The organism is Streptomyces sp. NPDC031225, from assembly GCF_055570355.1.
In genome coordinates, this window is the sequence record NZ_JBVIHJ010000001.1 from 175,479 (window position 1) to 230,531 (window position 55,053).

Below are 55,053 nucleotides of genomic sequence, written 5' to 3' on the forward strand. Positions count from 1 at the left end.
GGCCTGGCCGTCACCCTCCTGCCGAGCCTCGTCGCGGCCTGGAGCGATCCCCACTGGGCGCGCCCCCTGCTGCTGGGCACAGCGGCCCTGTCGATCACCCTGGCAGGCGCCGCCCACCGCTTGCAGGCCCCTCTTGTCCTGGGCGGCGGTGTCCTGATCCTGGACGCCCTGCACGAACTCGCCCCGTACCTCGTCCAGGTGGCGGACGCCCTGCCCCGCTGGGTACCGCCCGCCCTGGCCGGCCTCATGCTGCTGGCCCTGGGAGCGACCTACGAACAGCGCCTCAGGGACGTCCGACGGATACGGGAGAACCTGGGCCGGATGAACTGACTCAGGGGCGTGGGGAACTGCGGGACCGGCCACGCCGGCCCCGCAGTTCGCCGCGGACCGTTACGGCATCCTGTCCCCGAGAAGCGCCAGGTTCTCGATCGCGGCCAGCCCGTACAGCGCGGTGTCGTTGGTCGCCACCCAGGCCGCCTCGCTGCCCGCCACCAACGCGACCGGTCCGCTCAACGCCTCCGTCTTCCAGGGCGACGACTCCTTGTACCCGTCGGAGTTGTAGAACTTGTCCCACGCGCGCGTGGCCAGCTTCGCGTCCCCGGTCTTGACGGCCGCGTACGCGTCCAGGCGTGAGTGCCCCTGGAACAGCAGCAGCGACCCGAAGTTGGACCCGTAACGGGCCGCCTGCTCGGCCTTGGTCGCGTTGAAGTAGCGGCAGTAGTCGAAGTACGCCTCGTTGAACTTCGGCATGTCGACCAGGTCGATGAGCTCGGCGCACAACTCGTTGAGCCCGAACACGGCGGACAGGTGCGAGACCCCCACCACCGGCGCCGGAGCGACCGCGAACCTTCCCGTGTCGAGGTCGTACAGTCCGCTTCCCTGTACGAAGCCGTTGGGCTGGGCGGCGATGCCCTCCATCGTCGACAGCACCCGGGCCCTGGCCTTCTCCCACTTGGGCCCCTTGCGCTCCCACTCGGTCAGCCAGGCCGACACCAGTCCGCTCCAGTCCGTGCCGAAGCCGACGGACAGCGCGTGCCGGTCGGGCGTGTACGTGTCGGTGCGGACCTTGCGCAGCGGGTCCAGTACGAGGAACGTCTCGTCGGAGTCGACGTTGGCGTGCATGAGGTCACCGACGCGCTCGTCGGCGGTGAGGAAGTAGTAGTAGCGGCGGTACGTCGTGTTGGCGATGCGCTGCTGCTTGGCGCTGTCGGCGTAGTGCTGCACACCGTGTCGGGTACCGAGTCCGGCCCACTGCCCCAGGTGGTATACGTCCACTTCACCGGTGTGCCGGGTCATGGACTCGGCGAACCGGAAGATGTCCGCGCGTCCGCTGCGGATGTAGGCGAACCAGAGCCAGAGGTCCGGCGAGAGCTCGGAGTTGTCCCAGGCGTAGCCACCGATGTCGTACCGCCACTGGTGCCTGACGGTGTCGTAGGTGTGCATGATGTCGCCGTGGTCCCAGAAGCCGTACCAACGGCGCTGCTCCACCTGGTCCTTGTAGTAGGTGAAGAGGAAGTCGAGGTGGTCCTCGATCTTCGCCTTGGCCGGGGTCGAGCGGTCCGGCTCGGAGTACAGGCCAGGTCCGAAGACCTTCGCCTTGATGAGCTGCTTGGGCGGCGCGGCGAGCTGCGGCAACACCCGTACGGCCTCGATCTGTTGGGCCAGGACTTCCGGTGTGGGCGTCGACTCGTTGGCCCAGAACAGCAGTTCCGAGGTGCGGGCGATGCCGTACGGCGTGCCGAACTCGGGCTCGTAGTCCTCGTAGGTGATGTTGAGGCCTTCGAGCTGTTCGGCGAAGGTGTCCTGGCCCATGCCGTCGTGGTAGAAGCGCAGGTCCATGGGCTGGGCCTCGGGCGACCAGAGCCAGAGGGTGACCTCGGCCTCGTCGGTCTGCGCGTCACGGATGTCGAGCTGGGAGGGGTGGCGCTCCCAGAAGTCCCGGAGCCCGAAGGAGAGTCCGCCGCTCGCGCCACCGACGGACCCGAACCCGGAGGCCCGCCCGCCCCCGCCGGCGCCGATCCAGCCGTGCCCCTTCTTGGTGCGCTTGCGCAGGGTGAAGCCGTCGGAGGAGAGCTGGGAGAGGGTGTAGTCGCCCCACTCGGGGATGTACTGGAGCCGGGTGGTGACCCGCTGGTCCCAGGTGGCCGGGTCGGGCAGCTTCTTGCCCGCGTACTGGGCCTCCTGCACGGCGATGCCGGGGTCGCGGCGCAGACCGGTGATGCCCTTGACGGCCTCCCGCAGCAGGCCGGTCCCTTCGCCGCCGATCCGGACGTGGCGGTCGTAGGACTGGTCCCGCATCGGCACGGTGAAGCGGACACCGAGGCCGCGGATGAAGTCTCCGCTCGCCTTGCCGGGCTCCTGGGTGCCGTCGTAGGTGATGGTGTGCACCATGCGGAAGGAATCGGCGCCCGCGTAGAAGTAGAGGCGGATCGAGAACGGCAGCCAACTGCGGTTGCCCTTGCGGTGCTTGCCGTCGATCTTGACGACCGCACGGACCGGACCCGACTGCTCGACGGTGACCTCGGAGATGGCCCCCTCGAAGCGCTCCGTCTTGACCGTGCCCTGGTCCTCGTCCTCGATCTCGGGCTGGCGGATCAGCACGAGCCGCCCGTTCTTGGCGATCTCGGTGGTGCCGCGGGTCACCGACTTGATGAGCGTGGCACCCGACTTGCCGATCTTCGCCGTGATGACCCCGGTGGAGACGGTGATCGCGCCACCGCTCTTGTCGACGGTGACCTTCTTGGCGGGTACGGCGGCGTCACCGGCGCTCAACGACAGCTTGCCGTTGCCCGAACTGACCGCGTGGGCGGTCCACTTGAGCGAGCCGTCGGGCCAGTAGGCGAGCGGCCAGGACTGGACCGGCACGCCCTTGCCGTCCGCGTCCGTCACCGCGAACTTCTGGCCCTCCTGGTGGACGCCCTTCGGCCAGGGGACACCGACGGTGGAGCCGGGCGCGGCACCGAGGCCGCCGTCCTCCAGCCAGTCCAGGGTCACGGGACTGTCGTCGGCCTCGGCGGCTCTCGGCGCGGCCTGCGCGTCCTTGGTGCCCAACGCCCAGCTGAACTGCGCGGCGGCACCGGCGACGGCGGCCGCCTTGAGGATGGACCTGCGGGGGATGGGGGACATGGCCGTTCCTTTCCATGGACAGTCTGGTCAGGGGCATGACAGAGAGAGGTGCGACGCCCAGGGCGCCGACCCAGGTCGGGGGCACCGCCGTCAGCGGCGGCGGTGGCGTTCCTCCACGGCGACGGCCGCCGCCGCGACGGCCCCGAGGACGGGGACCGCCAGCGGTGCGACGAAGCCCGCCGACAGGGCCACGACGGCCAGACCGGCGACGATCAGGAACGATCCGGCGGGATCGCGCAGGGTACGGCGTACGGCGTCCGCGAGCAGCGCGCGCCAGGCGGCGCCCGGCGTCCACACGGCCGCCGCGCGCAGCCCGGCCACCGCCAGCGCGATCAGCGCCAGCAGTCCGACGGCCCCGACGAACGGGCCACCGGGGATACCGGCGCGCGCGGCCTGGACGTCCACCCAGACCGCGGCCGCCGCGGCCCACCCGGCCACCCCGACGAGCCACCCGCGGCGCACGGCCGTACGGAAGTCCGCGACGAACTCCCGCCAGCCGCCCGCCTCATGGCCGGCACGCCGCCGCAGATGCCGCGCGCCGGCCGCGAAGGCCGCGGGGTAGGTGACGAGACCGAGACAGGCCACGGCGATCCACACTCCGGTGAGGAGCGCCTCGGCGAAGAGAGCGAAGCGCTCGCCGCCGAACACGGACGCCCTGCGACGGGCCTTCACACGCGCTTGCGCCATGCTGACCGCCTCACTTCAGTCCGGAGGTCGCCATGCCGTCGATGAGATAGCGCTGGAAGGCCATGAAGAAGGCGATGACCGGCACCAGCGCCACCAGCGACATCGCGATCATGCTGCCGTAGTTGGAGATGCCCTCCTGGTCGCGGAACATCATCAGACCGAGCGAGACGGTGTACTTGTCAGGGCTGTTGAGATAGATCAACGGCCCCATGAAGTCGTTCCACGCGTTGATGAAGGTGAAGATGGCGCTGGTGATGAGGGCCGGACGGCACAGCGGCAGCACGATCGACCAGTAGGTCCTCAGGTGCCCGCAGCCGTCGAGCTTGGCGGCCTCGTCCAGTTCGCGCGGCAGCCCGCGCATGAACTGCACCATCAGGAAGACGAAGAACGCCTCCGTGGCCAGGAACTTGCCCGCCACCAGCGGCACCAGTGTGTCGACGAGTTCCAGCTTGCGGAACAGCACGTACTGCGGAATCAGCAGGACGTGGTACGGCAGCAGCAGCGTGCCGATCATCAGCGTGAACAGCAGGTTCCGCCCGGCGAACCGGATCTTGGCGAAGGCGTACGCGGTCAGCGAGCTGGAGATCACGACACCGGCCACGGCGAGGCCCGCGTACATCAGCGAGTTGGTGAAGAAGGTGCCGATGGAGATGCCGGAGATGCCGTCGGCGAGCCCGGAGAAGTTCGCCCAGACCGGCTTGGACGGCAGCAGGTCGATGCTGGCGATGATGTCCTTGCTCGGCTTGAACGAGGCCCCGAGGACCCAGATCACGGGGTACAGGACGACGGCCAGGACGGCGAGCGAGCCCACGTGCCACGCGATCGATCCGGTGCGCCGCCGCTCGTTCGCGGTGCGCACGACAGGGGTGCTGACAGTGGTCACTTGGCCGCCTCCTCGTAGTGCACCCACTTCTTCTGCGACCAGAACAGGACCGCCGTGACCAGCGCAACCGCCACCACCAGCGACCAGGCCATCGCGGAGGCGAAGCCCATCTGGGCCTCCTTGAAGCCCTTCTGGTAGAGGTAACAGGTGTAGACGAGCGTCGCGTCGGCGGGCCCGCACCGGGTGTCGGAGACGACGTACGCCGAGCCGAACACCTGGAACGCGTGGATGGACTCCAGCAGCACGTTGAAGAAGAGCACCGGGGAGATCATCGGCAGCGTGATGTTCCAGAACCTGCGGAAGGGACCTGCGCCGTCCACCTCGGCGGCCTCGTACAGCTCCCGCGGGACCTGCTTGAGACCGGCCAGGAAGATGACCATCGGCGCGCCGAACTGCCAGATACTCAGGGCCACCAGGGAGTAGAGGACGTAGTCCGGGTCGCCGATCCAGCCGCCCACGTCGACACCGAAGATCTTCTGCGTACGGTCCACGATCGCGTCGTCGGAGAACAGCGCCCGCCAGACGAACCCGACGGAGACGCTGGCACCGATGAGCGAGGGCATGTAGAACGCGGCCCGGTACAGGCCCTGCCCGCGCCTCTGCTGCGCGAGCAGCAGCGCGACGCCGAGCGCGAGCAGCAGCTTCAGCGGAGTGGCCACGACGACGTACTTGAGCGTGACCTCCACCGACTTCTGCCAGCGCGGGTCGTGGAACATCGTCGTGAAGTTGTCGAACCCCACCCACTCGGGCGGCGTGAACAGGTTGTACCGGGTGAACGCGTAGTACAGGGACGCGATCATCGGTCCCGCCGTGAGGAGCAGGAATCCCGCGATCCACGGCGACATGAAGAGGTAGCCGGCGAGGTTCTCGCGGCGCCGCCCGCGCCGCCCGGCGACAGGAGCGGCGGACCGCTTCTTCGCCGGGCGCACGGGCGCTTCCTTGACGAGCGTCATGGTGGTACGTCCCCTCAGCCCGCGAACGCGGCCTTGGCCTCGCTGAACAGCGCCTTCGCGGCGTCGGCCGGCTTGGTCTTGCCCTGGGCGACCTCGCCGCCGAGGCGCAGGAACGCCGCCTCGATCACGTCGGCGCCGGACGGGTGCGGAGTGATCTTCCCGAGCACGCCTGCCTTGGCGACCTCGTCCTCGTAGGCCGCGACGCCCTTGTTCTGGGCGTCGGCCGGCTTGAACGCGTCGTACTGCTCGGTCGTGGCGAGGATGCCGCGGTCGTAGCCCATGATCTTGCCGACCTCGGGGTCGTGGACCATGAAGCTGATGAACTGGGCAACTTCCTTCGGGTGCTTGGTCCCGGAGAAGCCGCTGAGCATCAGCGAACCGAGGTACTGGCCGGTCTGCTTGCCGTCCATGGTGGGGATCGGCGCGAGCCCGTAGTCCGAGGTGCCCTCGCCCTCGTAACGGATGGAGAAGTTGTCCCAGGTGAACTCGGACGCGGCGAGTCCCGCCGAGAGCCCGGACTTCGGCTTGACCTGCTCGATCTTCTTCGGGTCGGCCACGAGGCCGGACTTCACGCGCTTGTAGCCGTCCGTCCACCACTGCGTCACATCGTCCTCGGTGAAACCGAGATCGGAGTCGGTGAAGAAGGCCTTGCCGTTCTGACGCAGGTACAGGTCGTAGAGGTACATGATGGCGAAGTAGCCGGTGTCACCGGCGATCTTCAGCTTGTCCTGGATCGTCTGGAGCGCGGCGAAGTACTCGTCCCACGTCCAGCCGAACTTCGCCTCCACGCCCGCCTTCTTGAAGGCCTTGAGGTCGATGACGAGCGCCATGGTGTTGGCGCCGACCGGTATGCCGATCTGCTTGCCGTCGACCTGACCGTTCGCCAGAATGCCGTTGCGGAAGTTGTCCAGGCTCAGATTCCCGGCGTCCGCCTGCGTCTTGAGATCCAGCAGAACACCGCGCTTGTCGTACTTGCGCAGGAAACCGACGGCATTCTGGAAAACGTCCGGCGGATTACCGCCGGAGGCCTGGGTCTGGAACTTCTCCCAGAACGCTTCGTAGTCGGTGAATTCAGGCTTGATCTTGATCTTCGGATACTTCTTCTCGAAGAGCGCGATCGTCTTCTTGATGGCGATGGTGCGCGGCTCGCCACCCCACCACGCGTAACGCAGCGTCACGGTTCCGTCCCCGGAACTGCCGCTGTCCCCACCGCAGCCGGTCGTCGCCGCCAGCCCCAGCGTCGCCGCTGTAGCCCCGGCCGTCTTCAGGATCGTTCGCCTCTCAACATTCCTGCTGGTTCCCACAGTCGGTCCCCTCCCCGCAGCGTCGCCGCCTGCATGAATCGTTTCAAGTAAGCGCTTGCTGGCACAAGCTACGGAGGGCTCGGGAGTGCGTCAATGATTCGGACAGGAATTTCTCATGAATGTGGTGAGAGGCAGGGCTGCGCCCAACGGCCTGACGACCCGCGGGAACTGACGATGCCCCAGGTGAGAGACATTGAGTCGGCCGGCCGAACGGAACACGTGCCGCCGCACGAGATCGGCGGGCGGCCGATAAGGGACGGGCCACAGGGGGTCGCGGCTGCGCAGGGTGACGCGCGGCGGAAGCGGTGGTCACGCGTGGCGGGTCGCCGCTTCACGCGTAGCGGATTGCCGCTTTACGCGAGAGCGGCGGCGGACATCGGCCGCGCACGGCGATCCGTGGATGTACACACGCCGACGGCCCGTCCGCGTTCTCGCAGACGGGCCGTCGGTCCGGGTGGGCGATACTGGGTTCGAACCAGTGACCTCTTCGGTGTGAACGAAGCGCTCTCCCACTGAGCTAATCGCCCGGACGCAGGAAGAAGATTACCCCATGTCAGGGGGTGCCTGTGACCAGCGGTGACAGGCACGGCACCCGCGCACGGCTCACTGGTCCTTGATGTTCCAGGGCATCTCGAAGCCGAACTTCCAGAGGTAGACCCCGAGGATCGCGGCGATGACCACCAGGCCGACCGCGGTCAGGGTGATGTTGCGCCGGCGCACCCTGGGATCGAGGGCACGGTGGGCCGCCTCGGTCACCTTGCGTTTGGTCCAGCGCAGCACGAGCTGGGCCCAGACGAACTCGGTCGCCCAGATCGCCATTCCGCCGAAGATCACGACCCAGCCGGGTCCCGGCAGCGGCAGCATGATGATTCCGGCGACCACGACCGCGAGGCCGACGACAAAGATGCAGACCTGCCAGCTCAGGTGCAGCAGCCGACGTGACTTGATGAATTCCGGCGCCTTGGACCCGAGGCCCTGCTCGTCCCGCTCCCCGTCCGTCCCGTCCTCGGCCTTCTCATCGGATGCCACGGCGACCTCGCCCCGATCGTCACTCCCCGTATTCATACAGCCAAACCCTACCGGAGAGAAACCGGTCACCGGAATGGTCGTACCTCGCGAACGGGGTCTCGGCCGGAAGAGTTACGTAAAGGCACGCAAAACACTCAGAGGGGTTTACAACGCCACCGTAGGTGGCATGTCGATTTCGCCGACGTGCGAATCCCCGAGCGCACACTGAGCGAAAGGCCCTGGCGCTTATGAACACCACGGTCAGCTGCGAGCTGCACCTGCGCCTCGTTGTGTCGAGCGAGTCCTCCCTGCCTGTCCCCGCAGGCCTGCGGTACGACACGGCCGACCCCTACGCCGTGCACGCCACCTTCCACACCGGAGCCGAGGAGACCGTCGAGTGGGTGTTCGCCCGCGACCTCCTCGCGGAGGGCCTCCACCGGCCCACCGGAACCGGCGACGTCCGAGTCTGGCCGTCGCGCAGTCACGGTCAGGGCGTCGTATGCATCGCCCTGAGCTCCCCTGAGGGCGAGGCGCTGCTCGAGGCCCCGGCACGGGCCCTGGAGTCCTTCCTGAAGCGGACGGACGCCGCCGTGCCCCCGGGCACCGAGCACCGCCACTTCGATCTGGATCAGGAGCTCTCGCACATCCTGGCGGAAAGCTAGGCGCGAGACCGTACAGAGCCGCCCGGCGCCGTCCACTCGGGGAGACGGCTCGGGTACCCACAACCGAATAGAGAACGGCAGGTGCCGTGGTTGCGGAGCGCTCCGTAACCACGGCACCTGCCGCGTGTCCGGCCGCGACCGCCGGTCTCGTGCGGCTATGACCGCCGGTACGGTGCGGTGCGGCGCGACCGCCGGTTTCGCCCGGCTGGGGCCGGCGCGCTCGTCCCGGGCCGGGAGCCCTGCCTCGATCCGAGTGCGCGCCGATGGACTCGGTCCGCTGAGGCCGCCGGCCTCATCGCCCCTCATCGCCGGCCGGCCGGCCTCGGTCGGCCGGGAGCACCGGTCTCGTCCGCCCGGGCCGCTCACAGTGGGTGGGACGGGACCGCTGGCCCCACCCCGCCGCGGCGGGCGCTCCCTCCTGGTCAGGACCGACGGGCGCCGCCGGCCTCGTCCCACCACAGGCCGGTGGCCGTATCCCGCCGCCTGCCTCTTCGGCCGGGACTGCTGGGTCCCACCCGGCCGTGGACCGACGCGCTCGATCCCCGGGGAACCCTGGCCTGATCCAGTCGGCAGCGCCCCTCCCGTCCCGGCCGGGACGGCCGACCACAGCCGGTCGGAAGCGCCGGTCCCGTCCCGCCAGGGCACCGCCGCCCCCGTCCCGCCAAGGGCCGCCCTCCCAGGCCGATGAGTGACCTCCGGTCTCGTCCCAGCGGGACCTCCGGCCCCGTCGCCCGGGGTGACGGACGGCGGGCTCGGCATCTCGGTGCCGTGAGCCACTACCATCGGCCTGCATCGGCGGGCGTCCGCCCGACCTCCAGGCCAGGGAGCGAATCGTGCTGATCACCCACGACACCCGGTGTGCCCTCGACACCGTGGTCGATCTGGTGAACACCGCACCAGAGGACGACGCGGCCACGGACGCGCTGCCGGATGTCACGGCGCTCGAGGATTTCGTACGGAACCACGAGATCAGTGATGTCGGGACGCTCTCGGAGTTCGATCTGTCGGCCGTGCGCAGGATTCGCGGCCGGTTCGACTCGGTCTTCGCCTCCCCGGACGCCCGGGCCGCCGCCGCCCTGATCAACGACCTGGTCGCCGCCGCGGGCACCACCCCCCAGCTCACGGACCATGACGGCTACGACTGGCACGTGCACTACTTCGCGCCGGGCGCCTCCGTGGCCGATCACCTGGCCGCCGACTGCGGCATGGCGCTGGCGTTCTTCGTGGTGGCCGGTGAGCAGGAGCGGCTGCGGCGCTGCGAGGCCCCCGACTGCCGGCGGGCCTTCGTCGATCTCTCCCGCAATCGCTCGCGGCGCTACTGCGACAGCCGTACCTGCGGAAACCGTCTGCATGTGGCCGCGTACCGGGCGCGACGCAAGGAAGCCGCGGGCTGACGCGTCGGCGGAGGGGTCGACGTGATCCCCGACGGGTGACGCCGGGGACCACGGGTATGGCTCAGAGCAGCAGCAGGTCGTGCAGCGCAGCCATGAGCAGCAGACACCCGATCACCGCAAGGAAGATCATCAGCGGTGGCTGGGAAAGGGCGAAAAGGCATCCACGCGGCTCGTCCTGCGGCGGCGCGGTGTCGCTCTGTTGCGTGTCCAGCATCTCGTGGTGATGATGGCGCAGTCGGCACCCCCGGCGCGATCAACACGCCCGGAATGAGCGGGAGTTCGCCGGATTCCGTAATGTCCGTTTCAGATCCTGATCGCTTACGGACCGGGACGGGTCCCACTGCGAACGTTTCAGTCCGTCATGCGACCGTCATATGCCGTGCTTCTTCAGGATGGCCTCGATGTCGCTGAAGTCCTCCGAGGCGGTTCCGGTGGCGCCGGGCTTGCCTGCGGGGCGGGCCGCCGGGGTGCGGACGGCCGGGCCGAGGGAGGGTGCGGAGGCCGTCGGGGCCACCGCCTCCTGCTGGGCGCCGCGCGCCGCCTTGCGCTCCTTGCGGGTGCCGCCGCGACGGCGCTCCACCGCGCGCGTGGTCGAGAACAGCACCCATGACAGGCCGAGCACGCCGAAGCCCGCCCAGGCCGTCGGACTGAGCGCGGTGTCGGCGAGCCAGTCGACGACGCCGGTCATCACGAGGCCGAGGGGGACCAGGGAGTAGGCGGCGATGCGGGTGGCCGCGAGGAATCGCTTTCGGTACGCCGTGACCGCCGCGATACCCAGGCCGGCCGCGGCGACGGCGGAACAGACGGTCTCGGCAATCATCCGGTCCTCCATGCGGGGCTCGATCGGCCAGGTATCGCTTCGTCCCCATCCATCCTGCACCTCCCGACCCCCGCCGGGCCATGCTCCGGCAGGACATCAGGGACATCTCCGGGTCGCCTCCTCCGGAGGTGCCGGTCGAGGGGGATACCGGAGACCGAGCGCGGATGCCGAAAGGATGCCGTCGGACGTCATCGGTTGCCACCGGACGCCACCCGAGGCAATGCGGTGAGGTGGGCCGCGGCCCGGCCGGTGCCGGTGCCGTCGACCGGCCGGAGCTGGAAGAATGGGAGGCATGAGCGACCCCTCCCCCGTCCGTCCCCCCGTGCCCGTTCTCGACGTCTGGTGCGAGTTGCAGTGCCCGGACTGCCGCAGCGCTCTGGACGACGTCCGAGCCCTGCGCGCCCGCTACGGCGACCGTCTCGAACTGCGGCTGCGGCACTTCCCGTTGGAGAAGCACAAGCACTCCTTCGCCGCCGCGCAGGCCGCCGAGGAAGCGCTGGAGCAGGGGAAGGGCTGGGAGTACGTCGAGGCCGTGCTGGGGCGGGTCGAGGAACTGGACCGCGCCGGAGAAGCCCTTCTGATCGAGGTCGCCCGCGAACTGGGGCTCGACGCCGAGGAGTTCGACACCGCTCTGATCGACGGCCGGCACATCCTGATCGTGGACGCCGACCAGGCGGAGGGCAAGGCGATCGGCGTCACCGGGACGCCGACGTATGTCATCGACGGTGAGCGGCTCGACGGCGGCAAAAGCCAGGACGGTCTGCGGGAGCGGATCGAGGAGATCGCGGACCGGCTGCTCGACGGACAGGAGTGAGCCCGCCTCAGAGCAGGCTCTTGTACATCGAGTACCCCACGTCCGCATAGCCCAGCGACTCGTACAGCCGCTCGGCCGGGGTGTTGCCCGCGAAGACGTTGAGGGCCAGGACCCGTCTCCCGGAGGCGATCGCCTGGGCCTCGGCCAGCAGCATCAGGGACCGTCCGTGTCCGCGGCCCCGGAAGGCCTCCTCGGTCTCGACGTCGTAGACGAACGCCTTGTCACCGACGAACTCCACCCACAGGATCCCGACCCGGACACCGTCGTGCTCCAGCACGCTCAGCAGGGCGTGCTCCGTGGTGAGGCCGCGCTCCACCAGGAGTTCGTGGTCCTTCCTCGCCCTCGCCCCGGCCTCGGCCTCCGGCACTCCGCGCTCGCTCCAGTCGCGGGCGTACTCCGTGATGCCGCGCTCCGTCCACGGCCCGAACTCGGCCTCCGTCATGGGCCTGGCGCGGCTGCCCTCGGGCAGGGGCGGCGCTGTGTCGCCGAGCCGCTTCTCCATGCCGCGGTTGCGATGGACGTATCCGAGCCCGGTGGCGAGCCGCAGCGCGGGCCCGGCGTCGGCGGGGACCCTGATCTCCACCTGCGTGCAGCCCCAGCCGCGCGCGACCTCCTCGGCGGCGAGCGCGGCGACCGTGCCCCGGCCGCGTCTGCGGTCCGGTTCCTCGATCCGCAGGTCCCGGATCTGGGCGACGACGGGCCCGAAGGACGGGTGGGTCGCGAGATGTATCGCTCCGACGGGACGGCTGTTCACGCACACCGTGTAGTGGCGGGACAGCGCCCCGTCGGCAGCGCGCTGGAGCGGCTCGTTCGGCCGCAGAGTGGTGGTCATCACCGGAGTTGTACCCGTCACCGGGCACCGAGGCATCCCAATATCCCCAGCATGTCCACGACTTTTACGGATCGAGGTCGTCCCCGGACCGCTCCTCGAAGACGCGCATGGCCTTGGCGGTCACCGGGCCGGGTGTGCCCGGCAGTTCGCGGGCGTCGACCCGGTGCGCCGCCTGGACGTCCCGCAGGGTCGAGGTGAGGAAGATCTCGTCGGCCCGCTCCAGGACGTCGAGCGGCAGGTCGGTCTCCCTGGCGCCGGTCCATTCGACGGTCAACGCGCGCGTGATGCCCGCCAGGCAGCCGGAGGCGAGCGGCGGGGTGTGGATCTCGCCGTCGAGGACGACGAAGACGTTCGACCCGGTCCCCTCGCACAACTGGCCGACGGTGTTGGCGAACAGGGCCTCGGAGGCACCTTGCGCACGCGCGCGTGCGAGAGCGACGACGTTCTCGGCGTACGAGGTGGTCTTGAGGCCGGTGAGGGCCCCGCGCTCGTTCCGCGTCCACGGGACCGTGATCACGGCCGTGGAGTCGGGGCGGGGCGCGGACTCGCCGAGGGCGACCACCAGGGTCGGCCCGTGCTCGCCCCGGTCCGAGCCGAGCGGTCCGTGGCCGCCGGTGTAGGTGATGCGCAGGCGCCCCAGCGGCATCGGATTCGCTTCGAGTACGGCGGCGCAGGCGCGGCGGACCTCGTCGTGATCGGGGTCGGGCAGCCCGAGTCCCCGCGCCGACAGGGTCAGCCGGTCGAGGTGCCGGGTGAGCGCGAAGGGGCGGCCCGCCACCGCCTTCACGGTCTCGAAGATGCCGTCGCCCACGGTCAGACCGTGGTCGAAGACGGAGACGCGGGCGGTCTCGGTGTCCTGGAGCCCACCGTCGAGCCAGATCTTCACGGTTGCAGTCCCTCTCAGCCGACCTCGTACGTGCCCGACGCTACCGCGAGCAGCCGGGCCGCCTTCAGCTCGGTCTCCCGCCACTCCCCGTCGGGGTCGGAACCCCAGGTGATCCCGGCACCGGTGCCGAAACGCAGCAATTTCTCGGCACGGTCGGTCCAGAAGGTACGGATGCCGACGGCCAGCTCCCCGGTGCCCCGGTCGGCGTCGACCCAGCCGATGCCACCGCAGTACGGCCCGCGGGGCACGGTCTCCAGGGCGTCGATGATCCGCAGGGCGCTGGACTTGGGCGCACCGGTGACCGAGCCGGGCGGGAAGGCGGCCTCCAGCAGACCGGCCCATCCGGTGCCCTCCCGCAGCTCGCCCCGGACCGTCGACACGAGGTGGACGAGACCGGGGTGCTTCTCGACGGCGCACAGGTCGGGGACGGTGACGCTGCCGGTGGCGCACACCCGCCCCAGGTCGTTGCGGACCAGGTCCACGATCATCACGTTCTCGGCGTAGTCCTTGGCCAGCAGGTCGCCCTCGGTGCGCCCGGTCCCCTTGATGGGCCCGGACTCCACGACCCGTCCCTCCCGGCGCAGGAACAGTTCGGGCGACGCGGTGGCGATCTCCACCCCGCGTCCGGGCAGCCGAATCGTTCCTGCGTACGGCGCCGGGTTGCCGCGGGCCAGCAGCGCGGTCAGCGCGTCCATGTCGGCGCCGGGCGGCAGGGGCGCGGTCAGGACGCGGCAGAGGTTGGCCTGATAGACCTCACCGGTGGCGATGTGCGCGCGAATCCGTCGTACGCCCTCCATGTACGCGGTGCGATCCAGCGATGACGTCCAGTCACCGGCCGCGGGACCCCGCCATGCTCCGGGCCGCGGCGAGGGCACCGGCTCCCGGCGTACGTCGGCGAAGCGGGCACAGGTCAGACCGCCCTCGAAGTCCGCGGCGACGGCCCAGAAGCCGGTGGTGTCCAGGGCGGCGGGATCGCTGGTGACATCGAGGAGACCGGTGGCGACGCGGTCGCCGAAACGGGCGAGAGGAGCGAGGTCGGGCACGCTGCCGAGTCTATGGCGGGTGTCCTGCGAGTGACCTGGCCATGTCCTTCGGGGCGCCCTGGCCACGCACGTCGGCGTACGCACCGCAGCACGCTGCGCAAACGCGTTTTTGTGCTGGCCCCGGAATCCGCTAGAGTTCAACACGTCGCCGAGCCGTGAGAGCGGATCGAAACGACAAGCGGACGTAGCTCAGTTGGTAGAGCGCAACCTTGCCAAGGTTGAGGTCGCCAGTTCGAACCTGGTCGTCCGCTCGCAGGAAGCAGGGGGATCTTCCCGAGCCCCCTCACTCCTGGTGGAGTGGCCGAGAGGCGAGGCAACGGCCTGCAAAGCCGTCTACACGGGTTCAAATCCCGTCTCCACCTCCAAGGACGATTAGCTCAGCGGGAGAGCGCTTCCCTGACACGGAAGAGGTCACTGGTTCAATCCCAGTATCGTCCACTGGATCTTCGAGAGATCATCGAAGGTCTGACCCGCGCGATTAGCTCAGCGGGAGAGCGCTTCCCTGACACGGAAGAGGTCACTGGTTCAATCCCAGTATCGCGCACGCAGTACGCACGATCTTGATCGTGGTTTCCCGCGCGATTAGCTCAGCGGGAGAGCGCTTCCCTGACACGGAAGAGGTCACTGGTTCAATCCCAGTATCGCGCACACTTCGAAGCCCCCGGCCCTGTGGCCGGGGGCTTCCTCGTTGCTCCGTCAGCTGGAGAACAGCATGTGGCCGAAACCGCGGTTGCGGTGGTGCCCGCCGTGACCACCGTGGCCGCCGTAGTGGCCGCCTCCGTGCTGCGGCGCGCCCCAGGCCGGTGCGCCGGGCGCGGCCGGGTACTGCGGGGCCGCCGGGGGCGGGGGAACGACGGGGCCGCCGCCGTACTGGCCCTCCAGTCGGGTCAGCGCCTCCAGCTCGCCGTAGTCGAGAAAGATCCCGCGGCAGCCGCTGCACTGCTCGATCTGGACACCGTTGCGGTTGTACGTGTGCATAGGTGCGTGACACTTCGGACACTGCATCGTCGGCTCAACTCCTCGCCCGTTGGTCCTGCTTCGGGTTACGCCAGGACAGACTCCGTCCGGCCCCGGTCGGTTGCACCCTACTTCGCGAAACCGCCCGCCAACTGCGGCGGGGTGGAACCCATTCGGTCACAGGCGTCCACGACGGCCTGCTCCACGTCGTCCAGCGGACGGTCCGTCTCGATCGCCTTGGCGATCGCCCGGGCCGCGGTCTGCACGGTGAGGGCGCGGGCGGAGACGTCCAGGACCGGCCAGGGGTCACCGTCGGCGGGGACCGCGGGACCGCCGGCCGCTCGGTAGGCGCCCAGGAACCGGGCCCAGTCGTCGGGCGACAGCAGACCGCAGGCGTACCAGGCGGCGGGACGGGCCAGGTCCCAGGCCGGTTCGCCCACGCCGAGGTCGTCAACGTCGATGAGGCGCCAGGGGCCGTCGGGGGCCGGGTGGCGGACGAGCTGGCCGAGGTGGAGGTCGCCGTGGCAGAGGGTCGTGGTGTCGGGCATGGGGGTCTCGGCGCGGGCCCATGCCGGGAGGCCGGCCCAGGCGCGGAGGACGGGCACGACGGCGGGGCCGGGTGCGTGGCGGACGGCCGCGAGGAGGCGGGCTACGGCGAGTGCGGCCTTGACGGGGCCGCGCATCGGCGGCAGATCCGGTGGGGCGGGGGTGCGGTGGAGGTGGGCGAGGAGGGTGGCGGCGGGTTCCCAAGGGGCGGCGTCGGGATCGTCAGGGTCCACGGGGGTGCCGTACGGCCAGAAGGTGACGAGCCTGCCGTGCAGGTCGACGGGCGTGCTGGTGAGTGGGGGGAGCAGGACGCCGGGGAGGTGGGCGGCGGCCGAGAGGCGGGGGGCCAGGTCGCTGGGGGTGGTGTCGGGGGCGTGGGCCTTGGCGACGGTGTCCGCGTGCCGGACGACCGTGGCGTCGGGACGGTCGGCGAGGGTTGTCGCTTTGCAGGGGCACGCCGTCGAGGTCCGTGAGTGGGCCTCGGTTCTTGCTCTGAAAGTGAGCTCGGTGAGCAGGGGGTGGGTGGTCACGGGGCTCCCTGGGCGTGCGGTGTCTGCTCGCGAGACTACGCAGGTGCGGGCGGCGAGGGTGCGTCAACGGGGGCCGGGGCGGGTTGCCGGGCGGGTGCGGGTGCGTTGTGGCCGGTCGCGCAGTTCCCCGCGCCCCTGGGGAGTCGCGGGCCCGCCCGTCCTGCCTGTGCCGCAGCTTCGCCGCGGGTATCCCGTCCAAGTCGCCGCAGGGCAAAGCAATGCCGGCGCAGCTCCCCAGCTGCGCCGGCATTTTTGCCGTCCGCCGCACCCCCGTCCCCACGGGGTTTCATGGGTGGATGTCCCCGCCCGGACCGCTCTTCCGGGCCTGGGGTCGCCGCTCAGCGCCCCAGCATCACTCCCACGGACGACGCCTGTGTGGCCACTGTCTCCCAGCCGTCGAAGACGACGAGGAGCAGGACCGCCAGGGGAAGGGCCATGAGCGTCGCCACCAGTGGATGGCGACGGCCCTGACGGCGCTTTCGCGTACGGACCAGAGTCCGCGGTGCCGTGTAGGCCATGGTCCCTCTCCTGACCGTGTCGGTTGTCTTTGGCAGCGGCGGGTGTCTGACCTCGGGGGACGAGTGCTGCACCCGCCGCTTGACCTCAAATCTAGGCTTCACGGGCTCTGCGCACGTCATGCCTTCGTACCGATTCCCGGGCCTCCCCGAGGATGAGCCATGACCGGCGGTGTACTCCCGTGGGTGGAGACGAGGACCTAGGTCTCCGGGTCTTCCCGGAGGGGTCGCCCGGTCTGCCCCGCTTTCTCCGAGCTGTCCTCACGCGGCACCGGCTGCTCGACCAGAGCCAGCACCCTGGTCGCCATGAAACGGGCCGTCCGCACCACCGATCCGTTCCGCGTGACTTCGCTCACTTCCACGACACCTCGGCGTACCGCCGTCTCCACCCGACGGCCCGCCCTGCTCGCCACCACCTCGTAGGTACGCGTCGTGTCCCCCGCGTCCACGACTATCTCCACGCGATCACCCTTCACGGGTTCAATCCCCCTTCTGTGATGGGTGGTTGGGATCACAGTCGACTCGAAACCGCCCTGTCCGCCGACCCCCTGACCACCCCTCAAGTCTCCCACCCGGCACTGACAATCCATCGGGACGAGAGGGCGCGGCCTCTGCGCGCGGCGGGCCGCGGAAACGTAAGCTGTCGCTCGTCAGACGGACCGGGCAGCGGGGATGAACATGGCGATGATGCGCCTGAGGCGCGAGGACCCGCGCGTCGTCGGCTCGTTCAGGCTTCACAGACGGCTCGGCGCGGGTGGCATGGGCGTCGTCTACCTGGGCTCCGACCGCAAGGGGCAACGGGTCGCCCTCAAGGTCATCCGGCCCGATCTCGCGGAGGACCAGGAGTTCCGGTCACGCTTCGCGCGCGAGGTCTCGGCCGCGCGCCGGATCCGCGGTGGCTGCACCGCCCGGCTCGTCGCGGCCGACCTGGACGCGGAACGTCCGTGGTTCGCCACCCAGTACGTGCCCGGCCCCTCTCTCCACGACAAGGTCGCCGACGAGGGCTCGTTGGGCGCGGCCGAGGTCGCCGGGATCGGTGCCGCCCTCTCGGAGGGGCTCGTCGCCGTGCACGAGGCCGGGGTGGTGCACCGCGACCTCAAGCCGTCCAACATCCTCCTCTCCCCCAAGGGCCCGCGGATCATCGACTTCGGCATCGCCTGGGCGACCGGAGCCTCGACCCTCACCCATGTCGGCACCGCCGTCGGCTCCCCCGGCTTCCTCGCACCCGAGCAGGTGCGCGGCGCCGCGGTGACGCCGGCCACGGACGTGTTCTCCCTCGGTGCGACCCTGGCGTACGCGTCGATGGGTGACTCGCCCTTCGGGCACGGCAGTTCCGAGGTGATGCTGTACCGCGTGGTGCACGAGGAGGCGCAGCTGCACGGTGTGCCCGACGCGGTGGCCCCGCTGATCCGTGCCTGTCTGGCGAAGGACCCTGAGGAACGGCCGAGCACGCTCCAACTGTCGTTGCGGCTCAAGGAGATCGCGGCCCGCGAGACCCAGGGCCTCCCGGATCTGCGTCCGCCGGGGCCGCGCGCCAGTGAGGCGGACCGGCCCACCGGACGGATCGCCGACACCTATCCCGACCGGGCCCCCCAGCGACGCACGCAGGGGCAGTCGGGCCCGGCCGGCTCGCCGGGGACTTCCTCGGCACGCGGTTCCGGACCGTCCCGGGGCCAGGGTCCCTCGCGCGGCGGGGCCCCGTCACGCGGTGGCAGCACCCCGCGCGGCAACGGCGTGCCGTCCTCCCGTCCCGGCCCCCGGTCCGCCCCTTCCTCGCGCGACACGGGCCGCTCCGGCAGCGGGAGCCGGCCCGCGCCACGCAGCGGTACGGGACGCCCCACCTCCAGGAACACCAAGACGGGACTGCGCCCGGCGAACCCCCGCCTGCTGCGCCAGCGGCTGTTCGTGTTCGTGGTCGTGACCCTGTTCGTGGCACTCGGAATCGCCGCGGCCCAGGGCTGTCAGGGCCCCTCGCGCGGACTCGGCGGCGAGCGCGGTGTGGTACGGGAACAGCAGCGGGGACAGGCTCAGGTGCCGCCGGACCGGGCACCGCCGCCGCGGTCGAGCGGCGACAGCACGGACTGAGCCTCGCGCGCGATACCGCCGTAGCCGATGCCACCGCCCGGGGGCCGCAGAGAGGTCCGGCCCCCGGATGTGAGCGGTGCCGGACTCAGCCCTGGGGGCGTCCGGTGGCCACCGCGTAGAAGGCGACCGCGGCCGCCGCGCCCACGTTGAGGGAGTCGACGCCGTGGGCCATCGGGATGCGGACCCATTCGTCGGCGGCGACCAGTGCCTGGGTGGTCAGGCCGTCGCCCTCGGCGCCGAGCATCAGGGCGACCCGGTCCATCTTGTGCGGGGCGGCCTCGTCGAGGGTCCTGGCTTTGGCGTCCGGGGTGAGGGCGAGGAGGGTGAAGCCGGCCTCGCGGACCGAGTCCAGGCCCTTGGGCCAGGTGTCGAGGCGGGCGTAGGGCACGGAGAAGACCGCGCCCATCGAGACCTTGACGCTGCGGCGGTACAGCGGGTCGGCGCAGTCCGGGGAGAGCAGGACGGCGTCCATGCCCAGGGCCGCCGCCGAGCGGAAGATCGCACCGATGTTGGTGTGGTCGTTGACGGACTCCATGACCACCACCCGACGGGCGGTCTGGAGCAACTCGGCGGCCGTGGGCAGCGGTTTGCGCTGCATGGAGGCGAGCGCGCCGCGGTGCACGTGGTAACCGGTGACCTGTTCGGCGAGTTCCGGGCTGACGGCGTACACCGGGGCCGGGAGTTCGTCGATGACGTCGCGCATGACGTCGACCCACTTGGCGGACAGCAGCATGGAGCGCATCTCGTACCCGGCGTCCTTCGCCCGCCGGATGACCTTCTCGCCCTCGGCGATGAACAGGCCCTCGGCGGGTTCGCGCTTGCGGCGCAGTTCGACGTCGGTCAGGCCCGTGTAGTCGTGAAGGCGCGGGTCGTCGGGGTCCTCGACGGTGATGAGATCGGCCACAGAGGTGATACTGCCTTGTCCTGGGAGCGGTGCCAACGGCTGGGAGCGAACTGTGTTACCCCGGGTTACCCCAATGACTCCGCCGACGGCGCTCCCACGGCGACGACCTGGCCGACGACGATGACGGCGGGAGGCTTCACGTCCTCGGCGACCACCACCTCGCCGACCGTCGCCAAGGTGGCGTCGACCCTGCGCTGAGCGGCCGTCGTGCCCTCCTGGACCAGGGCGACCGGGGTGTCGGGCGACTTGCCGTGGGCCATCAGGGTCTCGGCGATCCGGCCGATCTTGTCGACGCCCATGAGGACCACCAGCGTGCCGGTGAGCCTGGCGAGCGCCGGCCAGTCGACCAGCGAGCGCTCGTCGTCAGGGGCGACATGACCGCTCACCACGGTGAACTCGTGTGCGACCCCGCGGTGGGTGACCGGAATGCCGGCCGCACCCGGTACCGAGATCGAGCTGGAGATGCCGGGGACGACGGTGCAGGGGATGCCCGCCTCGGCGAGAGCGTGCAGCTCCTCCATGCCACGGCCGAAGACGTAGGGGTCCCCGCCCTTCAGCCGGACGACCGACTTGCCCTGCCTGGCGTGCTCGATCAGGGCGTTGTTGATGGCCTCCTGGGCCATGAAACGACCGTACGGGATCTTCGCCGCGTCGATCACCTCGACGTGCGGCGGGAGTTCGGCGAGGAGGTCGCGGGGGCCGAGGCGGTCGGCGATGACGACGTCGGCCTCGGCGAGGAGGCGACGGCCGCGGACCGTGATCAGGTCCGGGTCGCCGGGGCCGCCGCCGACGAGGGCGACGCCGGGGGTGCGGGTGCGGTGGTGGGGGGCGACGAGGGTGCCGTCGCGCAGGCCCTCGACCACAGCGTCGCGGATGGCCGCGGTGTGGCGGGGGTCGCGGCCCTTCGCGTTCGTCGTGAGGACGGCGACCGTGACGCCCTCGCTGTGGCCCGTCGCCGGGGTCCAGGCGGTGGCCGCGTCGGCGTCGTCGGAGCGGACGCACCACACGCGGTGCCGCTCGGCCTCGGCGGACGCCCGCGTGTTCGCCTGCGTGTCGCTGGTGGCGATCAGCGCGTACCAGGCGTCTTCGAGGTCGCCTTCCTCGTAGGCGCGCCGCTGCCAGGTGATCTCGCCCGCGTCCGCCATCGCCTCCACCGAGGGGGTCGCCGAAGGGGACACGAGGAGGACGTCCGCGCCCGCCGCGATCAGGGCCGGGAGGCGGCGCTGGGCGACCTGGCCGCCGCCGAGGACGACGACCTTGCGGCCGGTGAGGCGGAGGCCTACGGGGTAGGCGGGGTTCTCGGCCATGAGGGGCGGCTCCTCTGGGTGCTCGTGCAGTGGCCCTGACGTGCGGATTTTACGGGGCCGAGGGGGCGGGCGGGTCAGGTGTCCGGTTGCTGGGCGTGGGCGTCGTCGCCGGGTGCGGGGGCACGGGTTCAAGGCCACCCCTCCCGTCTGCGGACGGGTGCACACGAACCCACGTGCGAGGGGGACTCGGGGCAGGCGTCCCCGAGTCCCCCTCCCCGTGCCTACTTCTCGGTCACCCCTGCGGAGTCGAAGGTCGCCACCTCGTGCATCGCCCTCGCCGTGCTCTGCACCAGCGGCAGGGCCAGCAGCGCGCCCGTGCCCTCGCCCAGACGGAGGTCGAGGTCGACCAGGGGGCGCAGGCCGAGCTTGTTCAGGGCGGCCACGTGGCCCGGTTCGGCGCTGCGGTGGCCCGCGATGCAGGCCGCGAGGACCTCCGGGGCGATCGCCCGGGCGACGAGTGCCGCGGCGCCCGCGCTGACGCCGTCCAGGATGACCGGGGTGCGCAGGGAGGCCCCGCCGAGCAACAGGCCCACCATCGCCGCGTGTTCGAAGCCGCCGATCGCCGCCAGGACGCCGATCGGGTCGGCGGGGTCCGGCTGGTGGACCTCGATCGCGCGGCGGACCACCTCGGTCTTGCGGGCCAGGGTCTCGTCGTTGATACCGGTGCCGCGACCGGTGACCTCGGCGGGGTCGGTGTCGGTGAAGACGGAGATCAGGGCGGCGGACGCGGTGGTGTTCGCGATGCCCATCTCGCCGGTGAGGAGGGCCTTGTTGCCGGCGGCGACCAGGTCGCGGGCGGTCTCGATGCCCACCTCGATGGCCTGCTTGGCCTCCTCGCGGGTCATCGCGGGCCCCGTGGTCATGTCGGACGTACCGGCACGGATCTTGCGGGGCAACAGACCGGGCGTGGCCGGGAGTTCGGCCGCGACGCCGACGTCCACCACGCACACCTCGGCGCCGACCTGGGCGGCGAAGGCGTTGCAGACCGCGCCGCCGCCGAGGAAGTTGGCGACCATCTGGGCCGTCACCTCCTGCGGCCAGGGGGTGACGCCCTGGGCGTGCACTCCATGGTCACCGGCGAAGATCGCGACGGCCGCGGGCTCCGGGATGGGCGGCGGGCACTGTCGTGAGAGCCCGGACAGCTGGGCGGAGATGATCTCCAGCATGCCGAGCGCGCCGGCCGGCTTGGTCATCCGCTTCTGCCGCTCCCAGGCCTCGCCGAGCGCCTTGGCGTCCAGCGGGCGGATCTGCGCGACGGTCTCGCCGAGCAGGTCGTGCGGCTCCTCGCCGGGCAGGGCGCGACGGCCGTACGTCTCCTCGTGCACGACCCATGACAGCGGGCGGCGCTTGGACCAGCCGGCCTGCATCAGCTCGGGCTCGTCGGGGAACTCGTCGACGTACCCGACGCACAGGTAGGCGATGACCTCCAGGTGCTCGGGCAGGCCGAGTGCGCGCACCATCTCGCGCTCGTCGAAGAAGCTGACCCAGCCGACGCCGAGACCTTCGGCGCGGGCGGCGAGCCACAGGTTCTCGACGGCGAGGGCGGCGGAGTACGGGGCCATCTGCGGCTGGGTGTGCCGGCCGAGGGTGTGGCGGCCACCGCGGGTCGGGTCTGCGGTGACGACGATGTTCACCGGGGTGTCGAGGATGGCCTCGATCTTGAGTTCCTTGAACTGTTTCGCGCGGCCCTTGGGCAGCGACTTGGCGTACGCGTCGCGCTGGCGCTGGGCCAGTTCGTGCATCGCGCCGCGCGTCTCGGCGGAGCGGATGACGACGAAGTCCCAGGGCTGCGAGTGGCCCACGCTGGGCGCGGTGTGGGCGGCCTCCAGGACGCGGAGCAGCACCTCGTGCGGGATGGGGTCGCTGCGGAAGCCGTTGCGGATGTCGCGGCGCTCCCGCATCACCTTGAGGACGGCCTCGCGTTCGGCGTCGTCGTAGGGGGGCGCGGCGGGGCCCGTGGACTGTCGTACCTCTTCCACGGGGGCCGTGCTCACTTCTTCCGGCACTTCCTGGTCTTCCTGATCGGCCGCCCGGGTGTCCAGGTCGTCGGCCTGCTGTACGAGTTCGGGGTCGCCGTCGGCCTCACGCGGGGCCGGGACCACGGGTTGCGCCCCGTCCACGGGGAGCGGGAGGGGGTGGGGCGGGGTCGGCGCTGGATGCGGGGTGGTCGGCACCGAGCCGTCCACCGCGACGAACTCGCGCAGAGGCCATTGGGGTTCCGGGGGAACTCCGGTGGGCAGTGCGGCGGAGGTCTCGTCGGCGTCGGTGGCCACGAACCAGGGCTGGGCGTCGGCGAGTTCGGCCGCGAACGGCTGATGGGGAGCGGGAGCCGGCTGAGGACCCTGCGGTGCCTGGTCCGGGACGACGAAGCCCTCCGGTGTCGCGATGTCCGAGGGGTGGACTTCGTGGTCCGACGGCTGGGATTCCTCCGCCGGGGAGACGACCGGCGGCTCCGTCGGCTGTACGTCGAGGTCGGCGACGTCCGCTGCGACCGGCTCCGGTGCGTCCTGGGCGGGCCCCTGGACCGGCTCCGGCGCGGGGACTGCCTGCTCGGCGGGCGACGGTTCCGGCACCGCATGCGGTTCGGGAACCTCGGCGACCGCGTCGGCCTCGGCGTCTGCCGGGTACGGAATCTGTTCGGTCTCCGCCGGGGCCTGGAGCGTCACGCCTTCGGGGGCGTCCGGCGTGACCGCCTCAGCTGCGACCGGGGCGAGGGCCGGCTCGAGGTGCGGAACCGCCACCGGCTCCTGGGGCGGAGCGACTTCCCGGTCCGGGGTGGATTCGGGAGCGGCGGCAGCGTCCTGAGCGACAGCCGGGTCCGGGAGGGCCGCCGGGTCCTGAGGGGCGAACCCGGCCGGAGCAACGGCCGCGTCCTGGACTGCCCCCGCCTCGGGGACGACGGTCACGTCCTGAGCAGCCTCCGCTTGCGGCGCGACAACGGCTTCGGCCTCGGCTTCGGCTTCGGCCTCGGTCTCGGGGGGAGCCACAGTTCCGAAAATCTGTCCGTCCACGGCGTCCATGACCATGGCATCAGCAGCGTCGATGACCTGCCCGGCGTCCGCCGCTTCCGCGGCCGCGGCCGCGGGCTCGGTACCGTCCACGTCGACTGCTTCAACGACCGGCGCGACCTCAGGTCCAGGGCCGGTCTCCTCCGACTCCGGGACCTCCGCGACCAGCGGTTCGGGCGTCTCACCGGCCTGCACGTCCTCGGCCACCGGCGCCGCTTCCACGGCCGCCTCGACCTGATCGTGGGCCTGCCCGGCGTCCGGTACCTCGGTACCGACGGCGAGGTCGACCTCCGGTGCCTGCTCGGGCCCGGGAACGTCCGCCACGTTCTGAGCGGCGTCGGCGGATACGGCGGCCTCCGGGGCCTGAGCCGCGTCGACCGGCCCCTGCCCCGCGGCCAGTTCCGCCTCAGCTGCCGGAGGGACATCCGCGTCGGGCACGTACCCGTCACCCGGTACCGAGCCCGGAGCCGCGTCACCGGCCGGGCCGACGTCGGCGGCAGGAGCCGTATCCGCGTCCGCCAGGTGCACCGCGTCCGGGACGAAGCCGTCAGCCGGAAGGCTCTCCGGCTCCGCGACGGGGACCTGCGCGAGATCCGTCTCGTGCCCGGCGTCCGGGACACCGTCGGCCGGAACCTCCGTCTGCACCGCATACCCGGCGGTGCCCGCCTCGGAGGCGAGCCGCGCCATCGTCGCCTGCGCCGCACCCACCGGCTCCGGCTCCGGAACAACCGTTTCGGCAGCCGGGGCCACCGTGCTCACCGGCGTCTGGACGGCGGCCTGCAGCGGGGCGCCCCACGGGACCGCGCCCTGCGGCTGCGGGGTCTCGAAGTACTCGGTGCCGGGCGTGGCCACGGCCGGCTGCCGTACCGGTACGCCCGCGGGGCCGCGGTCGGCGAGAGAGCGGACCGGGCTCGCGGAGGCGTCGGGGATCGGTGGGCCCAGGTGCAGGGGCCGGCGGGGTGTGATGGGCGGGATCGGCACCGAGGGTGCCTGCAGCTGGGGCCTGCGGACGGCGCTGAGATCGTGCGCTCCGCTGTCGCGGCCGGACATCTCGTGCGGTCCCGGTTCGTGGACGGTCTCGACGACCGGCTCCGGCGCGGGCGGGGCGACCTCGTTGCCCCAGGGGCTCTGGGCGCCCGGAAGCAGCAACAGGTCTTCGTCCTCGGCGGTGGTCTCGGAGAGGTAGGTGTACGCACCAGGAACGCCCGGCTGCTCCACCATGCCTGCGTTCTCCGGCAGCCCCTCGGCCGGGACCTGGCCGGTGTCGGTCATGCGTACCCCTCGCCCATCGGTTAGTGCTTCCACGTCCAGCTCACCGGGGACGGCGCACCGACCGCCCCCGCAGTGAAGAACGAGCGTGCGTGCCCAGCGGCACGAACGGCCCGCCGAGAAAGACGACAAAGCCATTAACTGGCATTGTCCCGGCCGTTCACCCGTCGCGACAGGTTGATCCGCGACGGTCCGCTGTGGACTGCGCCACGTTGCGCGTCCTCCGGTTCTGCCGTACCACACCCACCCCAAAACGGGCGCGCTTTCCGGACATTGGCGAACGAATGCCGGGCCACCCGGTGCGGTACAACAGTCGGCCAGCCTACCGCGCGCAGTACGACAACAGGATCACGGGGAGGGCGAACCGGGTCAGACCGTACGGTCCGGCAGGACCCCGCTGAGCAGGAACGCAACGCTCCGTTCCGTCTCCGTCCAGGCCCGGGTGTCGAGTTCGACGGACTGGAGGAGGGAGCACTCGACGCGGTAGCCGTGCTCGGTGAGGTCCCGGCCGACGAGTTCGGCCTCGTCGCGGGTGGCCGCGTGGGCGACGATGCCCTGCGGACGCCGGTCGGCGACCGCGGAGACCACGGCCACTCCCCCGCCGCCGACGCGTACGACGTCAGGCTCGGGAAGGTTCTCCAGGACGTGCGGGGCGGTGCCGGCGACGATCTGCACCTGGAGTCCGAAGGCGCGCGCGTTGGCCTCGGTGCGTTCGCAGGCCCGCAGATCGCGGTCGACGGCGATGACGGCCGCCCCGGCCCGGGCGGCCTCGGTGGCGAAGGCGCCGCTGCCGCAGCCGATGTCCCACACCAGGTCGCCGACGCGCGGGCCCAGCCTGGCGAGTTGGGCCGCGCGGAGCGGTTCCAGCTCGCCCTCGCCCATGAGACCGCCGTAGGCCTCGGCGGGCAGTGTCCAGCCGCGCGGCGCGGCGGCCGGGTCACGGCCGGCGATCCAGCCGCCGTCCTCCGAGACGGCGGCGGTGCCGCCGATGACGATGACGAGGTTGGGGTCGCGCCAGGTGTGGTCGGCGGCCTTGTCGGAGGTGACGACGGTGAGCTGCTCGCGGTCGGTGCCCAGTTCCTCGCAGATGACGAAGGTGCGGTGGACGCCCTCCATCAGCAGGCCGAGTTCGGCGGGACCGGCGCCGGGTGAGGTGAGGACGGCGACCTTGGTGTGGGCTCGGCACACGTTCACCGCGCGGCGCAGGGTGCGGCGGTGTGCGACAACCACTTGTGCGTCGTCCCAGGGCATACCGGCGCGGGCGAAGGCGGCGGCGACCGAGGAGACCCCGGGGACGACCTCTACCTCCAGGCCGAACTCGGGTGCGCGCAGGGTCCGTACGACCCCGAAGAACCCGGGGTCGCCGTCGGCGAACACGACGGCGGTGCCTCGGTGGCCGGTGATGCGGCGCGCGGCGAGGGCGACGCTGCCGAGGCGGATGCGTTCGGCGGCGGGGGGCACCTCGGGGAGTGCCAGGTGGTGGGCGGCACCCGCCACCAGCGTGGCGGCGCCGAGGGCGGAACGTGCCGCGGCGGTCAGCGGCGAGCCGTCCCAGCCGATCACCGTGACCCGGTCGGCCATCGTGTCTTCGTCTCCAGGGGTGTACGCGGGTGGTCGTCGGGAGGGTACCCGGTACTGCGGGGAAGCGCTTTCGCCGGGCGGCGTCGGTACTCGGTCAGTTCCAGTCGGAGTACGGCGTGAAGCCGTCCGCGTCGGCCAACTGGCCGCCCGCGCCGTCGAGGTCCTCTGGCAGCAGGCTCCACACGATGAAGTCGGTGCGGACGTCGCTCCATGTGCCGTCCTCGGCTCGGACGTGCGCTATGCAGGCGTTCCGCAGGACCCCCTCGCTGATACAGCCGATCTTCTGGGCGACCTGCTGGGAGGCGGTGTTGTCGGCCGCCGTGCGCAGCTCGATCCGCTCGAACTTCTGGTCCGTGAACAGCCATTGGGCGGTGGCGAGCGCGGCTTCGGAGGCGTAGCCCTCGCCGCGGGCCCAGGGGGCGACGATGTACGACAGCTCGGTGGAACGGATGTGCCAGTCGGTCCTGCCGAGCTGGATGACACCGACCAGGCGCTGGGTGAGGAACTCGGTGACGGCGAGGCCGAGTCCGCGGCCGGCCTCCCGCTCGGTCGGCGCGTACTCCGTGATCCAGCCGCGGGCCCGGTCCTCGCTGAAGGGCTGGGGGATGTCGGTCCAGGCCCCGACCTGCTCGTCGTTCATCATCTCGGCCAACGCGGGCACGTCGTCCTCGTCGAGGGCGCGCAGCACCAACCGCTCCGTGCTGATGGAGATGTTGGGGAAGGTGCCAGTCATGCGCCGCTCCGTAACCGTCGGAAAACCTTCTGCCTGCGAACTGCCCAGCATGCAGCATGGCGGCGGACAACGGCAGCACGGGGTCCACCCATGGTGAGCGAGTGGACCCCGTCCGTGGCGATACGCGGTGTACGCGCCGGTAACCCTGTGCCTCTCAGAAGGACGCGATGACGGAGCCGGCGTACTTGTCCTGGATGAACTTCTTGACCTCGGGGGAGGTGAGCAGCTTGGCCAGCTTCTTGACGCGCGGGTCGTCCTGGTTGCCGTCCTTCACCGCGAGGAAGTTGCCGTACGGGTTGTTCTTGGCGGACTCCAGGACGAGGGCGTCCGAGGCGGGCTTGAGGTCGGCCTCGATGGCGTAGTTGCCGTTGATGACCGCGGCGTCGACGTCGTCCAGGGAGCGCGGGGTCTGGGCCGCCTCCAGCTCCTTGAACGTGAGGTTCTTCGGGTTCTTCGCGATGTCGGAGGGGGTCGCCTCGTTGCCGACGCCGTCCTTGAGCGTGATGATCCCGTTGGCGTCGAGCAGCTTGAGGGCACGCGCCTCGTTCACGCTGTCGTTGGGGACCGCGATCGTCGCACCGCTCTTGAGGGCGTCGGCGCTCTTGACCTTGTGGGAGTAGAGACCGAGCGGCTCCAGGTGAACCGTGACGACGGGCACGATGTCGGTGCCGTTCTTCTTGTTGTAGTCGTCGAGGTACGGCTTGTTCTGGAAGTAGTTGGCGTCCACCGAGCCGTCCTCGGTCGCCGGGTTCTGCGTCGTGTAGTCGCTGAACTCCTTGACCTCCAGGTCGAGGCCCGCCTTCTTCGCCAGGTTCTCCTTGATGTAGTTCAGGATCTCGGCGTGCGGGGTCGGGCTCGCGGCGACGACCAGCGGGCCGCTGGTGTCGGAGGCGGCCGAGTCGGACGAACCGCAGCCGCTGAGCCCGAGGGTGAGGGCTCCGGCGGCGAGGACGGCGGTGGTGAACTTTGCGGTGTTACGCACGAAAAGTGCCTTTCCTTTTGGGTGCAGCGATCCCGTGATGGGGTGCACGGGAGGATCGGGGAGGCTCAGCCGGTCTTGGTGTCCGACGTGGAGGCCTTGAGCAGACGCAGCTTCGGTGCGGGGCCCGAGCGTCCGCTGCGGGTGTGCAGCGAGCGGGCCGCGAAGTCGCCGGCGAACTGGATGAGCGAGATGACGACGGCGAGGACCGCGACGGTGACCCACATGAGCTGGGTCTCGAAGCGCTGGTAGCCGTAGCGGACGGCGACGTCGCCGAGGCCGCCGGCGCCGACCGTGCCGGCCATCGCCGAGTAGCCGATGAGGGCGACGATCGTGGTGGTGGTGCCGGCGATCAGCGAGGGCAGGGACTCGGGGACGAGGACCTTGCGGACGATGGTCCAGGTGTTGCCGCCCATCGACTGCACGGCCTCGACGAGCCCGCCGTCCACTTCGCGGACAGCCGTCTCGACAAGCCGCGCGAAGAAGGGGATCGCCCCGATGGCGAGCGGCACGATGGCGGCCTCGCGGCCGATGGTGGTGCCGGTGATCGAGCGGGTGAAGCCCATCAGCGCGACCATCAGGATGATGAACGGCATCGAGCGGGCGACGTTCACGACCTGCCCGATGACCTTGTTCGCGACGACGTTCTGGAGGAGGCCTCCCCGGTCGGTGAGGACGAGGAGGACACCGAGCGGCAATCCGCCCGCGACGGCGATGACCGTGGCCCAGCCGACCATGTAGAGGGTGTCCCAACACGCCTGCTCCAGCAGGGGCTGCATCTCGGACCAGGTCACTTGGCACCTTCCTTCACCGGCTGGGACTCACCGACGATGTCGATCTGCAGGCCCTGCTCACGCAGGAAGCCGACGGGTACGACGTTGTCCTCGTAGCGGCCGGGCAGTTCGAGGCGCATCCGGCCGACCTGGAGGCCGCCGACGGTGTCGATGGCGGCACCGAGGATCGATATGTCGATGTTGTAGGTGCGCGACAGCTGGGAGATGACGGGCTGGGTGGCCGCCTCGCCCTGGAAGGTGACGTCGAGGACGGTCCGGTCCTCGCCGGTGGCCTCGCCGCCGACCGGGAAGAGGGCGGAGGCCAGCTCGGAGCCGGGGGTGGCGAGCAGTTCGCTGACCGTGCCGGACTCGACGACGCGCCCGTTGTCCATCAGGGCGGCCGAGTCGCAGATCGACTTCACGACGCTCATCTCGTGGGTGATGAGCAGGACGGTGAGGCCGAGCTGCCGGTTCAGGTCGCGCAGGAGCTGGAGGATGGAGCGGGTGGTCTCCGGGTCGAGGGCGCTGGTGGCCTCGTCGGACAGCAGGACCTTGGGGTCGCCGGCCAGGGCGCGGGCGATGCCGACGCGCTGCTTCTGGCCGCCGGAGAGCTGGGCCGGGTAGGCGCCGGCCTTGTCGGAGAGCCCGACGAGGTCGAGGAGTTCGAGGGCCTTGCGCGAGCGCTCCCGGCCGGATGTGCCGAGGATTTCGAGCGGCAGCTCGACGTTGTCCTGCACGGTCCGGGTGGACAGCAGGTTGAAGTGCTGGAAGACCATGCCGATACGGCTGCGCGCCTGCCGCAGTTCCCGGCCGGCGCGCGGACCGCGTCCCGCGAGGGCGGTGAGGTCCTGCCCGTCGACGGTCACCGTGCCGGCGGTGGGGCGCTCCAGCAGGTTGACGCAGCGGATGAGCGAGGACTTGCCGGCGCCGGACTGGCCGATGACGCCGTACACCTCGCCTTCGCGGACGTGGAGATCGACGCCGTCGAGGGCGGTGATCTCCCGACCGCGGGAGCGGTAGACCTTGGTCAGGCCTGAGGTCGTGATCACAGGGGTTTCCGTCACAGTCGAGTACGCGGGCGTGGGTGTGCCCGGATACGGGAGAAGAATCGGGCGCGGGCTGTCGGTCACGTACGCGTTCATGGACGTACGGACATGCCACGGCGGCTCGCTTCGGGGCGCGAGGCTCAGGGGTGGTGCGGGGGCCCTCTAACAGGCGCGCATTCGACACATACAACGAGCACCGGGCGTCATGGTCGCCTCGGTCGCAAAGGTGCGGCAGCTCGTCGTGGTCATGCGATCAGTAAAGCAGACGTATGGAAGGGACCAAGAACCCGTTGTCCGTATGCCGGACGGCGGTGGACAGCTTTCAGCCGCGGACGGAGATCTCCACGTCCCCGGCGGTGACCAGTGCCGACAGAGCGGACAGATCGGCGACCACGAGGGCGGCGTCGAGCTCGTGGGCCTGGTGGGTTGTGGTCAACGCCACGGTGGTCATGCCGGCGGCACGGCCGGCGCGCAGGCCCGCGGGGGCGTCCTCGAAGACGACACAGCGGGCCGGGTCGACGCCGAGTTCACGGGCGGCGAGCAGATACGGCTCGGGGTCGGGCTTGCCGCGCGTGACGTCGTCGGCGGCGACCAGCGTCTTGGGGAGGATGCCGACGGCGCCGAGGCGGGCCTCGGCGAGACGGCGGGTGGCGGAGGTGACGACGGCCCACCGGTCGGCGGGCAGGGAGCCGAGGAAGTCCTCGGTCCCGGGGAGTAGTTGGACCCCGCCGTTGGATACGTCCTCCACCTCCAGCCGCTCGATCCTCGCGACGGCCTCCGGTACGACGTCGGCGGGCAGCAGGTCGGCGGCTATCGCCGCGGCCGTCCGGCCGTGCAGTTCGACCTGCGCGAACGCCTCCGCGGTGATGCCGTACTCCCCGGCCCAGCGCGTCCAGCAGCGGTGGACGGATTCGAGGGAGGAGACGAGTGTTCCGTCGTTGTCGAACAGGAGGGCGTCGGCGTGGATCTTCATGTCCTCGACCCTACGGTGCGAGGCGGGGGCGGCCGCCTCAGGCCCTTTGGCCCGTAATAGGCTCGCCGCATGTTTGATGTCCTGACGCTGGTGACCGGCGTCGCCGCGCTGCTGCTGGCCGCCTGGTGCGGCTGGGCCGCGTACCGGGACCAGTCGACCAAGGACTGGCACTTCATCGGGATGGCCGCGGTGTCGGTGCTGGCGTCGGTCCAGCTCGTGATCGGGATCGTGCAGCTCGCGCGGGGCGAGAAGCCGGAGCAGGGCACGGCGATCTTCGTGGCGTATCTGCTGGGGGCGTTCGCGTGTGTGCCGGCGGCGGGATTCATGTCGCTCGCGGAGCGGACGCGGTGGGGGTCGGCGACGGTCGCCGCCGGGGCTGTGGTGCTGGCCGTTCTGGAGGTGCGGCTCTATGACATCTGGGGAGGCTGAGGTGAGCGTGGACCGGCGGCGGCTGACCAGTGGGCCGGGGACGTTGCTCGTGTGGCTCTACGGCGTGATGGTGGTCGGGGCGGTGTCTCGGTCGGCGTACCAGATCTCCACGGACTTCGACCGGGCGCCACTTGCGTATTCACTGTCCGCAGTGGCGGGGGTCGTCTACGGGTTCATCACATACACACTCGTGCGCGGCGGGGAGACGGCTCGCAGGGTGGCGTTGGCGTGCTGCGTGGCGGAACTGGTCGGCGTGCTGACCGTGGGCACATGGACCTTGATCGAGCCGTCCGCGTTCCCCGATGCGACCGTGTGGTCGGACTTCGGGATGGGGTATCTGTTCATCCCCGTGCTGCTGCCGCTTTCCGCCATCTACTGGTTGCGGAAGGGTGCGCCTGCCGGGGATGCCGCCTGAGGTTTGTCGGGCGGCATCCGGCCGGTTGTGGCTGGTCGCGCCCACGCGGCGGAGCCGCACATCGACACAGCCCCGCGCCCCTAAGAACTCATGCGGTGGCCGCGTATGCCCCTGCCGGCTTCTCCAGGACGATCATCGGGACGCCGTCCGCGCCCTGCGACGTGCCCACCGTCTGGTAGCCGACCCTGCGGTAGAGGCGGAGGTTGCCCTCGCTGCGGTGGCCGGTGTGGAGGCGGAAACTCGTCGCACCGCGCTCGTCCGCCAGAGCCGCTTCCGCCGCCCGGAGGAGCCTCGCACCGATCCCGTGGCCCTGGAGGCGGGGGTGGACGCAGAGTTTGCCGATGGCGGCCGAGCCGTCCTCGGTGACATGGCCGCGGACCGAGCCGACCACCTCGTCGCCCAGGCGGGCCACGAACACGCAGTCCGAGACCACCTCCGCACGGACCGAGTCGAGGCTCTGGACGAGCGGATCGATGCGGTAGTTGCCGTACAGCGCCGCCTCACTCTGGAAGCACAGGTACTGCAGCCTGAAGATCTGCTCCGCGTCCTGCACGGCCGCCGCAGAGATGGTCACGCTCATGCCCATGTGCGCACGCCTCCCGCTCACCTGATCGCCTGTTGTCCCCCACTCCTATCCCCGCGCACGGCGTGTCGCAACCTCCGGTGTGAGCAATCTGCGAAGACATCCCAGGCATCTGGAACGTTCCGGACCGAGACTGCCCTGTGAGATACCCAACTCGCCCGCGATCTCCCGGTAGGTGAGGTCTCTCGGGGACAGGAGAGCGGCCATGAGGGAAGGGCACCGGCCGGGCAGCCGGCGCACCGCGTCGTGCACAGCCCGGCGGCGGGCCGCGGCGAGGGTGAGCTGTTCGGGCGTGTGGTCGCCGTCGGCCGCGGGTTCGGTGCCGTAGGGCCGTTCGAAGCGGGCGGTACGACGGTGTCGGCGGGACTCCGACCGGACGGCGCGGCGGAGCCAGCCGGGCGGGTCGAGGGGCGGGCCCTGGGTCTCCAGGTGCTCCAGGAGGCGGAGCCAGACCGCCTGTTCCAGATCGCCCGGTTCCGTACCGGTGGCATGTGCCTCGGCGGAGGCCTCGGCCGTGAGCAGTGGGCGCAGGGTGGTGACCAAGTCGTGCGTCATATGCGGTACGACACGGCCGTCCGGGCTGCGGGTTGCCCGGACGGCCGGAAGTCACCCCATCCGGGGCCGGTGGCTCAGCCGTTGACGAAGTCCGCGCGGGCCAGGACGCCGGTGTCGGCGTTGTCGGTGAAGACGCCGTCGATGCCGGTGGCGAAGTACCTCCCGAAGGCGCCGAAGGCGTCTCCGTAGGCGTCCGCGTCCGTGCCCCTGCGGTACTCCGCGGGCAGGAACGGGTTCTCGTTGCGCATGGTGTAGGGGTGCAGGACCAGCCCGACCTTGTGCGCGTCGGCGACCAGGGTCGTCTCCTTGTCGAGGCTGCCGTCCGCCTTCTTGGTGATGACCAGGTCGAGGGTCGGGCCGATGCCCTGGGCGTAACCGGCGATCTCCCTGAGGCCCTTGGGGGCGATCAGGTCGGCTACGGTGCGCGGGTCGCCCGTCTCGACGAAGTCCCAGGGGCGGGTGTTCGCGGCGGACAGAAGCACGACCAGGGGGTTGTCGACCAGTTTGTTCAGGCGCTGGATGCTGGTCGGCTCGAAGGACTGGAGGATGACCGGGGAGTTCCGCCTGTCCTTGCGGTGCTTGTGCAAGAGCTTGGCGACCCGCTCCTCCAGACCGAGGCCCAGCTTGCGGAAGTAGGTGGGGTGCTTGGTCTCGGGGTAGATCCAGACCTGCTTGCCCCGCTTGCGGGTCTGCTCGTCCTGCCACTTCAGGACTTCCTCGAAAGTGGGGATCTCCCAGCGGCCGTTGTAGAGCGTGTTGTGCGGGCGGTTGGCCGGGATGCGTTCGATCGCGCGCAGCGTCTTGAGCTCGGCGAGGGTGAAGTCCTCGGTGAACCAGCCGGTGGTGGACACCCCGTCGAGGACCTTCGTGGTCCTGCGGCCGGCGAACTCCGGGTGGTCCGCGACGTCCGTGGTGCCGCCGATCTCCGGCTCGTGACGGCAGACGAGGTGACCGTCCCTGGTGGGGACGAGGTCGCCGGCCTCGACCACGTCGGCGCCCAGGTCGAGGGCGAGTTCGTAGGAACCGAAGGTGTGCTCGGGACGGTAGCCGCTGGCGCCCCGGTGGCCGATGATCGTCGGCACGGGCAGGCTCTTCAGCCCGCCCTTCCCGGAGCCGGCGGATCCGGCCGGCCCGGCGGCTCTCGCCGTGCCGGACAGCCCGAGGACCGCTCCCCCGGCGCCGAGCACCGCGGCCCCGAGGAGCGCCCGTCGCCCGGTGCCACCCGTCTGCTCGTCCTGCGTTCCCATGAGGACTCCTCCTGCCGTCGCCTCTTCAGTGCGCGCCGATCGTAGGTCCGTGTGCATGACGGAAGGGAGACCTGCGGCGGAACACGCGGGTGACGTGGGATGTCGCATGGGAACAGATGTCTGACGACTCGTCGGCTTCAGGGCGTGTGGCCGGGGTACGCGACGGTCGGGGCGACGTCCGTCACATCGTTCCGCCCGGGTTTCCGGCACGCGGCGGGAATGCGCCGCAGGTAAACGAGCGTCAACAATGCGTAAGACCTCGGTGAACCCCGGGTGCTCGATGTGCACGACCACCCGAGCCGCGAGTAATGTCCTCACCTGCACAGACTCATACAGTTTCCCTGGCCGTTCTCTTGACACCGGAGGGCTCGTTGTCCCGCTTCGTGCTCATCAAGGCAGTGCTCGGACCGATCATGCGCCTGATGTTCCGCCCCCAGGTGGAGGGCGTGGAGCACATCCCGGGTGACGGTCCGGTGATCCTGGCCGGCAACCACCTGACCTTCATCGACTCGATGATCCTTCCGCTGGTGTGCGACCGGCAGGTGTTCTTCATCGGCAAGGACGAGTACGTCACCGGGAAGAGCCTCAAGGGCCGGCTGATGGCGTGGTTCTTCACCGGCGTCGGCATGATCCCCGTCGACCGCGACGGCGGACGCGGCGGTGTCGCCGCGCTGATGACCGGGCGGCGCGTCCTCGAGGAGGGCAAGGTCTTCGGGATCTACCCCGAGGGGACCCGGTCGCCCGACGGCCGGCTGTACCGGGGCCGTACCGGGATCGCGCGGCTCACGCTGATGACGGGGGCCCCGGTGGTTCCCTTCGCCATGATCGGCACGGACAAGCTGCAGCCGGGGGGTGCGGGGATGCCCCGTCCCGGGCGGGTCACCGTGCGCTTCGGTGAGGCGATGGAGTTCTCCCGGTACGACGGGATGGGCCGCGACCGCTATGTCCTGCGCGCGGTGACGGACTCCGTGATGACCGAGGTCATGCGGCTGTCCGGGCAGGAGTACGTGGACATGTACGCCACCAAGGCGAAGGCCGCGTAGGGGTTCGTCGTCGGGTGCGGGTACGTGGGGCCTCTCGAACCGTTCCCCGCCCCCCTAACTGCGGCTTTCCAACCGTTGGTTCTTCAGCATGAACCAGGCCGCAACCGCCGTCGCCAGCAGGACCACCGCTCCTGCGCCCGCCGCGATGGCGAGACCGTCCACAAAAGCCTCCCGGGCCGACGCCAGCAGTTCCTGAGCTGTGTCCGTCGGCATCCCGGACGCCGCCTCGACCGCGCCGCCCAGTGACTCGTGTGCCCCTGCCGGGGTTCCGGCCGGGGCCGCGAAGCCCCGGTAGACACCCGTCACGATCGAGCCCAGTACGGCGATGCCCAGGGCCGCGCCCAGTTCGTACGCCGTCTCCGAGACCGCCGACGCCGCGCCCGCCTGTTCCTTCGGAACGCTCGACAGGATGACGTCCGCGGTCACGGTGAACGAGAAGCCGGCGCCCACGCCCACGACCAGCAGGGCGGCCCCCAGCATCGGGTAGCCCGTGGACCGGTCGAGCAGGGTCAGGGATGCCAGTGCCAGGCCGATGGCGGCCAGGCCTCCGGCGACCACCGCGCGTACCGAGTAGCGGCGGGCCACCGTGCCCGCGACCAGGCCCGCCACCACCGCGCCCACCGCCGCCGGTAGTTCGGCCAGACCTGCCTCCAACGGCCGCCTGCCCTGCACGAGTTGCAGGTACTGGGAGAGGAAGAAGACGAGGCCCGACAGGCCGAGGACGGTCAGCAGGTCGGCCAGGACGGCGCCGCTGAAGCCGCGGTTGCGGAAGAGGCGCATGTCCAGAAGAGGGGCAGGCAGGGTGAGCTGGCGGCGCACGAAGGCGTACAGGGCCGCCCCGCCCAGGGCGCCCGCGGCGAGCGGCTCCCAGGTGACGCCGTGTGCGGCGAACTCCTTGACGGCGTAGACCACTGCGATCACGCCCACCAGCGAAAGCACGACGCTGCTCAGGTCCCAGGGTCCCGGGTTCGGGTTGCGGGACTCGGGGAGCAGCTTGATGCCGACGAGGACGAGGACCGCCATCACCGGCAGGTTGATCAGGAAGACCGAGCCCCACCAGAAGTGTTCGAGGAGGAACCCGCCGACGATGGGGCCGACCGCCGTACCGGCGGAGGCGGTCGCGCCCCAGATGCCGACGGCGAGGCTGCGCTCGCGCGGGTCGTGGAAGAGGTTGCGGATCAGGGCCAGCGTGGCGGGCATGAGGGTCGCTCCGGCGACGCCGAGCAGCGCCCGCGCCAGGATCATCAACTCCGGTGTCGTCGCATAGGCGTTGAGCACCGAGACGGCGCCGAACGCCGTCGCGCCGACGAGCAGGATCCGCTTGCGGCCGATGCGGTCGCCGAGACTGCCCATCGACACCAGCAGACCCGCGATGACGAACGAGTAGACGTCACCGATCCACAGGAGCTGGGTGCCGGTCGGCCGGAGGTCCTCGCTGATGTACGGGGTCGCCAGGCCGAGGACGGTCGCGTCGACGGCCACCAGCAGCACGGCGAGCACCAGGACGGACAGCGCGAGCCATCGGCCGGGTCGCTGCACCGCCTCGGTCGTGGCCGCCGGCTGCAGGGTGCTGGTCATGATTCCTCTCTCCGTAGTGCTCCGCCGAGCAGCAGCTCGACGGTCATGTGATGGAAGTCCTTGGGGGCGCCCTTGCCGCTCTGGAGCATCCAGACGGCAGAGGCGAGCAGACCGAACAGGGCCTCGGTGAGCCAGGCGGGCGTGAGGTCGATGCGGAACTCGCCGTTGTCCTGACCGCGCCGGAACAGTGCGGAGATGCGGGCGTCGATCCGGCCCCAGCCCTCGTGCTGCTCCTCGCCCTCGAACAGCTGGTTCTCCGTGTACAGGAAGGCGAGGAGTCCGGCCGCGGGCTCGGCCGCGCGGACCAGACGCCGTACGGCGTCGCTCGCCGGCCCCTCGTCCAGGCGGGCGGTGTCGAGCGCGGCCTCGCACTCCTCGATGCCGAGCGCTTCCAGTGCCCGTACGAGCGTGTCGCGTCCGGCGAAGTGGCGGTGCAGGGTGGCCCGGCTGATGCCGGCGGACCTGGCGACCTCGTCCATGGTCGCGGTGGAACGGCGGGTCAGCAGGGCCGCGGCACTGCGCAGCACGTGGTCACGATCGACAGCCATGAGACAACCATAAACCACATGAGACAGTGATGTCTCATTCTGGGCGCGCACGTCTCACGGGTGACTGTCGTCAGGGCTTTCGTCAGTGCCAGGGCAGCCGACCGCGCCGCCCCCAGTACGCCTGCGGCTCCTCCGCCAGTCCGGCGAGGCGGGCCAGCTGGTCGTCGTCCAGGTCCACGGCGGCAGCGTGCAGATTGGACGCGAGCTGGTTGGCGGTGGCGGCCCCGGAGAGGACGACTCCGGCCCAGGGCTGCCTCAGGACCAGCGCGAGGGCCACCGCGTCGCACCCCAGGGACGTCTCCTGCGCCACGGCCTTCAGGGCGTCCGGGGCGTGCGGCCCGGCGAGCCTGCCGTTGGCCATGCCCTCCTTGACGATCACCGTGAGGCCGGCGTCATGGGCCTCGGCGAGGGCGGGCGCGGCCGAGGTCTCCAGGGCGTTGTACGTCGACTGGACCGTACGGAAGAGGGGCTCGCCGTCGACCGTCACGGCGAGGGCGGTGCGGATGGCGTCGGCCTGGGCGGGACCGCTGGTCGAGAAGCCGATGGTGGTGCCCTGGGCGGCCGCTTCCGCGAGCCTCGCATGGAGTTCCTTGTCGGTGAGGGCCGGGCTGTCCGGGGTCACCGAGTGGATCTGGTAGAGGTCGAGGCGGTCGCCGAGCAGTTCGGCGGTCTCGGCGCGCTGGCGGTCGTACGTCCGGAGGCTGTGGTCCTTGACCTCGTGGTGTTCGGCGTCGGTGGTCCAGCCCGCGGTGTACGTGTAGCCCCACTTGCTGCCGATCACCACGTCGTCGACGCCGGGGTTCCCGGTGAGCCAGTCCGCGAGGAACTCCTCGGAGCGGCCGTAGGAGCGGGCCACGTCGAAGTAGCGGACGCCCTGGAAGTAGGCGGCGTCGAGGAGTTCATGGGTGCGGGTGCGGAGCGCGTCCACGCTGCGGTCCGCACCGAGGTCCTCGTCCCGGCCGAGGTTGATGTAGCCGGGGCGGCCCACTGCGGCCAGGCCGAGGCCGAGGTGGCTGGTGGGGGTGGTGGCGGTGGCAAGGCGGGCGAAGGGCATGCCGACAACGTAACTCGGGATGCCCTTCGCTTCAGGGGATTGCTTGTACGGTGCTTCGGCGAGTGCAGGAGCGTTGCGGTTGCTCGCGCCCACGCGGCGGAGCCGCAAATCGATACAGCCCCGCGCCCCTAAAGGCGCTCGGCCCACTGGTGTTGAGCAGCCACGTCCGCCTTCACCTCTGCCAGCTGGACCGCCACCGCGCTGGGCGCCGTGCCACCCCTGGCGTTGCGGGAGGCCAGGGCGCCCGGGACGTTGAGGACCGTGCGGACCTCCGGGGTCAGATGGGCGGAGATCTTGGCGAACTGGTCGTCCGTCAGGTCGGCGAGTTCCTTGCCCTCGGCCTCCGCCGCCTTGACGCACTCGCCGGCGACCTCGTGGGCCACGCGGAAGGGGACGCCCTGCCTGACCAGCCACTCGGCGATGTCGGTGGCGAGGGAGAAGCCGGCCGGGGCCAGTTCCTCCATGCGGTCACGGTGGACCGTGAGGGTGGCCATCATGCCGGTGAAGGCGGGGAGCAGGACCTCCAGCTGGTCGCAGGAGTCGAAGACCGGCTCCTTGTCCTCCTGGAGGTCGCGGTTGTAGGCGAGGGGCAGCGCCTTCAACGTCGCCATCAGGCCCGTCAGGTTGCCGATGAGCCGGCCGCTCTTGCCGCGCGCCAGCTCCGCGATGTCCGGGTTCTTCTTCTGCGGCATGATCGACGAGCCGGTCGAGAACGCGTCGTGCAGGGTCACGAAGGAGAACTCCTTCGTGTTCCAGATGATGATCTCCTCGGCGATCCGGGAGAGGTTCACCCCGATCATCGCGGTGATGAAGGCGAACTCGGCGACGAAGTCACGGGAGGCCGTGCCGTCGATGGAGTTGCCGACGCTGCCGCGCTCGAAGCCCAGGTCCTTCGCCACCGCCTCCGGGTCCAGGCCGAGGCTGCTGCCGGCCAGGGCACCCGAGCCGTACGGCGAGACGGCCGTGCGCTCGTCCCACTGGCGCAGCCGCTCCGCGTCCCGGGACAGGGACTGGACGTGGGCCAGGACGTGGTGGGCGAACAGGACCGGCTGGGCGTGCTGGAGGTGGGTGCGGCCGGGCATCGCCACGTCCGGGTGCGCCTCCGCCAGCCCGACCAGGGCGTCCTGGAGTTCGGCGATCAGGCCGCCGATGATCCGGGCGTGGTCCCGCAAGTACATCCGGAAGAGGGTCGCGATCTGGTCATTGCGGGAGCGCCCGGCGCGAAGCTTGCCGCCGAGGTCGGGGCCGACGCGCTCCAGCAGGCCCCGCTCCAGGGCCGTGTGGCAGTCCTCGTCGGCGATCGTGCCCACGAAGGAGCCGTCGGCCACATCCGCTTCGAGTTCGTCGAGCCCGGCATGCATGCGCTGGAGCTCGTCCTCGCTCAGGAGCCCCGCCTTGTGCAGCACACGCGCGTGGGCACGCGAACCGGCGATGTCGTACGGCGCGAGCCGCCAGTCGAAGTGGACGGACGCGGACAGCTTGGCCAGGGCCTCGGCGGGACCGTCGGCGAAACGACCGCCCCAGAGCCGGACGTCACCGCTGTTGCTGCTCACTTGCGTAGCTCCTCACCGCTGCACTCAACCTTATGCATGATTATGCAGAGTCCTGCATGATTCGTCAATCCGGGCCGGGCGGCAGAGATTTTGAGCTCCCTTTGAACACCGGAAACCGCTTGCCCGTATTCCTCGCCGAACGCAGGCGCCGCGTTTGTAAACGAAGACCACTCCCGACCCCCGAGTGAGGCATCCGCATGTCCAGGGCTCTTCCGAAGTACAACCAGCGCCGCGTGGCGATCATCGGCGGCGCCGCCGCCGTGGCACTGACCGGGGCCATCGTGGCCGGTACCGCCCTCGCCGGGGAGACCCCCAAGAGCAGCAGCACCACCGCCCGCACCCTCGCCGCCGCCGGCACGATCACGTGCCCGGACGTGGCCTCGAAGCTGCCCGCGATCCCCGCCACCGCCCAGGCAGAGGTCACCCGCAACCTGACGCTGCTGAACACCCAGATCGCCGAGGCCAACAAGCGACTCGTCGACACCGTCGGCCAGGGCGGCCCGAACTTCGTCAACAACGCCATCCTCGGCCCGCTGAAGGACAAGCGTGTCGCCACGGTCAACCGCATCGCCACGGCGATCGGCCGTACGGCGGCCAAGCCGACCGGCCTGGACGCGCTCGCGCCGTGCACGCTGAACGGCGCGGGCGCGGCCGGCGCCAACACCGGCAACGCGGGCGGCAACGCCAACACGGGTAATGGGAACGCCAACGCGGGCAACAGCAACGCCAACGGCGGAGCCAATGCCAACGCCAACGCCGGGGGCAACGCCGCGACCGCCGCCGGCACGATCGCGTGCCCGGACGTGGCCTCGAAGCTGCCCGCGATCCCCGCCACCGCCCAGGCGGAGGTCACCCGCAACCTGACGCTGCTGAACACCCAGATCGCCGAGGCGAACAAGCGACTCGTCGACACGGTCGGCCAGGGCGGCGCCAACTTCGTCCAGAACGCGATCCTCGGCCCGCTGGCCGACAAGCGGAAGTCGACCATCGACCGCATCGCCATCTCCATCGGCCGCACCGCCGCCAAGCCGCAGGGCCTCGACTCCCTGGCCGCCTGCACGCTCACCAAGTGACGTGACAGGCGCTGTGGCCGCCCCGAGTGAGCGCCGGCCGGGGCGGCCACGGGCGTCTGCCCGAGCTTCGGCTCAGGCGGACACCCGAATTCCTTAGACAGGCGAAAGGCTTGCACCCATAATCGTTAGACATGGGAAAGACTTATGAGCGCATAGACGGCCGGCTCCGCACGTTCATCGAGGCACAGCCTCTCTTCTTCACCGCGTCCGCTCCCCTGTCGGGCGACGGCACGGTCAACCTCTCCCCCAAAGGCCTGCGCGGCTCCTTCGCCATCCTCGACGAACTCACCCTCGCCTACCTCGACTTCGCAGGCTCCAACGCCGAGACGGTCGCCCATCTGCGGGAGAACGGCCGGATCACGCTCATGTGGTGCGCGTTCCAGGGGCCGCCGAACATCGTCCGGGTGCACGGGCGCGGCGAACCGGTCTTCCGGGACGACCCGCGCTTCCGGGAACTGCTCTCCCACTTCCCCGACATCGACCCGACGGACCACGGACTGCGGGCGATCATCGTCGTGACGGCCGAACTGATCCGCGACTCCTGCGGTTACGCCGTGCCGTACATGACCTACGAGAGCGACCGGGAGCTGCACGGCAGACGGTTCGCGCGCGAGGACGACGAGTCGCTGAGCGAGTACTTCGCGAAGAAGGACCACATCGCGACGAGTCTGGACGGACTGCCCGGGCTGCCGTTGCCACTGCCGCCCTCCACGGTCTGAGCCGTACGGACGCACCCGCCGTTGCCGTGGTCACCCGCCGGTGATCCGGACGGTGAAGGTGGTCGATCCCGGCCTGCTCTCCATCGCCACGCCTCCCCCGTGTGCCTCCACCACCGCCGCCACGATCGACAGGCCGAGGCCCGCGCCGCCTGTCTCCGCCTTGGTGCGGCGGTCGGCCCGGGTGAAGCGTTCGAAGACGCCCGGCTGGATGTCCTCGGGAATGCCGGGGCCGTCGTCCTGGACCTTCAGGGTGGTTACCTTGCCGTCGCTCTCCAGGGTCACCGTGACCTTGGTGCCGCCGGGTGTGTGCAGCCGGGCGTTGGCCAGCAGGTTGGACACCACCTGATGGAGGCGGTGCTCGTCGCCCGTCACCGTCACGGGATCCTCGGGGAGGTCCAGGGACCAGCGGTGGCCGGGGCCCGAGACCCTCGCGTCCGTCACCGCGTCCAGGACCAGCCGGGTGAGGTCGACGGGCCTGGACTCCAGCGGGCGGCCCGCGTCCAGGCGGGCCAGCAGGAGGAGGTCGTCGACCATCGCGCCCATGCGGGTCGACTCGGCGGCGATGCGTTCCAGGGAGCGGGTCACCTCGGGTGGGACCGGGCCGGGGTGCAGCAGGGCGAGTTCGGCGTGGCCGCGTACGGAGGCGACCGGGGTGCGCAGTTCGTGGCTGGCGTCGGCGGCGAAGCTGCGCAGCCGTTCCTCGCTGGCGTGGCGCTTGGTGAGGGCGTCCTCCACGTGGCCGAGCATCCGGTTGAACGCTCCGGCGACCCGCCCCACCTCGCTGCGCGGGTCGGACTCCGGGGCGCGGGGCGGCAGGGCCACCTCCCCGCTGGCCAGCGGGAGTTCGCTGACCCGGGTGGCGGTCGCGGCGACCCGGCTGAGCGGCCGCAGGGACCAGCGCACCCACAGGGCGCCCGCGACACCGGCCGCCGTGAGGGCGGCGGCGAGGACGATTCCGGCGACCAGTTCGAGGCGGTGGACGGCGGCTTCGACGGGTTCCAGGGGCAGGCCGGTGATCAGGACGTCCCCGTCCACCCCCCGGGAGGCGCTCACCCGGTAGCTCTCCAGGGCGGAGAGTTCGACGCTGCGACCCCGGCCGTCGACGGGGACCGCGGCGAGCCGCCTGCGGTCGTCGGCGCTGAGGTCGACGTTCAGGGTGCCGTTGGAGCGGACCACCGCCGCGTTGGTGATGGTGCCGCCCACCAGCCGGGCGCCGAACGTGCCCGCGGACTGGCGGCGAGTGTCGCCGTGCTCGTCGCCGTCGTGGTCGTCCTTCTGGGGCTGCCCCTTGTGTTCCAGGCTGATCGCGAACCTGTTGCCGGCTTCGGACAGCTGCTCGTCGAGCCGGCTGGTGAGAAAGCCGTTCAGCTCCAGTACGGCGGCCAGCCCGACCGCCGCGCAGCTGACCGCGAGCAGCACCACGAGGCCGAGGGTGAGCCGGGCCCGCAGGGTGTGCGGCCGCAGGTCCCTCACGGCGTCACCGGCTTGATCACGTATCCCGCCCCGCGCACGGTGTGGATCATCGGTTCGCGGCCCGCGTCCACCTTCTTGCGCAGATACGAGATGTACAGCTCCACGACATGGGCGCGGCCCCCGAAGTCGTAGGACCACACCCGGTCGAGGATCTGGGTCTTGCTGAGCACGCGGCGCGGGTTGCGCATGAGGAAGCGCAGCAGCTCGAACTCGGTCGGGGACAGTTCGACCAGCTCACCGCCGCGGGTGACCTCGCGGGCCTCCTCGTCCATGACCAGGTCTCCGACGGTCAGCCGCGGGCCCTCGTCGAGCTGCCGGGCCATGCCCGCGCGGCGCAGCAGTCCGCGCAGCCGGGCGATGACCTCCTCCAGGCTGAACGGCTTGGTGACGTAGTCGTCGCCGCCCGCCGTGATGCCCTTGATGCGGTCCTCGACGGCGTCCCTGGCGGTCAGGAAGAGCACGCAGACGTCGGACTTCACGGTGTGCAGGGTGCGCAGGACGGTGAAGCCGTCGGTGTCGGGGAGCATCACGTCGAGGACGACGGCGTCGGGCAGCAGCTCCCGGGCCGCGGCCACCGCCGAGGCGCCGTCGCCGGCCGTGCGGACCTGCCAGCCCTCGTAGCGCAGGGCACCGGAGAGGACCTCGGCGAGGTCGGGGTCGTCGTCGACGACGAGGACGCGCAGCGGGGTGCCGTCGGGGCGGGTGAGGGCGGGGCGGCCGGAGCGGGCTGTGTTCATGTCCTTCCCAGCATCACCCCTGGCGGGGGTGCCGGGGGCCACCGGAAGCTCTGAGTTTCCTCTGAGTGCGCTCTGCGGGAGGCCGTTTCAGAGGTTCCTGAGAGGTTCCCCTCGCACAGTTGTGTCCCGGACAGGCGAAAGGACGCATCCATGACCACCGTGTACGAGCGACGGGCCGCACCGGCCGTGGCGCCGGCCGCGCGACGCTCCCCCGCGGGCGCCGTGCTGGCCCTGCTGTGGGCCGGGGCCGCGGCCGTGATCGCCCTGTGGTGGGCGGACACCGGTTCGGTGGTCGGTGCGGCGGGGTGGCTGACCGGGGCCGGGCGGATCGCCGGGCTGCTGTGCGGGTACTCCTGCGCGGTGCTGGTGGGCCTGATGGCGCGGGTTCCGCTGCTGGAGCGGCGGGTCGGCTCGGACCGGGTGGCGCGCTGGCACGCGATGGCGGGCCGCTACACCGTCTGTCTGCTGCTCGCGCACATCGCGCTGATCCTCACCGGCTACGCCGCCCAGGACAGCGCGTCGCTGTGGCACGAGACGGTCACGGTGGTCCTGGACTACCCCGACATGCTCAAGGCGACCGCCGGCACGGTGATCCTCCTCGCGGTCGGGGTCACCTCCGCGCGTGCGGTGCGCCGCCGTACCGGCCACGAGTTCTGGTACTACGTCCATCTCCTCACGTACGCCGCCGTGTTCCTCGCCTTCGGCCACCAACTGGCCCTCGGCAACGACCTCAACGGCAACGCCGTGGCCACGGCAGCCTGGTACACGCTGTATCTGGGTGTGGCGGCCCTGGTGCTGTGGTTCCGGATCCTCGCCCCGGTGCGGCTGAACCTGCGGCACCGGCTGCGGGTGGAGTCGGTGCACCAGGAGGCGCGGGGCGTGTGGTCCGTCGTCGTGGCAGGGCGGGACCTGGACCGACTCGGTGCGCAGGCTGGGCAGTTCTTCCGCTGGCGGTTCCTCGCCGAGGGTCTGCGCTGGACGTCCACGCCGTACTCCCTTTCGGCACCGCCCCGTTCGGACCGTATGCGGATCACGGTCAAGGCGCTCGGTGACCACAGTGCGGCCGTGGCGTCGCTGCGGCCGGGCACACGGGTGTGGGCGGAGGGGCCGTACGGCTCGCTGACCGGGGACCGGCGGACCTCGCCGAAGGCGCTCCTGATCGGGGGCGGGGTCGGTATCACCCCGCTGCGGGCGCTGTTCGAGACGCTGCCGGGAGACGTGACCCTCCTGTACCGGGCGCGCACGGTACAGGACCTCGCGCTGGGCGGGGAGTTGGAGGCCGTCGCGCGGTGGCGCGGGGCGACGGTGCACTACGCGCTCAACGGGCCCGACGGGCGGCGGCCGAGCATCACCGCCGCCTCGCTGCGGGCGGTCGTCCCCGACCTGGCAGGACACGACGTCTACATCTGCGGTCCGCACGGCTTCGCCCAGGACCTGTACGAGGAGCTGCGCGGCGCCGGTGTCCCGGACCGCCGGATCCACCACGAGTCGTTCGAACTCTGAGAGCCGGGAGGCCGTAGAAGTGCACGCGTTGAAGAAGAACCGCCCGCTGCGCCGGATCGTCCTGGCGAGCGCGGCCACCGTCTCCGGGATGGTGATGCTGCTGTCGCTGAAGCCGCACGCGTCACCGGCGGCCGCCCTGGCGCTGCCCGCGCCCACGAGCAGTTCGAGCGCGTCGAGCGGCTCCGCGTCGGCCACGACCGGCACGAAGACCGTCACCGGCGACACCATCCAGACCCGCTGGGGGCCGGTCCAGGTCCGCATCACGATCAAGAACAGCAGGCTCACCGAGGTCGAGGCGGTCACCTACCCGTCGGACAACCCGCGGGACCAGGAGATCAACAGCTACGCGATCCCGCGGCTGCGCAGCGAGGCCCTCCAGGCCCAGAGCGCGGACATCGACACGGTCTCGGGGGCCACCTACACGAGCGACGGTTACCGCCAGTCACTCCAGTCCGCACTGGACTCCGCTCGCAGCTGAACACACTGGCGTCACGGCACGTATCTGAGGACCGAGGGACCACGACGACCCCCTCGCTCCCGTCCCCGGAGGAAACGTGACCACGACGCTCGCAGGCGGCCGCGCCGCCCGTCGCCAGACGATGCGCCGCATCCGCCCGCGCCGTTCCCCGGCGACCGTCCTGCTGCTCGCCGTATGGGCCGGGGCGGTCGGTGTGCTGTGGCTGTGGTGGCACAACACGCCGTCCGTGGCCGACGACAACAGCAAGATCCTCAACGCGGGCCGGATCACCGGTCTGCTGGCCGGGTACCTGATGGCGCTCGTGGTGCTCCAGATGGCCCGGGTGCCCGCGCTGGAACGCCGGGTCGGCTCCGACCGCGTCGCCCGCTGGCACGCGATGACCGGCCGCTACACGCTCTGCCTGGTCGTCGCCCACGTCTTCCTGATCATGTGGGGCTACGCCCTCCAGGCAGGCAAGGGCCTCGGCGACATCGTCCAGCAGACGATGGACTCCATCAACCAGCTGCCCGACATGGGCAAGGCGGCCATCGGCACCGGTCTGCTGTTCGTGATCGGGCTGATGTCGATCGGCGGAGTGCGCCGCAGGATTCCGTACGACACCTGGTACCACGTGCACCTGCTGACGTACGCGGCGGTCTTCCTGACCTTCTGGCACCAGCTGACCACGGGCAACGACTTCGCGGTCGAGCCGGTCGCCAAGACCGTCTGGTACGCCCTGTACGGGTCGGTCACCGCACTGGTCGTCTGGTACCGGATCCTCACGCCGATCCGGCTGAACCTGCGCCACCGGATGTATGTCGAGGCCGTCGTCGAGGAGACCCCGGGTGTGGTGTCGGTGCTGATCGGCGGGCGCAAGCTGCACCGGATGGGCGCGGAGGCGGGCCAGTTCTTCCGCTGGCGGTTCCTCGCACCGGGTATGCGGTTCAGCTCGCACCCGTACTCACTGTCGGCGGCGCCCCGGCCGGGCATGCTGCGGATCACGGTGAAGGCGATCGGCGACCACAGCGAGCGGCTGCGCGAACTGGTGCCCGGCACCAAGGTGTGGGCCGAGGGGCCGTACGGCGCCCTGACCGCCCAGCGCCGCAGCCGCGGCAAGGTGCTGCTGGTGGCCGGCGGTGTCGGGATCACGCCGATGCGGGCCCTGTTCGAGACGCTGCCGGGCGCGGCCGGTGACATCACCCTCCTGTACCGGGCCAACACCACCCAGGACCTGGCCCTGTGGGACGAGCTCTCGGCCATCGCGGACGAGCGCGGCGCCCGGCTGATGTACGCGGTGAACAGTCCGGACGGGGAGCGCCCGGACATCTCCGCGGAGTCCCTGCAGCGCAAGCTCCCCGACATCGACGAGCACGACGTGTTCATGTGCGGGCCCAACGGTTTCGCGCAGTCCGTGTTCGAAGCACTGCGCGGCGCGGGTGTGCCTGCCCGCCGCATCCATCACGAGTCGTTCGAGATGTGAGCGACGGGAATCCAGGAGCTGTTGAAGCGATGAGGAAGTCTCACCCCGTCCGTCGAGTCGTGCTCGCGACCGCCGCCACCGTCTCCGGTGTCGTGCTGCTGCTGTCGCTGAAGCCGTCCTCGGACCCGGCGTCCGCCCAGGCGGGCGGAACGATCCCGCAGCAGACTTCGGCGGCCCAGGAGTCGGCCCAGGGCGGCACCGGGGCGGCCGCCGGCAGCACGTTCACCGGCGACGTGGTCCAGACCCAGTACGGTCCCGTCCAGGTCCGTATCACCGTCAGCGGCACCAAGATCACCAAGTCCGAGGCGGTGCAGGCGCCCAAGGGCGGCACCAGCGACCAGAAGACGGCACTGTCCGTCCCCAAGCTCAACCAGGACGTCGTCGCCAAACAGAGCCCGCAGGTCGACACGGTGTCCGGGGCGACCTACACGAGCGACGGCTACAAGAAGTCGCTCCAGTCGGCGATCGACAAGGCGAACGAAGCCCCCGCAGCACCGGCGCAGCCGTCGGCCCAGCCGTCGCAGTCGGCGGGCGGCAGCGCCGAGGCGGCCGCCAAGACGGTGACCGGCGCGGTCTCGCAGACCCAGTACGGCCCGGTCCAGGTCCGGATCACGGTCAGCGGCGGCAAGATCACCAAGGCCGAGGCGGTCCAGGCGCCCAAGGGCGGCACCAGCGACCAGAAGACTGCACTGTCCGTCCCCAAGCTCAACCAGGAGGCCGTGGCGGCCGGCTCCGCGGACATCGACTCGGTCTCCGGGGCCACGTACACCAGCGAGGGCTACAAGAAGTCGTTGCAGTCGGCGCTGGACCAGACCGGTGGCTGACACGGTGGCCGAGCCGGCGCAAGCTCCCGCCGCGGTGCGTCACGCGGAAGAGACCATGGGGACGGTCTTCTCCTTCGACGTCCGCGGCGGGGAACCCCTTGCCGTGCAGACGGCACTGCGGGAGGCGGTGGCGGGACTGCACCGCGTGAACGAGGTCTTCAGCACCTACCGCGACGACAGCCAGGTCTCCCGCCTGGCCCGCGGTGAGCTGACGGTCGCCGAGTGCGACCCGGAGGTGGCCGAGGTCCTCGAACTGGGCGCCGAGGCCGAGCGGTTGAGCGACGGCTGGTTCAGCTTGCGCTACGAGGGCCGCCTGGACCCGACGGGCATCGTCAAGGGCTGGGCGGTGGAACGCGCGGCCCGCCACCTGGCTCTCGCCGGGGCGACCGGGGTGAGCGTCAACGGCGGCGGGGACGTACAGCTGTTGGGCGTACCCGGCGCGCAACGCCCGTGGCGCGTAGGGGTCTCGGACCCCCTGCGGCCTGGCGGCCTGGCGGCGGTGGTCTCGGCGGCGGGCGCGGCGGAGTTGGCGGTGGCCACGTCCGGCACCGCGGAACGCGGCGCCCACATCGTCGATCCCCGCACGGGCCGCTCCGCGGTCACGGACCTGGTCGCGGTGACCGTGGTGGCCCCCACCGTGACCTGGGCGGACTGCTGGGCGACGGCGGCTTTCGCGATGGGTTCACGGGAGGGCCTGGCGTGGCTGGAGGCGTTGCCGGACGTGGAGGCGCTGCTGATCACGGCGGGCGACGAGGTCAGGTGTACGGGAGGCCTGGCAGCCAGGCTCGGGTGAGCGGATCTCCCTGGGGCGCGGGGCTGTATCGATATGCGGCTCCGCCGCGTGGGCGCGACAAGCCCCCACAGACCCGCGCCCGACCGACTACCCCTAGTGACCGTTCTGCGCCAACCGCAACAAATGCTCAGCGAGCGCCTGACCCCCCGTGGGGTTCCGGCTGATCAGCATCAACGTGTCGTCACCGGCGATGGTCCCGAGGATGTCCTGCAACTCGGCTTGGTCGATCGCCGACGCCAGGAACTGCGCGGCCCCCGGAGGAGTGCGCAGCACCACGAGGTTCGCCGAAGCCTCCGCGGAGATCAGCAGCTCCTGCGACAGCCGCCGCATCCGCTCCTCCTTCGCCGACTCCCCCAGCGGAACACGGGGGGTCCGGAAACCCCCTTCGCTCGGCACCGCGTAGATCAGGTCGCCGTCGTTGTTGCGGATCTTCACCGCGTTGAGCTCGTCGAGGTCCCGGGAGAGCGTCGCCTGCGTGACGCTCAGCCCGTCGTCGGACAGCAGCTTCGCCAACTGGCTCTGCGACCGCACCGGTTGCCGGTTGAGGATGTCCACGATCCGGCGGTGGCGCGCGGTACGCGTCTGCGGCACGGCAGGCCCGGTGGCCCCGTTCTGCTCGTGATCCTGCGCATGACTCATCGTCGTCCCATTCCCCGGATCATCCGGCCCCGTTGGCCCCGTCGGCCCCGTCGAGGATGCCGGGCAGCGCCTGGAGAAGCGCTTCCACCTCGTCGTCGCCGAGGTTCAGCGGCGGCATCAGCCGTACGACATCGGGGGCGGGCGCGTTCACCAGGAAGCCGGCGTCCTGAGCCGCCTGTTGCACCTGGGGCGCCAGCGGCTCGGTGAGCACGATACCCAGGAGGAGCCCCGCGCCCCGGACACGGTCGATCAGCGGGTGTCCGAGTGACTCGATCCCGTCCCGCAGCCTCTCGCTCTGCTGCTTGACGTTCTCCAGCAACCCGTCGTTCGCGATGGTGTCCAGGACGGCGAGACCGGCGGCGCACGCGACCGGGTTCCCCCCGAAGGTCGTCCCGTGGTGTCCCGGCTGGAGCAGTTCCGCGGCTCGTCCGAAGGCGACGGTCGCGCCGAGCGGCAGTCCGCCGCCGAGCTGCTTGGCGAGGGTGACGATGTCCGGCAGGACACCCTCGTGGGCCTGGTACTCGAACCAGTGCCCGGTGCGGCCGATCCCGGTCTGCACCTCGTCGAGGACCAGCAGCGCGCCCTTGGCCGCCGTGATCGCCCGGGCCGCCTTCAGATAGCCGGCCGGGGGCATCACCACGCCGTTCTCGCCCTGGACCGGCTCGATGACGACGAGCGCGGTGTCCTCGGTGACGGCGGCGTCCAGCGCCTGCGCGTCGCCGTATGGCACGTGCGTGACGTCACCGGGCAGCGGCAGGAAGGGGGTCTGCTTGGCGGGCTGGCCGGTGAGCGCGAGGGCGCCCATGGTCCGGCCGTGGAAGCCGCCCTCGGTGGCGACCATGTGGGTGCGTCCGGTGAGCCGGCCGATCTTGAAGGCGGCCTCGTTGGCCTCGGCTCCGGAGTTGCAGAAGAAGACCCTGCCCTCCCGGCCGAAGAGCTGGAGCAGTCGTTCGGCGAGCGTGACGGTCGGCTCGGCCATGAAGAAGTTGGAGATGTGACCGAGGGAGGCGATCTGCTTGCCGACGGCCTCGACGATCGCCGGGTGGGCGTGGCCGAGCGCGTTGGTGGCGATGCCGCCGACGAAGTCGAGGTACTGCTTTCCCTCGCTGTCCCAGACCTTGAGGCCCGCACCGCGGACGAGAGGGAGCCGCGGGGTGCCGTAGTTGTTCATGAGCGCGCCCTGCCAGCGCTGGGTGAGCTCCTGATTGTCGGTCATACGGCATCCCCCTCTTGCGCGTCCGGCACGACCATCGTGCCGATTCCTTCGTCGGTGAAGATCTCCAGCAGGATCGAGTGCTGGACCCGGCCGTCGATGACGCGGGCGGTGTTCACACCGTTGCGCACGGCGTGCAGACAGCCCTCCATCTTCGGGACCATGCCGGAGCTCAACTCCGGCAGCAGCTTCTCCAGTTGGGATGCGGTGAGGCGGCTGATCACCTCGTCGCTGTTGGGCCAGTCCTCGTAGAGGCCCTCGACGTCCGTGAGGACCATGAGGGTTTCGGCGTCAAGAGCAGCAGCGAGTGCCGCAGCCGCCGTATCAGCATTGACGTTGTAGACATGTCCGTCGTCCTGGCTCCGGGCGATCGATGAGACGACCGGGATGCGGCCGTCGGCGAGCAGTGCCTCGATCGCGCCCGTGTCGATCGCGGTGATCTCGCCCACCCGCCCGATGTCGACCAACTCGCCGTCGATCTCGGGCTGGTGCTTGGTGGCGGTGATGGTGTGCGCGTCCTCGCCGGTCAACCCGATGGCGAGCGGCCCGTGTTGGTTGAGCAGTCCGACCAGCTCGCGCTGGACCTGCCCGGCGAGCACCATGCGTACGACGTCCATGGCGTCCTCGGTGGTGACGCGCAGGCCGGCCTTGAACTCGCTGACGATGCCGTGCTTGTCGAGGGCGGCGCTGATCTGCGGGCCGCCGCCGTGCACGACGACCGGCTTGATGCCGGCGTGGTGCAGGAAGACGACGTCCTGGGCGAACGCGGCCTTCAGGTCCTCGTCGATCATGGCGTTGCCGCCGAACTTGATGACGACGGTCTTGCCGTTGTGCCGGACCAGCCAGGGCAGTGCCTCGATGAGGATCTGGGCCTTGGGGAGCGCGGTGTGCTTTCGCGTGGTGCTCATGACGAGTACGCGCTGTTCTCGTGGACGTAGTCGGCGGTGAGGTCGTTGGTCCAGATGGTGGCGGTCTCGGAGCCGGCCGCGAGGTCGGCGACGATGTGCACCTCGCGGTAGCGCATGTCGACCTCGTCGCGGTCCTCGCCGACGCCGCCGTTCTTGCAGACCCAGACGCCGTTGATGGCGACGTTCAACTGGTCCGGCTCGAAGGCGGCCTTCGTGGTGCCGATCGCGGAGAGCACGCGGCCCCAGTTGGGGTCCTCGCCGTGGATCGCGCACTTGAGGAGGTTGTTGCGGGCGATGGAGCGGCCCACCTCGACGGCGTCGTCCTCGCTCGCGGCGTTCACGACCTCGACCTTGATGTCCTTGCTGGCGCCCTCGGCGTCCCGGATCAGCTGCTGGCCGAGGTCGTCGCAGACCTGCCGTACGGCCTCCGCGAACTCCCCGTGTTCCGGGGTGACTTCGGAGGCGCCGGAGGCGAGCAGCAGCACGGTGTCGTTGGTGGACATGCAGCCGTCGGAGTCGACGCGGTCGAAGGTGGTCCGGGTCGCGGCCCGCAGGGCGCTGTCCAGGACGTCGCTCTCCAGGTCCGCGTCGGTGGTCAGGACGACCAGCATGGTGGCGAGGCCGGGGGCGAGCATGCCCGCGCCCTTGGCCATGCCGCCCACGGTCCAGCCGTCCTTGGTGACGACGGACGTCTTGTGGACGGTGTCGGTGGTCTTGATGGCGATGGCGGCCTTCTCACCGCCGTGCTCGGACAGTTGGGCCGCGACGGCCTCGACTCCGGGCAGGAGCTTGTCCATCGGGAGCAGGAGGCCGATGAGCCCGGTGGAGGCGACGGCGACCTCGCCCGCGCCGATCTCCAGTACCTCGGCGACCTTCTCGGCGGTGGCGTGCGTGTCCTGGAAGCCCTTCGGTCCCGTACAGGCGTTGGCGCCACCGGAGTTGAGGACGACCGCCGACAGCCGGCCGGCCTTGAGGACCTGCTCGGACCACAGCACCGGCGCGGCCTTCACGCGGTTGGAGGTGAAGACGCCGGCGGCGGCGCGACGGGGCCCGGTGTTGACCACGAGGGCCAGGTCCGGGTTGCCGTTCTCCTTGATTCCGGCGGCGATGCCCGCCGCCTGGAATCCCTTGGCTGCCGTGACGCTCACGGTGCGACTCCGATCGTGGAAAGACCCAGCTCCTCGGGGAATCCGAGGGCGATGTTCATGCTCTGGACGGCACCGCCCGCAGTGCCCTTGGTCAGGTTGTCGATGGCGCTGATCGCGATGATGCGGCCCACGGACTCGTCGAGGGCGACCTGCACCTGAACGCCGTTCGAACCCTGGACGGACGCCGTGGCGGGCCACTGGCCCTCGGGGAGCAGGTGGACGAAGGGCTCGTCGGCGAAGGCCTTCTCGTAGGCGGTGCGGACGGACTCGGCGGTGACGCCCGCCCTGGCCTGCGCGGAGCAGGTGGCGAGGATGCCGCGGGACATCGGCGCGAGGGTCGGGGTGAAGGAGACGCTCACCCTCGAACCGGCCGCCGCGCTGAGGTTCTGGATCATCTCGGGCGTGTGCCGGTGGCCCCCGCCGACGCCGTACGGCGACATGGAGCCCATGACCTCGCTGCCCAGCAGGTTGGGCTTGAGGGCCTTGCCCGCGCCGGAGGTGCCGGAGGCGGCGACGATCACGGCCTCGTGCTCGGCGAGGCCCGCGGCGTACGCCGGGAAGAGGGCGAGGGAGACGGCGGTCGGGTAGCAGCCGGGCACCGCGATGCGCTTGGACCCCTCCAGCACGGCGCGGGCACCCGGCAGTTCAGGAAGGCCGTACGGCCAGGTGCCGGCGTGCGCGGAGCCGTAGAACCTCTCCCAGTCGGCAGCGTCCTTCAGCCGGAAGTCGGCGCCCATGTCGACGACGAGGACGTCCGGGCCGAGCTGCTCGGCGACGGCGGCGGACTGCCCGTGGGGAAGGGCGAGGAAGACGACGTCGTGTCCGGCGAGGACGTCGGCCGTGGTCTCCTGAAGGATCCGGTCGGCCAGCGGCAGCAGATGGGGCTGGAGCGCACCGAGCCGCTGTCCGGCGTTGGAGTTGCCGGTCAGGGCGCCGATCTCGACCTCGGGGTGCGCCAGGAGCAGCCGCAGGGCCTCACCGCCCGCATATCCACTCGCTCCGGCCACTGCCGCACGTACCGCCATGTCATCCTCCTCCTGGACGGCATGACTATACGTACGCATGCACGTTTATGCAAGAACAGGGGGCGGGGAACGGGTGCGCGGGTGTGCCGCTCGCGGCGGGGAAACTGTTCGTGTGCAACTCCCCGCCGAAGCCATGGCCACCACCTCGCTGATCGAGGTCGTACGGATCTCCGCCCTCCCGGTCGCACCGGGCGCCCCGTACCCCGGCAGGGCGGTCGCCCACTGGGCCGGGGACGAGGCGGCCGACGCCCTGACACTGATCGGAGCCCTGCCCGGCAGTGCGCAGCACCGCTGCGGCTTCTCCCCGGGCTGGAGCATTCGCGCCTACGACGACTCCCTCGATCTGCCTCTCTTCGAGGCGGCGTTCTGCTTCAGCTGCCACGAGATCCGCATGCACGGAACAGCCGTCCCGCCCTCGCTGACCACGCAGTTCTTCGA

At 70.7% G+C, this 55,053-nt stretch carries 54 protein-coding genes and 6 tRNA genes (2 of these 60 running past the window's edge); 21 read left to right on the forward strand and 39 right to left on the reverse strand.

The window, feature by feature from the left end; all coding sequences use genetic code 11:
* A protein-coding gene (locus ACZ48Z_RS00785; protein WP_468733623.1) for an SCO7613 C-terminal domain-containing membrane protein crosses the window boundary here: on the forward strand, window positions 1-330 show its 3' end. 2,022 nt of this gene lie to the left of the window's left edge; 330 of the gene's 2,352 nt are visible here — the last part of the coding sequence; its start codon lies beyond the left edge, outside the window; it ends in the stop codon at window positions 328-330.
* Between the two features lie 60 nt (window positions 331-390).
* On the opposite strand, the gene ACZ48Z_RS00790 is transcribed toward ACZ48Z_RS00785, so the two are convergent.
* From ACZ48Z_RS00790 to ACZ48Z_RS00820, 7 genes are all read right to left on the reverse strand, one after another.
* Window positions 391-3,126: an exo-rhamnogalacturonan lyase family protein gene (locus ACZ48Z_RS00790; RefSeq protein ID WP_468733624.1), complete on the reverse strand. Its 2,736-nt coding sequence runs from the start codon at window positions 3,124-3,126 to the stop codon at window positions 391-393.
* Window positions 3,127-3,216: 90 nt separating this feature from the next.
* The gene (locus ACZ48Z_RS00795; RefSeq protein ID WP_468733625.1) at window positions 3,217-3,813 is read right to left on the reverse strand and encodes a hypothetical protein; all 597 of its coding nucleotides are present in this window, start codon (window positions 3,811-3,813) and stop codon (window positions 3,217-3,219) included.
* A gap of 10 nt (window positions 3,814-3,823) precedes the next feature.
* Entirely contained in the window at window positions 3,824-4,696 is an 873-nt protein-coding gene (locus ACZ48Z_RS00800) for a carbohydrate ABC transporter permease (protein WP_468733626.1), read from the reverse strand.
* Window positions 4,693-5,649 carry a carbohydrate ABC transporter permease gene (locus ACZ48Z_RS00805; RefSeq protein WP_468733627.1) on the reverse strand — a complete coding sequence of 319 codons (957 nt, stop codon included), beginning with the start codon at window positions 5,647-5,649 and terminating at the stop codon, window positions 4,693-4,695. Before ACZ48Z_RS00805 ends, ACZ48Z_RS00800 begins: the two co-directional genes overlap by 4 nt.
* Window positions 5,650-5,663: 14 nt before the next feature.
* Window positions 5,664-6,953 (reverse strand): extracellular solute-binding protein, encoded by a 1,290-nt coding sequence (locus ACZ48Z_RS00810; RefSeq protein WP_468733628.1) that lies wholly within the window; start codon window positions 6,951-6,953, stop codon window positions 5,664-5,666.
* A gap of 455 nt (window positions 6,954-7,408) precedes the next feature.
* Window positions 7,409-7,480: transfer RNA gene (locus tag ACZ48Z_RS00815), tRNA-Val, on the reverse strand.
* Window positions 7,481-7,556: 76 nt separating this feature from the next.
* Entirely contained in the window at window positions 7,557-8,018 is a 462-nt protein-coding gene (locus ACZ48Z_RS00820; protein ID WP_468733629.1) for a TIGR02611 family protein, read from the reverse strand.
* Window positions 8,019-8,209: 191 nt separating this feature from the next.
* On the opposite strand from ACZ48Z_RS00820, the gene ACZ48Z_RS00825 reads away from it, so the two are divergent.
* Window positions 8,210-8,623 (forward strand): SsgA family sporulation/cell division regulator, encoded by a 414-nt coding sequence (locus ACZ48Z_RS00825; protein WP_004002642.1) that lies wholly within the window; start codon window positions 8,210-8,212, stop codon window positions 8,621-8,623.
* An 833-nt stretch (window positions 8,624-9,456) separates the two neighbouring features.
* Entirely contained in the window at window positions 9,457-10,017 is a 561-nt protein-coding gene (locus ACZ48Z_RS00830; RefSeq protein WP_468733630.1) for a CGNR zinc finger domain-containing protein, read from the forward strand.
* A gap of 61 nt (window positions 10,018-10,078) precedes the next feature.
* On the opposite strand, the gene ACZ48Z_RS00835 is transcribed toward ACZ48Z_RS00830, so the two are convergent.
* Window positions 10,079-10,231 carry a hypothetical protein gene (locus ACZ48Z_RS00835; RefSeq protein ID WP_328745678.1) on the reverse strand — a complete coding sequence of 51 codons (153 nt, stop codon included), beginning with the start codon at window positions 10,229-10,231 and terminating at the stop codon, window positions 10,079-10,081.
* 156 nt (window positions 10,232-10,387) lie between these two features.
* Window positions 10,388-10,837: a hypothetical protein gene (locus ACZ48Z_RS00840; RefSeq protein ID WP_468733631.1), complete on the reverse strand. Its 450-nt coding sequence runs from the start codon at window positions 10,835-10,837 to the stop codon at window positions 10,388-10,390.
* Window positions 10,838-11,129: 292 nt separating this feature from the next.
* On the opposite strand from ACZ48Z_RS00840, the gene ACZ48Z_RS00845 reads away from it, so the two are divergent.
* Window positions 11,130-11,651, forward strand: a complete 522-nt coding sequence (locus ACZ48Z_RS00845; protein WP_468733632.1) for a DsbA family protein — start codon at window positions 11,130-11,132, stop codon at window positions 11,649-11,651.
* A gap of 7 nt (window positions 11,652-11,658) precedes the next feature.
* On the opposite strand, the gene ACZ48Z_RS00850 is transcribed toward ACZ48Z_RS00845, so the two are convergent.
* From ACZ48Z_RS00850 to ACZ48Z_RS00860, 3 genes are all read right to left on the reverse strand, one after another.
* Window positions 11,659-12,486, reverse strand: coding sequence for a GNAT family N-acetyltransferase (locus ACZ48Z_RS00850; protein ID WP_468733633.1), 828 nt, complete (start codon window positions 12,484-12,486; stop codon window positions 11,659-11,661).
* A 61-nt stretch (window positions 12,487-12,547) separates the two neighbouring features.
* The gene (locus ACZ48Z_RS00855; RefSeq protein ID WP_468733634.1) at window positions 12,548-13,369 is read right to left on the reverse strand and encodes an aminotransferase class IV; all 822 of its coding nucleotides are present in this window, start codon (window positions 13,367-13,369) and stop codon (window positions 12,548-12,550) included.
* Window positions 13,370-13,383: 14 nt separating this feature from the next.
* Window positions 13,384-14,412 carry a chorismate-binding protein gene (locus ACZ48Z_RS00860; protein WP_468733635.1) on the reverse strand — a complete coding sequence of 343 codons (1,029 nt, stop codon included), beginning with the start codon at window positions 14,410-14,412 and terminating at the stop codon, window positions 13,384-13,386.
* 178 nt (window positions 14,413-14,590) lie between these two features.
* Between ACZ48Z_RS00860 and ACZ48Z_RS00865 the strand changes: the two genes are divergently transcribed.
* The 5 genes from ACZ48Z_RS00865 to ACZ48Z_RS00885 all read left to right on the forward strand — a co-directional run bounded on the left by ACZ48Z_RS00865 (window position 14,591) and on the right by ACZ48Z_RS00885 (window position 15,060).
* Window positions 14,591-14,663, forward strand: a tRNA-Gly gene (locus ACZ48Z_RS00865).
* Window positions 14,664-14,703: 40 nt separating this feature from the next.
* Window positions 14,704-14,777 (forward strand) — tRNA-Cys (locus ACZ48Z_RS00870).
* Window position 14,778: 1 nt separating this feature from the next.
* Window positions 14,779-14,850: transfer RNA gene (locus ACZ48Z_RS00875), tRNA-Val, on the forward strand.
* Window positions 14,851-14,884: 34 nt separating this feature from the next.
* A tRNA-Val gene (locus ACZ48Z_RS00880) sits at window positions 14,885-14,956 on the forward strand.
* Between the two features lie 32 nt (window positions 14,957-14,988).
* A tRNA-Val gene (locus tag ACZ48Z_RS00885) sits at window positions 14,989-15,060 on the forward strand.
* A gap of 48 nt (window positions 15,061-15,108) precedes the next feature.
* Here the strand turns inward: ACZ48Z_RS00885 and ACZ48Z_RS00890 are convergent.
* From ACZ48Z_RS00890 to ACZ48Z_RS00905, 4 genes are all read right to left on the reverse strand, one after another.
* Window positions 15,109-15,417 carry a TFIIB-type zinc ribbon-containing protein gene (locus ACZ48Z_RS00890; protein WP_468733636.1) on the reverse strand — a complete coding sequence of 103 codons (309 nt, stop codon included), beginning with the start codon at window positions 15,415-15,417 and terminating at the stop codon, window positions 15,109-15,111.
* Window positions 15,418-15,497: 80 nt separating this feature from the next.
* On the reverse strand, window positions 15,498-16,445 hold the full coding sequence (locus ACZ48Z_RS00895) for a phosphotransferase family protein (protein WP_468733637.1): 948 nt from the start codon (window positions 16,443-16,445) through the stop codon (window positions 15,498-15,500).
* Between the two features lie 338 nt (window positions 16,446-16,783).
* Window positions 16,784-16,963 carry a hypothetical protein gene (locus ACZ48Z_RS00900; protein WP_328745686.1) on the reverse strand — a complete coding sequence of 60 codons (180 nt, stop codon included), beginning with the start codon at window positions 16,961-16,963 and terminating at the stop codon, window positions 16,784-16,786.
* 197 nt (window positions 16,964-17,160) lie between these two features.
* On the reverse strand, window positions 17,161-17,436 hold the full coding sequence (locus ACZ48Z_RS00905; protein WP_007380750.1) for a hypothetical protein: 276 nt from the start codon (window positions 17,434-17,436) through the stop codon (window positions 17,161-17,163).
* Between the two features lie 196 nt (window positions 17,437-17,632).
* On the opposite strand from ACZ48Z_RS00905, the gene ACZ48Z_RS00910 reads away from it, so the two are divergent.
* The gene (locus ACZ48Z_RS00910; RefSeq protein WP_468733638.1) at window positions 17,633-19,045 is read left to right on the forward strand and encodes a serine/threonine-protein kinase; all 1,413 of its coding nucleotides are present in this window, start codon (window positions 17,633-17,635) and stop codon (window positions 19,043-19,045) included.
* Window positions 19,046-19,130: 85 nt separating this feature from the next.
* Here the strand turns inward: ACZ48Z_RS00910 and ACZ48Z_RS00915 are convergent, their stop codons facing one another.
* The 9 genes from ACZ48Z_RS00915 to ACZ48Z_RS00955 all read right to left on the reverse strand — a co-directional run bounded on the left by ACZ48Z_RS00915 (window position 19,131) and on the right by ACZ48Z_RS00955 (window position 31,618).
* Entirely contained in the window at window positions 19,131-19,949 is an 819-nt protein-coding gene (locus tag ACZ48Z_RS00915) for a TrmH family RNA methyltransferase (protein ID WP_468733639.1), read from the reverse strand.
* 65 nt (window positions 19,950-20,014) lie between these two features.
* Window positions 20,015-21,256, reverse strand: coding sequence for a uroporphyrinogen-III C-methyltransferase (cobA, locus tag ACZ48Z_RS00920; RefSeq protein ID WP_468733640.1), 1,242 nt, complete (start codon window positions 21,254-21,256; stop codon window positions 20,015-20,017).
* 221 nt (window positions 21,257-21,477) lie between these two features.
* Window positions 21,478-25,536: a nicotinate-nucleotide--dimethylbenzimidazole phosphoribosyltransferase gene (gene cobT, locus ACZ48Z_RS00925; RefSeq protein WP_468733641.1), complete on the reverse strand. Its 4,059-nt coding sequence runs from the start codon at window positions 25,534-25,536 to the stop codon at window positions 21,478-21,480.
* A gap of 366 nt (window positions 25,537-25,902) precedes the next feature.
* Window positions 25,903-27,114 (reverse strand): precorrin-6y C5,15-methyltransferase (decarboxylating) subunit CbiE, encoded by a 1,212-nt coding sequence (gene cbiE / locus ACZ48Z_RS00930; RefSeq protein ID WP_468733642.1) that lies wholly within the window; start codon window positions 27,112-27,114, stop codon window positions 25,903-25,905.
* 94 nt (window positions 27,115-27,208) lie between these two features.
* Entirely contained in the window at window positions 27,209-27,847 is a 639-nt protein-coding gene (locus ACZ48Z_RS00935) for a GNAT family N-acetyltransferase (RefSeq protein WP_468733643.1), read from the reverse strand.
* A gap of 154 nt (window positions 27,848-28,001) precedes the next feature.
* Window positions 28,002-28,829, reverse strand: coding sequence for a MetQ/NlpA family ABC transporter substrate-binding protein (locus ACZ48Z_RS00940; protein ID WP_468733644.1), 828 nt, complete (start codon window positions 28,827-28,829; stop codon window positions 28,002-28,004).
* 65 nt (window positions 28,830-28,894) lie between these two features.
* Window positions 28,895-29,620 carry a methionine ABC transporter permease gene (locus tag ACZ48Z_RS00945; protein WP_468733645.1) on the reverse strand — a complete coding sequence of 242 codons (726 nt, stop codon included), beginning with the start codon at window positions 29,618-29,620 and terminating at the stop codon, window positions 28,895-28,897.
* Window positions 29,617-30,648, reverse strand: coding sequence for a methionine ABC transporter ATP-binding protein (locus tag ACZ48Z_RS00950; protein ID WP_468733646.1), 1,032 nt, complete (start codon window positions 30,646-30,648; stop codon window positions 29,617-29,619). The genes ACZ48Z_RS00945 and ACZ48Z_RS00950 overlap by 4 nt, the downstream gene beginning before the upstream one ends.
* A gap of 319 nt (window positions 30,649-30,967) precedes the next feature.
* Window positions 30,968-31,618, reverse strand: coding sequence for an HAD family hydrolase (locus tag ACZ48Z_RS00955; protein ID WP_468733647.1), 651 nt, complete (start codon window positions 31,616-31,618; stop codon window positions 30,968-30,970).
* Window positions 31,619-31,687: 69 nt separating this feature from the next.
* On the opposite strand from ACZ48Z_RS00955, the gene ACZ48Z_RS00960 reads away from it, so the two are divergent.
* Window positions 31,688-32,047, forward strand: a complete 360-nt coding sequence (locus ACZ48Z_RS00960; protein ID WP_468733648.1) for a hypothetical protein — start codon at window positions 31,688-31,690, stop codon at window positions 32,045-32,047.
* Window positions 32,028-32,462, forward strand: a complete 435-nt coding sequence (locus ACZ48Z_RS00965) for a hypothetical protein (RefSeq protein ID WP_468733649.1) — start codon at window positions 32,028-32,030, stop codon at window positions 32,460-32,462. Before ACZ48Z_RS00960 ends, ACZ48Z_RS00965 begins: the two co-directional genes overlap by 20 nt.
* An 88-nt stretch (window positions 32,463-32,550) precedes the next feature.
* On the opposite strand, the gene ACZ48Z_RS00970 is transcribed toward ACZ48Z_RS00965, so the two are convergent.
* From ACZ48Z_RS00970 to ACZ48Z_RS00980, 3 genes are all read right to left on the reverse strand, one after another.
* Window positions 32,551-33,048: a GNAT family N-acetyltransferase gene (locus tag ACZ48Z_RS00970; RefSeq protein ID WP_468733650.1), complete on the reverse strand. Its 498-nt coding sequence runs from the start codon at window positions 33,046-33,048 to the stop codon at window positions 32,551-32,553.
* Between the two features lie 45 nt (window positions 33,049-33,093).
* Window positions 33,094-33,600 carry a sigma-70 family RNA polymerase sigma factor gene (locus ACZ48Z_RS00975; protein ID WP_468733651.1) on the reverse strand — a complete coding sequence of 169 codons (507 nt, stop codon included), beginning with the start codon at window positions 33,598-33,600 and terminating at the stop codon, window positions 33,094-33,096.
* A gap of 74 nt (window positions 33,601-33,674) precedes the next feature.
* The gene (locus tag ACZ48Z_RS00980) at window positions 33,675-34,847 is read right to left on the reverse strand and encodes a glycerophosphodiester phosphodiesterase (protein ID WP_468733652.1); all 1,173 of its coding nucleotides are present in this window, start codon (window positions 34,845-34,847) and stop codon (window positions 33,675-33,677) included.
* Window positions 34,848-35,218: 371 nt separating this feature from the next.
* Here ACZ48Z_RS00980 and ACZ48Z_RS00985 point away from each other — a divergent pair, with 371 nt between their 5' ends.
* Entirely contained in the window at window positions 35,219-35,890 is a 672-nt protein-coding gene (locus tag ACZ48Z_RS00985; RefSeq protein WP_328745709.1) for a lysophospholipid acyltransferase family protein, read from the forward strand.
* A gap of 54 nt (window positions 35,891-35,944) precedes the next feature.
* Here the strand turns inward: ACZ48Z_RS00985 and ACZ48Z_RS00990 are convergent, their stop codons facing one another.
* The 4 genes from ACZ48Z_RS00990 to argH form a co-directional block, all read right to left on the reverse strand.
* Complete coding sequence (locus tag ACZ48Z_RS00990; protein WP_468733653.1) at window positions 35,945-37,468, reverse strand: MFS transporter; 1,524 nt, start codon at window positions 37,466-37,468, stop codon at window positions 35,945-35,947.
* Window positions 37,465-38,016, reverse strand: a complete 552-nt coding sequence (locus ACZ48Z_RS00995; protein WP_468733654.1) for a TetR/AcrR family transcriptional regulator — start codon at window positions 38,014-38,016, stop codon at window positions 37,465-37,467. Before ACZ48Z_RS00995 ends, ACZ48Z_RS00990 begins: the two co-directional genes overlap by 4 nt.
* A gap of 82 nt (window positions 38,017-38,098) precedes the next feature.
* Complete coding sequence (locus tag ACZ48Z_RS01000; RefSeq protein WP_468733655.1) at window positions 38,099-39,070, reverse strand: aldo/keto reductase; 972 nt, start codon at window positions 39,068-39,070, stop codon at window positions 38,099-38,101.
* Window positions 39,071-39,198: 128 nt separating this feature from the next.
* The gene (argH, locus tag ACZ48Z_RS01005) at window positions 39,199-40,623 is read right to left on the reverse strand and encodes an argininosuccinate lyase (RefSeq protein ID WP_468733656.1); all 1,425 of its coding nucleotides are present in this window, start codon (window positions 40,621-40,623) and stop codon (window positions 39,199-39,201) included.
* A gap of 197 nt (window positions 40,624-40,820) precedes the next feature.
* Between argH and ACZ48Z_RS01010 the strand changes: the two genes are divergently transcribed.
* Both ACZ48Z_RS01010 and ACZ48Z_RS01015 read left to right on the forward strand, forming a co-directional pair.
* Window positions 40,821-41,696: a hypothetical protein gene (locus tag ACZ48Z_RS01010; protein ID WP_468733657.1), complete on the forward strand. Its 876-nt coding sequence runs from the start codon at window positions 40,821-40,823 to the stop codon at window positions 41,694-41,696.
* Window positions 41,697-41,827: 131 nt separating this feature from the next.
* The gene (locus ACZ48Z_RS01015; protein ID WP_468733658.1) at window positions 41,828-42,415 is read left to right on the forward strand and encodes a pyridoxamine 5'-phosphate oxidase family protein; all 588 of its coding nucleotides are present in this window, start codon (window positions 41,828-41,830) and stop codon (window positions 42,413-42,415) included.
* A gap of 30 nt (window positions 42,416-42,445) precedes the next feature.
* Here ACZ48Z_RS01015 and ACZ48Z_RS01020 read toward each other — a convergent pair whose 3' ends face one another.
* Window positions 42,446-43,888 carry a sensor histidine kinase gene (locus ACZ48Z_RS01020; RefSeq protein WP_468733659.1) on the reverse strand — a complete coding sequence of 481 codons (1,443 nt, stop codon included), beginning with the start codon at window positions 43,886-43,888 and terminating at the stop codon, window positions 42,446-42,448.
* On the reverse strand, window positions 43,885-44,625 hold the full coding sequence (locus tag ACZ48Z_RS01025; RefSeq protein WP_468733660.1) for a response regulator transcription factor: 741 nt from the start codon (window positions 44,623-44,625) through the stop codon (window positions 43,885-43,887). The genes ACZ48Z_RS01020 and ACZ48Z_RS01025 overlap by 4 nt, the downstream gene beginning before the upstream one ends.
* A gap of 150 nt (window positions 44,626-44,775) precedes the next feature.
* On the opposite strand from ACZ48Z_RS01025, the gene ACZ48Z_RS01030 reads away from it, so the two are divergent.
* From ACZ48Z_RS01030 to ACZ48Z_RS01050, 5 genes are all read left to right on the forward strand, one after another.
* Window positions 44,776-46,128 (forward strand): ferredoxin reductase family protein, encoded by a 1,353-nt coding sequence (locus ACZ48Z_RS01030; protein ID WP_468733661.1) that lies wholly within the window; start codon window positions 44,776-44,778, stop codon window positions 46,126-46,128.
* 19 nt (window positions 46,129-46,147) lie between these two features.
* Window positions 46,148-46,606, forward strand: a complete 459-nt coding sequence (locus ACZ48Z_RS01035; protein ID WP_468733662.1) for an FMN-binding protein — start codon at window positions 46,148-46,150, stop codon at window positions 46,604-46,606.
* A gap of 76 nt (window positions 46,607-46,682) precedes the next feature.
* On the forward strand, window positions 46,683-48,065 hold the full coding sequence (locus ACZ48Z_RS01040) for a ferredoxin reductase family protein (RefSeq protein ID WP_468733663.1): 1,383 nt from the start codon (window positions 46,683-46,685) through the stop codon (window positions 48,063-48,065).
* Between the two features lie 29 nt (window positions 48,066-48,094).
* Window positions 48,095-48,889 carry an FMN-binding protein gene (locus ACZ48Z_RS01045; protein ID WP_468733664.1) on the forward strand — a complete coding sequence of 265 codons (795 nt, stop codon included), beginning with the start codon at window positions 48,095-48,097 and terminating at the stop codon, window positions 48,887-48,889.
* Window positions 48,882-49,682 (forward strand): FAD:protein FMN transferase, encoded by an 801-nt coding sequence (locus ACZ48Z_RS01050; RefSeq protein ID WP_468733665.1) that lies wholly within the window; start codon window positions 48,882-48,884, stop codon window positions 49,680-49,682. Before ACZ48Z_RS01045 ends, ACZ48Z_RS01050 begins: the two co-directional genes overlap by 8 nt.
* A 93-nt stretch (window positions 49,683-49,775) precedes the next feature.
* Here ACZ48Z_RS01050 and ACZ48Z_RS01055 read toward each other — a convergent pair whose 3' ends face one another.
* Genes ACZ48Z_RS01055 through argC form a run of 5 tightly spaced genes read right to left on the reverse strand, consistent with a single transcriptional unit; the run spans window position 49,776 to window position 54,615 of the window.
* Window positions 49,776-50,321, reverse strand: coding sequence for an arginine repressor (locus tag ACZ48Z_RS01055; protein WP_468733666.1), 546 nt, complete (start codon window positions 50,319-50,321; stop codon window positions 49,776-49,778).
* Window positions 50,322-50,340: 19 nt separating this feature from the next.
* Window positions 50,341-51,537, reverse strand: coding sequence for an acetylornithine transaminase (locus ACZ48Z_RS01060; protein WP_468733667.1), 1,197 nt, complete (start codon window positions 51,535-51,537; stop codon window positions 50,341-50,343).
* Complete coding sequence (gene argB / locus ACZ48Z_RS01065; RefSeq protein ID WP_468733668.1) at window positions 51,534-52,442, reverse strand: acetylglutamate kinase; 909 nt, start codon at window positions 52,440-52,442, stop codon at window positions 51,534-51,536. Before argB ends, ACZ48Z_RS01060 begins: the two co-directional genes overlap by 4 nt.
* A complete protein-coding gene (gene argJ / locus ACZ48Z_RS01070) occupies window positions 52,439-53,590 on the reverse strand; it encodes a bifunctional glutamate N-acetyltransferase/amino-acid acetyltransferase ArgJ (protein ID WP_468733669.1) in 1,152 nt (383 codons plus the stop codon). Before argJ ends, argB begins: the two co-directional genes overlap by 4 nt.
* Window positions 53,587-54,615, reverse strand: coding sequence for an N-acetyl-gamma-glutamyl-phosphate reductase (argC, locus tag ACZ48Z_RS01075; RefSeq protein WP_468733670.1), 1,029 nt, complete (start codon window positions 54,613-54,615; stop codon window positions 53,587-53,589). Before argC ends, argJ begins: the two co-directional genes overlap by 4 nt.
* 112 nt (window positions 54,616-54,727) lie before the next feature.
* Here argC and ACZ48Z_RS01080 point away from each other — a divergent pair, with 112 nt between their 5' ends.
* Window positions 54,728-55,053 carry the 5' portion of a hypothetical protein gene (locus ACZ48Z_RS01080; RefSeq protein WP_468733671.1) on the forward strand. The gene runs 58 nt beyond the window's last position, so only the first 326 of its 384 coding nucleotides appear in the window; its start codon is at window positions 54,728-54,730; the stop codon falls past the right edge of the window.

Bases quoted from the DNA above. Each gene is read 5' to 3' on its own strand.
- ACZ48Z_RS01000 (WP_468733655.1), bottom strand. From the start codon at position 39,070: ATGCCCTTCGCCCGCCTTGCCACCGCCACCACCCCCACCAGCCACCTC.
- ACZ48Z_RS01030 (WP_468733661.1), top strand. From the start codon at position 44,776: ATGACCACCGTGTACGAGCGACGGGCCGCACCGGCCGTGGCGCCGGCC.
- ACZ48Z_RS00910 (WP_468733638.1), top strand. From the start codon at position 17,633: ATGAACATGGCGATGATGCGCCTGAGGCGCGAGGACCCGCGCGTCGTC.
- ACZ48Z_RS00795 (WP_468733625.1), bottom strand. From the start codon at position 3,813: ATGGCGCAAGCGCGTGTGAAGGCCCGTCGCAGGGCGTCCGTGTTCGGC.
- ACZ48Z_RS00790 (WP_468733624.1), bottom strand. From the start codon at position 3,126: ATGTCCCCCATCCCCCGCAGGTCCATCCTCAAGGCGGCCGCCGTCGCC.
- ACZ48Z_RS01010 (WP_468733657.1), top strand. From the start codon at position 40,821: ATGTCCAGGGCTCTTCCGAAGTACAACCAGCGCCGCGTGGCGATCATC.
- ACZ48Z_RS00980 (WP_468733652.1), bottom strand. From the start codon at position 34,847: ATGGGAACGCAGGACGAGCAGACGGGTGGCACCGGGCGACGGGCGCTC.
- ACZ48Z_RS01015 (WP_468733658.1), top strand. From the start codon at position 41,828: ATGGGAAAGACTTATGAGCGCATAGACGGCCGGCTCCGCACGTTCATC.
- argC (WP_468733670.1), bottom strand. From the start codon at position 54,615: ATGGCGGTACGTGCGGCAGTGGCCGGAGCGAGTGGATATGCGGGCGGT.
- ACZ48Z_RS00900 (WP_328745686.1), bottom strand. From the start codon at position 16,963: ATGGCCTACACGGCACCGCGGACTCTGGTCCGTACGCGAAAGCGCCGT.
- ACZ48Z_RS00820 (WP_468733629.1), bottom strand. From the start codon at position 8,018: ATGAATACGGGGAGTGACGATCGGGGCGAGGTCGCCGTGGCATCCGAT.
- cbiE (WP_468733642.1), bottom strand. From the start codon at position 27,114: ATGGCCGACCGGGTCACGGTGATCGGCTGGGACGGCTCGCCGCTGACC.
- ACZ48Z_RS00995 (WP_468733654.1), bottom strand. From the start codon at position 38,016: ATGGCTGTCGATCGTGACCACGTGCTGCGCAGTGCCGCGGCCCTGCTG.
- cobT (WP_468733641.1), bottom strand. From the start codon at position 25,536: ATGACCGACACCGGCCAGGTCCCGGCCGAGGGGCTGCCGGAGAACGCA.
- ACZ48Z_RS00975 (WP_468733651.1), bottom strand. From the start codon at position 33,600: ATGACGCACGACTTGGTCACCACCCTGCGCCCACTGCTCACGGCCGAG.
- ACZ48Z_RS00970 (WP_468733650.1), bottom strand. From the start codon at position 33,048: ATGGGCATGAGCGTGACCATCTCTGCGGCGGCCGTGCAGGACGCGGAG.
- ACZ48Z_RS01045 (WP_468733664.1), top strand. From the start codon at position 48,095: ATGAGGAAGTCTCACCCCGTCCGTCGAGTCGTGCTCGCGACCGCCGCC.
- ACZ48Z_RS00890 (WP_468733636.1), bottom strand. From the start codon at position 15,417: ATGCAGTGTCCGAAGTGTCACGCACCTATGCACACGTACAACCGCAAC.
- ACZ48Z_RS01025 (WP_468733660.1), bottom strand. From the start codon at position 44,625: ATGAACACAGCCCGCTCCGGCCGCCCCGCCCTCACCCGCCCCGACGGC.
- argB (WP_468733668.1), bottom strand. From the start codon at position 52,442: ATGAGCACCACGCGAAAGCACACCGCGCTCCCCAAGGCCCAGATCCTC.
- ACZ48Z_RS00845 (WP_468733632.1), top strand. From the start codon at position 11,130: ATGAGCGACCCCTCCCCCGTCCGTCCCCCCGTGCCCGTTCTCGACGTC.
- ACZ48Z_RS00990 (WP_468733653.1), bottom strand. From the start codon at position 37,468: ATGACCAGCACCCTGCAGCCGGCGGCCACGACCGAGGCGGTGCAGCGA.
- ACZ48Z_RS00835 (WP_328745678.1), bottom strand. From the start codon at position 10,231: ATGCTGGACACGCAACAGAGCGACACCGCGCCGCCGCAGGACGAGCCG.
- ACZ48Z_RS01060 (WP_468733667.1), bottom strand. From the start codon at position 51,537: ATGACCGACAATCAGGAGCTCACCCAGCGCTGGCAGGGCGCGCTCATG.
- ACZ48Z_RS00955 (WP_468733647.1), bottom strand. From the start codon at position 31,618: ATGAAGATCCACGCCGACGCCCTCCTGTTCGACAACGACGGAACACTC.
- ACZ48Z_RS00935 (WP_468733643.1), bottom strand. From the start codon at position 27,847: ATGACTGGCACCTTCCCCAACATCTCCATCAGCACGGAGCGGTTGGTG.
- ACZ48Z_RS00825 (WP_004002642.1), top strand. From the start codon at position 8,210: ATGAACACCACGGTCAGCTGCGAGCTGCACCTGCGCCTCGTTGTGTCG.
- ACZ48Z_RS00840 (WP_468733631.1), bottom strand. From the start codon at position 10,837: ATGATTGCCGAGACCGTCTGTTCCGCCGTCGCCGCGGCCGGCCTGGGT.
- cobA (WP_468733640.1), bottom strand. From the start codon at position 21,256: ATGGCCGAGAACCCCGCCTACCCCGTAGGCCTCCGCCTCACCGGCCGC.
- ACZ48Z_RS00965 (WP_468733649.1), top strand. From the start codon at position 32,028: ATGACATCTGGGGAGGCTGAGGTGAGCGTGGACCGGCGGCGGCTGACC.
- ACZ48Z_RS00805 (WP_468733627.1), bottom strand. From the start codon at position 5,649: ATGACGCTCGTCAAGGAAGCGCCCGTGCGCCCGGCGAAGAAGCGGTCC.
- ACZ48Z_RS01055 (WP_468733666.1), bottom strand. From the start codon at position 50,321: ATGAGTCATGCGCAGGATCACGAGCAGAACGGGGCCACCGGGCCTGCC.
- ACZ48Z_RS00960 (WP_468733648.1), top strand. From the start codon at position 31,688: ATGTTTGATGTCCTGACGCTGGTGACCGGCGTCGCCGCGCTGCTGCTG.